This is a genomic window from Flavobacterium sp. KS-LB2 (assembly GCF_036895565.1).
Lineage (GTDB): Bacteria > Bacteroidota > Bacteroidia > Flavobacteriales > Flavobacteriaceae > Flavobacterium.
In genome coordinates this window covers 1,384,115-1,441,785 of sequence record NZ_CP145904.1, presented here as the reverse complement: position 1 = coordinate 1,441,785, position 57,671 = coordinate 1,384,115, and the positions used below count along the sequence as shown (strand labels likewise).

General features: G+C 33.9%; 50 protein-coding genes and 1 other RNA gene (1 of these 51 cut by a window edge). 38 read left to right on the top strand and 13 right to left on the bottom strand.

What is annotated here, in order from left to right; translation table 11 throughout:
* Nucleotides 1-59, top strand: a transfer-messenger RNA (tmRNA) gene (gene ssrA, locus V5J73_RS06135); it begins 338 nt to the left of the window's first position.
* Between the two features lie 152 nt (nt 60-211).
* Here ssrA and V5J73_RS06130 read toward each other — a convergent pair.
* From V5J73_RS06130 to V5J73_RS06095, 8 genes are all read right to left on the bottom strand, one after another.
* Complete coding sequence (locus V5J73_RS06130; protein WP_338648316.1) at nt 212-1,135, bottom strand: HipA domain-containing protein; 924 nt, start codon at nt 1,133-1,135, stop codon at nt 212-214.
* Nucleotides 1,128-1,442, bottom strand: a complete 315-nt coding sequence (locus V5J73_RS06125) for a HipA N-terminal domain-containing protein (protein ID WP_338648315.1) — start codon at nt 1,440-1,442, stop codon at nt 1,128-1,130. Before V5J73_RS06125 ends, V5J73_RS06130 begins: the two co-directional genes overlap by 8 nt.
* A gap of 2 nt (nt 1,443-1,444) precedes the next feature.
* Nucleotides 1,445-1,654 carry a helix-turn-helix domain-containing protein gene (locus tag V5J73_RS06120; protein ID WP_338648314.1) on the bottom strand — a complete coding sequence of 70 codons (210 nt, stop codon included), beginning with the start codon at nt 1,652-1,654 and terminating at the stop codon, nt 1,445-1,447.
* Nucleotides 1,655-2,359: 705 nt separating this feature from the next.
* Entirely contained in the window at nt 2,360-3,790 is a 1,431-nt protein-coding gene (locus tag V5J73_RS06115; protein ID WP_338648313.1) for a TolC family protein, read from the bottom strand.
* Complete coding sequence (locus V5J73_RS06110) at nt 3,783-6,950, bottom strand: efflux RND transporter permease subunit (RefSeq protein ID WP_338648312.1); 3,168 nt, start codon at nt 6,948-6,950, stop codon at nt 3,783-3,785. The genes V5J73_RS06115 and V5J73_RS06110 overlap by 8 nt, the downstream gene beginning before the upstream one ends.
* 70 nt (nt 6,951-7,020) lie before the next feature.
* Entirely contained in the window at nt 7,021-8,103 is a 1,083-nt protein-coding gene (locus tag V5J73_RS06105; protein WP_338648311.1) for an efflux RND transporter periplasmic adaptor subunit, read from the bottom strand.
* A gap of 171 nt (nt 8,104-8,274) precedes the next feature.
* A complete protein-coding gene (locus tag V5J73_RS06100; protein ID WP_338648310.1) occupies nt 8,275-8,688 on the bottom strand; it encodes a hypothetical protein in 414 nt (137 codons plus the stop codon).
* A 256-nt stretch (nt 8,689-8,944) separates the two neighbouring features.
* Nucleotides 8,945-10,207: a YeiH family protein gene (locus V5J73_RS06095; RefSeq protein ID WP_338648309.1), complete on the bottom strand. Its 1,263-nt coding sequence runs from the start codon at nt 10,205-10,207 to the stop codon at nt 8,945-8,947.
* 200 nt (nt 10,208-10,407) lie between these two features.
* On the opposite strand from V5J73_RS06095, the gene V5J73_RS06090 reads away from it, so the two are divergent.
* The 17 genes from V5J73_RS06090 (at nt 10,408) to V5J73_RS06010 (ending at nt 27,204) form a co-directional block, all read left to right on the top strand.
* The gene (locus V5J73_RS06090) at nt 10,408-10,707 is read left to right on the top strand and encodes an ArsR/SmtB family transcription factor (RefSeq protein WP_338648307.1); all 300 of its coding nucleotides are present in this window, start codon (nt 10,408-10,410) and stop codon (nt 10,705-10,707) included.
* A gap of 6 nt (nt 10,708-10,713) precedes the next feature.
* Nucleotides 10,714-11,820: an NADH:flavin oxidoreductase gene (locus V5J73_RS06085; protein ID WP_338648306.1), complete on the top strand. Its 1,107-nt coding sequence runs from the start codon at nt 10,714-10,716 to the stop codon at nt 11,818-11,820.
* A gap of 725 nt (nt 11,821-12,545) precedes the next feature.
* Complete coding sequence (locus V5J73_RS06080; RefSeq protein ID WP_338648305.1) at nt 12,546-13,604, top strand: NAD(P)-dependent alcohol dehydrogenase; 1,059 nt, start codon at nt 12,546-12,548, stop codon at nt 13,602-13,604.
* Between the two features lie 577 nt (nt 13,605-14,181).
* On the top strand, nt 14,182-15,036 hold the full coding sequence (locus V5J73_RS06075; protein ID WP_338648304.1) for an EamA family transporter: 855 nt from the start codon (nt 14,182-14,184) through the stop codon (nt 15,034-15,036).
* Nucleotides 15,037-15,294: 258 nt separating this feature from the next.
* On the top strand, nt 15,295-16,092 hold the full coding sequence (locus V5J73_RS06070; protein WP_338648303.1) for a sulfite exporter TauE/SafE family protein: 798 nt from the start codon (nt 15,295-15,297) through the stop codon (nt 16,090-16,092).
* A 318-nt stretch (nt 16,093-16,410) separates the two neighbouring features.
* Complete coding sequence (locus V5J73_RS06065) at nt 16,411-16,812, top strand: hypothetical protein (RefSeq protein ID WP_338648302.1); 402 nt, start codon at nt 16,411-16,413, stop codon at nt 16,810-16,812.
* A gap of 224 nt (nt 16,813-17,036) precedes the next feature.
* The gene (locus V5J73_RS06060; RefSeq protein WP_338648300.1) at nt 17,037-18,455 is read left to right on the top strand and encodes an MBL fold metallo-hydrolase; all 1,419 of its coding nucleotides are present in this window, start codon (nt 17,037-17,039) and stop codon (nt 18,453-18,455) included.
* A gap of 11 nt (nt 18,456-18,466) precedes the next feature.
* Entirely contained in the window at nt 18,467-18,787 is a 321-nt protein-coding gene (locus V5J73_RS06055) for a rhodanese-like domain-containing protein (RefSeq protein ID WP_338648299.1), read from the top strand.
* Between the two features lie 128 nt (nt 18,788-18,915).
* The gene (locus V5J73_RS06050) at nt 18,916-19,221 is read left to right on the top strand and encodes a DUF202 domain-containing protein (RefSeq protein ID WP_338648298.1); all 306 of its coding nucleotides are present in this window, start codon (nt 18,916-18,918) and stop codon (nt 19,219-19,221) included.
* An 88-nt stretch (nt 19,222-19,309) separates the two neighbouring features.
* On the top strand, nt 19,310-20,524 hold the full coding sequence (locus tag V5J73_RS06045) for an MFS transporter (protein WP_338648297.1): 1,215 nt from the start codon (nt 19,310-19,312) through the stop codon (nt 20,522-20,524).
* A gap of 62 nt (nt 20,525-20,586) precedes the next feature.
* Nucleotides 20,587-21,156: a TlpA family protein disulfide reductase gene (locus tag V5J73_RS06040; protein ID WP_338648296.1), complete on the top strand. Its 570-nt coding sequence runs from the start codon at nt 20,587-20,589 to the stop codon at nt 21,154-21,156.
* 95 nt (nt 21,157-21,251) lie between these two features.
* Nucleotides 21,252-21,821, top strand: a complete 570-nt coding sequence (locus V5J73_RS06035) for a YeeE/YedE family protein (RefSeq protein WP_445236415.1) — start codon at nt 21,252-21,254, stop codon at nt 21,819-21,821.
* A gap of 10 nt (nt 21,822-21,831) precedes the next feature.
* Nucleotides 21,832-22,329 (top strand): DUF6691 family protein, encoded by a 498-nt coding sequence (locus tag V5J73_RS06030; protein ID WP_338648294.1) that lies wholly within the window; start codon nt 21,832-21,834, stop codon nt 22,327-22,329.
* 73 nt (nt 22,330-22,402) lie between these two features.
* Complete coding sequence (locus V5J73_RS06025) at nt 22,403-23,401, top strand: c-type cytochrome (RefSeq protein WP_338648293.1); 999 nt, start codon at nt 22,403-22,405, stop codon at nt 23,399-23,401.
* Nucleotides 23,402-23,424: 23 nt separating this feature from the next.
* Nucleotides 23,425-23,850 carry a DsrE family protein gene (locus V5J73_RS06020; RefSeq protein WP_165152999.1) on the top strand — a complete coding sequence of 142 codons (426 nt, stop codon included), beginning with the start codon at nt 23,425-23,427 and terminating at the stop codon, nt 23,848-23,850.
* 91 nt (nt 23,851-23,941) lie between these two features.
* Nucleotides 23,942-25,636, top strand: coding sequence for a bifunctional metallophosphatase/5'-nucleotidase (locus V5J73_RS06015; protein ID WP_338648292.1), 1,695 nt, complete (start codon nt 23,942-23,944; stop codon nt 25,634-25,636).
* 137 nt (nt 25,637-25,773) lie between these two features.
* A complete protein-coding gene (locus V5J73_RS06010; RefSeq protein ID WP_338648291.1) occupies nt 25,774-27,204 on the top strand; it encodes an OprD family outer membrane porin in 1,431 nt (476 codons plus the stop codon).
* Between the two features lie 388 nt (nt 27,205-27,592).
* On the opposite strand, the gene V5J73_RS06005 is transcribed toward V5J73_RS06010, so the two are convergent.
* Nucleotides 27,593-28,039, bottom strand: a complete 447-nt coding sequence (locus V5J73_RS06005) for a TerB family tellurite resistance protein (protein WP_338648289.1) — start codon at nt 28,037-28,039, stop codon at nt 27,593-27,595.
* Nucleotides 28,040-28,349: 310 nt separating this feature from the next.
* Between V5J73_RS06005 and katG the strand changes: the two genes are divergently transcribed.
* Complete coding sequence (gene katG, locus V5J73_RS06000; protein ID WP_338648288.1) at nt 28,350-30,605, top strand: catalase/peroxidase HPI; 2,256 nt, start codon at nt 28,350-28,352, stop codon at nt 30,603-30,605.
* Nucleotides 30,606-31,034: 429 nt separating this feature from the next.
* Here the strand turns inward: katG and V5J73_RS05995 are convergent, their stop codons facing one another.
* Nucleotides 31,035-32,615: an NADP-dependent glyceraldehyde-3-phosphate dehydrogenase gene (locus V5J73_RS05995; RefSeq protein WP_338648287.1), complete on the bottom strand. Its 1,581-nt coding sequence runs from the start codon at nt 32,613-32,615 to the stop codon at nt 31,035-31,037.
* 59 nt (nt 32,616-32,674) lie between these two features.
* Nucleotides 32,675-32,986, bottom strand: coding sequence for a rhodanese-like domain-containing protein (locus V5J73_RS05990; protein ID WP_338648285.1), 312 nt, complete (start codon nt 32,984-32,986; stop codon nt 32,675-32,677).
* 287 nt (nt 32,987-33,273) lie between these two features.
* Here V5J73_RS05990 and V5J73_RS05985 point away from each other — a divergent pair, with 287 nt between their 5' ends.
* The 8 genes from V5J73_RS05985 to V5J73_RS05950 all read left to right on the top strand — a co-directional run bounded on the left by V5J73_RS05985 (nt 33,274) and on the right by V5J73_RS05950 (nt 38,703).
* Entirely contained in the window at nt 33,274-33,900 is a 627-nt protein-coding gene (locus V5J73_RS05985; RefSeq protein ID WP_338648284.1) for a Crp/Fnr family transcriptional regulator, read from the top strand.
* A gap of 58 nt (nt 33,901-33,958) precedes the next feature.
* Nucleotides 33,959-34,747: a sulfite exporter TauE/SafE family protein gene (locus tag V5J73_RS05980; protein WP_338648283.1), complete on the top strand. Its 789-nt coding sequence runs from the start codon at nt 33,959-33,961 to the stop codon at nt 34,745-34,747.
* 82 nt (nt 34,748-34,829) lie between these two features.
* Nucleotides 34,830-36,245, top strand: coding sequence for an MBL fold metallo-hydrolase (locus tag V5J73_RS05975; protein WP_338648282.1), 1,416 nt, complete (start codon nt 34,830-34,832; stop codon nt 36,243-36,245).
* Between the two features lie 24 nt (nt 36,246-36,269).
* Nucleotides 36,270-36,473 carry a YgaP family membrane protein gene (locus V5J73_RS05970; protein ID WP_338648281.1) on the top strand — a complete coding sequence of 68 codons (204 nt, stop codon included), beginning with the start codon at nt 36,270-36,272 and terminating at the stop codon, nt 36,471-36,473.
* Nucleotide 36,474: 1 nt separating this feature from the next.
* Entirely contained in the window at nt 36,475-37,311 is an 837-nt protein-coding gene (locus V5J73_RS05965) for a methyltransferase domain-containing protein (protein ID WP_338648280.1), read from the top strand.
* A gap of 24 nt (nt 37,312-37,335) precedes the next feature.
* Nucleotides 37,336-37,542, top strand: a complete 207-nt coding sequence (locus V5J73_RS05960) for a hypothetical protein (RefSeq protein WP_338648278.1) — start codon at nt 37,336-37,338, stop codon at nt 37,540-37,542.
* Nucleotides 37,535-37,837 carry a thioredoxin gene (trxA, locus tag V5J73_RS05955; protein WP_338648277.1) on the top strand — a complete coding sequence of 101 codons (303 nt, stop codon included), beginning with the start codon at nt 37,535-37,537 and terminating at the stop codon, nt 37,835-37,837. The genes V5J73_RS05960 and trxA overlap by 8 nt, the downstream gene beginning before the upstream one ends.
* 137 nt (nt 37,838-37,974) lie before the next feature.
* Entirely contained in the window at nt 37,975-38,703 is a 729-nt protein-coding gene (locus tag V5J73_RS05950; RefSeq protein WP_338648276.1) for an LOG family protein, read from the top strand.
* On the opposite strand, the gene V5J73_RS05945 is transcribed toward V5J73_RS05950, so the two are convergent.
* Both V5J73_RS05945 and V5J73_RS05940 read right to left on the bottom strand, forming a co-directional pair.
* Nucleotides 38,687-40,828 carry a response regulator gene (locus V5J73_RS05945; protein ID WP_338648275.1) on the bottom strand — a complete coding sequence of 714 codons (2,142 nt, stop codon included), beginning with the start codon at nt 40,826-40,828 and terminating at the stop codon, nt 38,687-38,689. The two genes, V5J73_RS05950 and V5J73_RS05945, sit on opposite strands and share 17 nt — an antisense overlap.
* Nucleotides 40,829-41,789: 961 nt before the next feature.
* Nucleotides 41,790-47,807 carry a PAS domain S-box protein gene (locus tag V5J73_RS05940; protein ID WP_338648274.1) on the bottom strand — a complete coding sequence of 2,006 codons (6,018 nt, stop codon included), beginning with the start codon at nt 47,805-47,807 and terminating at the stop codon, nt 41,790-41,792.
* Nucleotides 47,808-48,216: 409 nt separating this feature from the next.
* On the opposite strand from V5J73_RS05940, the gene V5J73_RS05935 reads away from it, so the two are divergent.
* From V5J73_RS05935 to trpA, 11 genes are all read left to right on the top strand, one after another.
* Nucleotides 48,217-48,672, top strand: a complete 456-nt coding sequence (locus V5J73_RS05935; protein WP_338648273.1) for a MarR family winged helix-turn-helix transcriptional regulator — start codon at nt 48,217-48,219, stop codon at nt 48,670-48,672.
* A 30-nt stretch (nt 48,673-48,702) separates the two neighbouring features.
* Nucleotides 48,703-49,335 carry an NAD(P)H-dependent oxidoreductase gene (locus V5J73_RS05930; RefSeq protein WP_338648271.1) on the top strand — a complete coding sequence of 211 codons (633 nt, stop codon included), beginning with the start codon at nt 48,703-48,705 and terminating at the stop codon, nt 49,333-49,335.
* 41 nt (nt 49,336-49,376) lie between these two features.
* Entirely contained in the window at nt 49,377-49,946 is a 570-nt protein-coding gene (locus V5J73_RS05925) for a YceI family protein (RefSeq protein WP_338648270.1), read from the top strand.
* A 343-nt stretch (nt 49,947-50,289) separates the two neighbouring features.
* The gene (locus tag V5J73_RS05920) at nt 50,290-51,690 is read left to right on the top strand and encodes an anthranilate synthase component I family protein (RefSeq protein WP_338648268.1); all 1,401 of its coding nucleotides are present in this window, start codon (nt 50,290-50,292) and stop codon (nt 51,688-51,690) included.
* 94 nt (nt 51,691-51,784) lie between these two features.
* Nucleotides 51,785-52,351, top strand: a complete 567-nt coding sequence (locus V5J73_RS05915; RefSeq protein WP_338648266.1) for an anthranilate synthase component II — start codon at nt 51,785-51,787, stop codon at nt 52,349-52,351.
* A gap of 96 nt (nt 52,352-52,447) precedes the next feature.
* Nucleotides 52,448-53,440: an anthranilate phosphoribosyltransferase gene (gene trpD, locus V5J73_RS05910; protein WP_338648265.1), complete on the top strand. Its 993-nt coding sequence runs from the start codon at nt 52,448-52,450 to the stop codon at nt 53,438-53,440.
* 74 nt (nt 53,441-53,514) lie between these two features.
* Nucleotides 53,515-54,294 carry an indole-3-glycerol phosphate synthase TrpC gene (gene trpC, locus V5J73_RS05905; protein ID WP_338648264.1) on the top strand — a complete coding sequence of 260 codons (780 nt, stop codon included), beginning with the start codon at nt 53,515-53,517 and terminating at the stop codon, nt 54,292-54,294.
* A gap of 2 nt (nt 54,295-54,296) precedes the next feature.
* Nucleotides 54,297-54,929 (top strand): phosphoribosylanthranilate isomerase, encoded by a 633-nt coding sequence (locus V5J73_RS05900; RefSeq protein ID WP_338648263.1) that lies wholly within the window; start codon nt 54,297-54,299, stop codon nt 54,927-54,929.
* Between the two features lie 10 nt (nt 54,930-54,939).
* A complete protein-coding gene (gene trpB, locus V5J73_RS05895) occupies nt 54,940-56,121 on the top strand; it encodes a tryptophan synthase subunit beta (protein WP_338648262.1) in 1,182 nt (393 codons plus the stop codon).
* A gap of 129 nt (nt 56,122-56,250) precedes the next feature.
* Complete coding sequence (locus V5J73_RS05890; RefSeq protein ID WP_338648261.1) at nt 56,251-56,568, top strand: gamma-glutamylcyclotransferase family protein; 318 nt, start codon at nt 56,251-56,253, stop codon at nt 56,566-56,568.
* Nucleotides 56,569-56,755: 187 nt separating this feature from the next.
* On the top strand, nt 56,756-57,517 hold the full coding sequence (gene trpA, locus V5J73_RS05885) for a tryptophan synthase subunit alpha (RefSeq protein WP_338648260.1): 762 nt from the start codon (nt 56,756-56,758) through the stop codon (nt 57,515-57,517).
* Nucleotides 57,518-57,671: the final 154 nt, after the last annotated feature.

Sequence of the window (57,671 nt, the reverse complement as noted above, 5' to 3'; positions counted from 1 at the left end):
CGTAGAAAGCTTTTTAGTTGCTTGTTTGGACCCGGGTTCGACTCCCGGCGACTCCACTTAAAACCTTGTAATCAATTGAATTACAAGGTTTTTTATTTTTAGTTGACAGTAACATTGACAATCACAGTCGTTACTACCGTTTTATAATGTACACTATTGAATACTTAACAATGTATAATTTTACGGAAAACCATAAAAAGTACATAATTATTTAAAATCTATTCATCCTATTATCCAATACCTTGAGATACTTCTCTTTCATAGTATCAGACAAAAAAGACACTTCTACAAGTTCAATCCATTTAGACCTACTTTTATTCATATCAGATAAAATAGTGTTAATTATTTTATCATTAAGTCCCAGACGTTCTTTTGCGTAATACGCTATTAATTCCGTTGATTTGAAATTGCTCTTTTTACCTTTGAGAGATAGCGCCAATTCTTCCTGCGGATTTTTAATGGAAATGGAAGAATTTAAAAAGTCGTAAACTGGAGTTAATGTTGTTTTTCCAGCTTTCGTGATTACTGAGAAGTTCTTTAAATGCATATCTTCATTACCCGTTATAAAACAGAATAAAACTCGTTTAAAAAAATCTGCTTTCGCTATAGCAGGAAAAGTGCAGTATTCGTCAATTACTTTGACTAACTTTTCCATAGTATAATCATACTTGGTATCTCTTGAACTTCCTGTTAATTGTGCAAAATCTTCCGTAGCGTATTTTTTTCCTTTACTGTATCTGTCAAATCGTTTGATAAAATAAGAAAGGCTACCATCTTTTGAATAAATCAATCCATGAAGAGGCACATCAAGCCCATAGACTTTTGCCATTTTCATCGTTACATCTTCATTTTCTGGCAATTCAGGAAAGATGTCATTTTGAGGTTTTATAATATAATTACCAAACTGATCTACAATTTCAAATTGTTGATTTGTCACTGAAATAACAGCACTTAATTTAGGTTGAACTCCTTGAATGGACAACTTTTTGGCACGATTTGCCGCTTCTCGCCTTTGTTCAGCGGCGGTAAATGGTAAATCATATAATGTAGTAAGTTTTGGAGCAATCATCCGAAGTCCCTTTTCACTATATTTTTCAGTGCCACATAGTTCGTAAGTTATTGGACATCTATTCATCTTTCCATTCTTTTACCGTTACTGCTCCTACCAAATCATTTCCTGTTGCAATTAGTTGTGCGAAATAATCATTTTTGTCAATTTTACCAATTTTTAAAAGCCCTTCAAGCATAATTCCTTCTGGCAATAATCCTTCAAAAAAAGAAGGGAATTTGGCAAATGAATATATTTTAGTGGTTAATGGCATTGTCAATGATACCGGTTCTCCAGCATACTTGTCATCATAGGCAAATTCATAGCCTCCAGTAGTATTTTCACTCAATATTCCTGCTCTTTTGTTGTGAACAAATATGATTGCTTTTTTCATAATTATTTATTGATTGGACTTTTAAACTGGATTTCAATGTTTAATACTTTTAGAACAGCTAAAAGATTATTCCAACTAACCGTTTCTTTATTTTTTTCAATATCAAAAAGGGTAGTCTTCCCTACTCCTGCCAGATTAGCCAGTTCTAATTGTGTCAATCCTGCTTGTTTACGATGCTCTTTTATGAAGAGACCCAAATTAAAATCATTCATTTTTACCGCTTTAACAGTAAAAATAAACAAATATGCTATAAATTACAAGTAATTAAAATAAAACTATCAATTTTTACTGCTATAACGGTAATTCTTATACAAATAAGAGTAAATGAGCTTAAATAAGGTAAAAAAAAAGCTATTTTACTGCTATGGCGGTAATTTTAAGAAATCTAATTTTTATTACTTTTTCCTTTAAGTTCTATGAAATTAAATGCTTGGAATAATCTATCATAATTTCTACCTACATAAAGTGTTCGACTGTGAAAAAGAGTTCGACAGTCGAACTCTAACGGTTCTTTTAAACACAACTTTTTATCTTTAAAAAACTTAGAATTATTGAAAAACGTTAAAAACAGTTAGGTAAATATTTTGAACTTAAAAAATAATCATTGAATTAAAAAAAATCAAATCACTTAAAATCAAATGATTACATTACAATTTTAAACTGTCAAAAAAAGTTAATATAGGAATTAGGTGTTCGATTGTAGCCCCATCGACTCCACTTAAAACCTTGTAATCAATTGAATTACAAGGTTTTTTTTATGTCTAAATTTCAGTGAAATCAAGACTTAACAATAATAGCAGAATCAAAACCAAATTTAAATCTGTTCTTATAAAACAAAAAAACAGTAGTAAACTTGTGCTTACTACTGTTTAAAAAATAATTAATCTAATCCTATTTATTCAAGGCGATACACTTATTTATTTCCAACCGCCACCTAAATCTCGATATACCAGAACTGAGGCATTAAGTTGGGCTTTTTTGGTTTCAATCAATTCTAGTTTAGATTCCAAAGCATCACGTTGCGTCATCAAAACTTCAAAATAATCTACTCTGGCAGACTTGAATAAATCACCTGCTACAGCAATAGATCGGTTCAAAGCAGCTACTTGTTGCGATTTCAAATCATAGCTTTTTTCTAAATTATTGATTTTAGAAAGCTGACTAGAAACTTCCAAATACGCATTCAGAATCGAACGTTCATAGTTGTACAAAGCTTGAATTTGTCTGGCGTTAGCAGAACTATATTCTGCTTTTAGCGCATTTCTGTTAATTAACGGAGCTGTTAAATCCCCAGCTAATGCATACAATAACGATTCCGGAAGCGTGAATAAATACGAAGGTTTAAAAGCATTAAAACCTACCGCTGCAGTAATATCTAGTGAAGGATAAAACTCGGCGCGAGCCGTTTTTACATCAAGTTTCGCTGCTTCTAATTCTAATTCAGCTTGTTTTATATCAGGACGATTGGCGAGCAATTGCGCAGGAATTCCAGAACTAATTCCCGAAGGTATTAAATCCACAAAATTAGTTTTATCTCTCTTTATTTCTTGTGGATATTGTCCAAGTAGGAAGTTAATTTTATTCTCCGTTTCTTTTATGTTTTGAAGAATCTCAAACTCCATACTTTTAGATGCCATAACTTCAGCCTGAAATTTCTGAACTGCTAATTCAGTCGTTCTGGCTGCTTCTTTCTGAATTTTTACAATTTCTAAAGCATTCGACTGCAAGTTAATGGTTTGTTTTACGATATCCAATTGGCTATCCAAAGCCAACAATTCGTAATAAGAATTAGCAACCTCAGCAATAAGATTGGTTATCACAAAATTCTTCCCTTCGACAGTTGATAAATACCGACTTATGGCTGCTTTTTTGGAACTACGTAATTTTTTCCAAATATCCACTTCCCAATTGGCATAAGCGGCTATTTTCAAATCACCCAATGGTTCTGGCATTTCTAGACCTGGTCTTATTTCAGTTGAAGCATCTCCTGCTCCCTGACTGGTGTATCTGCCCACTTTTTCAATTCCTGCACCAGCACCAATACCCACTTTTGGTAACAATGCTCCTTTACGAACACGAATATCATTTTTAGCTATTTCAATTTCCTGTAAAGTAATCTGTAATTCTTGATTGTTTTGCAAGGCAATATCAATCAAATGAATCAGATTTTGATCTTTAAAATAGGTACGCCAAGGAGCCGTAGCTGTAGTAATCGTATCCATACTTTTATCGAATGATTCAGGAACAGCCTTGGTTGCTGCCAAGGGCGCAAGAGCTGGAGTACAACTTACCACCGCCAAGCAAATGCCTAGCGGTATAAGAAATTTATTAATCTTTATTTTATGCATGATTATTATCGAATTCTTCGGTTAATGGATTTTCTTTTTCATTTTTGACCAACTTGTATTTCTCAGCAATTCTACCAAAAACATAGTACAATCCTGGTATTAAGAACACACCGCAAATAGTCCCTATCAACATTCCTCCTGCGGCTGCCGTACCAATAGTTCGGTTTCCAATTTTACCGGGCCCTGTAGCAAAAGCAAGCGGTAGCAATCCTGCTATAAAAGCAAAAGATGTCATTAGAATAGGACGGAATCTGGCTTTTGCGCCCTCCATTGCTGATTCGAGAACTGATTTACCTGCAGCATGCCTTTGGATAGCGAATTCTACGATCAAAACCGCATTTTTGCCCAGCAAACCAATAAGCATTACCATGGCAACTTGTGCATAAATGTTGTTCTCTAATCCTGTTAATTTTAGCAAAAGAAAAGCTCCAAAAATACCAGCGGGTAAAGATAGAATAACCGATAAAGGCAGAATAAAACTTTCGTATTGAGCAGCCAAAACCAAATACACAAATCCCAAACAAATCAGGAATACCCAAATGGCCTGATTGCCTTGTGCTACCTCATCGGCAGAAATTCCTGCCCAATCAATATCATACCCTCTTGGTAATTTTTTGGCAGCCACTTCCTGAATCACTTTAATCGCAGTTCCAGAACTATAGCCTGGCGCAGCTCCACCGCTAATTTCAGTAGAAGTGTACATATTATGTCTGGTAATTTCCGAAAGACCATACACCTTTTCTAATTTCATAAAGGCAGAAAAAGGTACCATTTCATCCCGATTGTTTTTTACATACAATTTTAAAATATCATCGGGTTGCGCGCGATATTCCGGTGATGCCTGAACAATTACTTTATAATTGATTCCGTATTTAATGAAACTAATTTCGTAATTACTTCCAACCAATGTCGACAAAGTGTTCATGGCATTCTCTATAGAAACTCCTTTTTGTTGTGCAATATCATTATCAACTTTCATCATAAACTGCGGAAAACTAGCACTAAAAAAACTAAAGACATTCGTTAATTCAGGACGTTTGTTCAATTCTTCGACAAATTCTTTATTGACTTCTTCTAGTTTTTTAAAATCTGCCGAACCTGTTTTGTCCAGCAAGCGAAGTTCAAATCCTCCTGCTGCTCCATATCCAGGTACCGCCGGTGGTTGAAAAAACTCGATATTGGCTTCTGGAATGCCTTCTGATTTTTCTTCCAGCTCTTTCATAATCTCTTGAACAGAATGCTTTCTGTCATTCCAGTCCTTAAGATTAATCAGACAGGTTCCTGCATTAGCCCCTGTTCCTTCGGTCAAAATTTCATAACCTGCTAATGATGAAACTGATTTTACACCTTCTATTCCTTCAGCTATTTTTTGCAATTGATCGGCAATATTATTGGTTCTTTCTAATGAGGAACCCGGAGGTGTTTGAATAATAGCGTAAAACATTCCCTGATCTTCATTCGGAATAAATCCAGAAGGGACAGTACTGCTCACTAGCCATGTTCCTGCACAAAATCCTATAAGTGCAATGAAAGTGATGACTCTTCTATTTACAATTTTGGCTAAGACATTTTGGTATTTGCCTTGTGCTAGGTTAAACTTATTATTGAAACCGTCAATAAATCGATTGATAGGTGTCTTCTTTTTAGGTTTACCGTGATTATTTTTTAACATCATGGCACAAAGTGCTGGTGTTAAAGTTAAAGCCACGACACCCGAAAGGATAATAGCCGTTGCCATTGTAATAGAAAATTGTCTGTAAAATACTCCTACTGGACCAGACATAAAAGCTACTGGAATAAATACCGCTGCCATCAGGAAAGTGATTGCAATAATAGCCCCTGCAATTTCGTGCATCGCTTTTTTAGTAGCTTTAATAGCCGAGAGATGTTCTTCTTCCATCTTGGCATGAACGGCTTCAATAACCACAATGGCATCATCGACTACGACTCCAATGGCTAAAACCAAAGCAAAAAGTGTTATTAAGTTTAATGATATATCAAAGAAAGTCATAAAGGCAAAGGTTCCAACTAAAGAAACTGGAACCGCTATGGCTGGAATAACCGTAGAACGCCAATCGCCCAAGAATAAAAATACTACTAATCCTACTAAAATAAAAGCTTCAACCAAGGTGTGAATTACTTTTTCGATAGAAGCATCCAAGAATTTAGAAACGTCATACGAGATTTCATAATCCATTCCTTTAGGGAACTTAGTTTTTATTTTTTCTAATTTAGCTTTTACATCTTTAATTACCTGATTGGCATTACTTCCAAAAGATTGTTTCAATACAATTGCGGCTGAAGGTTTTCCGTTCAAATTAGAATAAATATCATACATGGAACTTCCAAATTCAACTTTGGCAATATCTTTCAAACGTAATAATTCTCCGTTACTATTGGATCGTACTACAATATTTCCGTATTGTTCCTTGGTTGTAAAACGTCCTGAATATTTTAATACATATTCAAATGCTTGTGAACGTTTACCCGAGGCTTCTCCAGTTTTTCCTGGCGAAGCTTCTAAACTTTGACTCGATAAAGCCTCCATTACTTCGTCTGTGGATATTTTGTAAGCCAACATACGATCAGGTTTTAGCCAAATACGCATCGCGTATTCACGTGTTCCTAGAATATCTCCAGAGCCTACACCATTTACCCTTTTTAATTCTGATAGCACATTAATGTCGGCATAGTTGTATAAAAACTTCATGTCGGTATTTTTGTCCTTGCTAAAAAGATTCACATACATCAACATACTTGGGACTTCACGAGTAATCTTCACCCCTTCTCTTATCACTAATGGAGGTAATTTATTGGTAACCGAAGCTACACGATTTTGAACATTAATGGCCGCTTGATTGGGGTCAGTACCCAAATTAAATACTAATTGAATAGAAGCTTCTCCATCATTTCCTGCATCGGAAGTCATGTATTTCATTCCTGGAACCCCATTCAAAGCTCTTTCTAAAGGAATAATAACCGATTTAATCATCAATTCTCCATTAGATCCAGGATAATCTACCGTAACATTTACCATTGGAGGCGAAATGGTTGGAAACTGAGTAATCGGTAAATTCACTACCGATAATATTCCTAAAAAGACAATTACAAGCGATATTACTATCGAAAGTACAGGTCTTTGTATAAATTTATTAAACATTTATTTATTTTTTTAATGATTAAACCAAATTGGAGTTTTAAAGTATAAACAGAATACTTAACACTTTAAACTATTCTGCTTTTACTCGTAAATGGCTAATAACTTCTTTAGGTGATACATAATCGTACTTGATTTTTTCATTATCCTTTACTTTCTGAATACCTTCTAGTAAAATTTTATCATTTTCGGTAATCCCAGTTGAAATAACATACAAATCTGGAATTTCTCCAGTTATCGTAATTTCCTTTGATTCTAAGACATTGTTTTTGTTGACTACAAAAACATAATTTTTATCTTGAATTTCATAAGTCGCTTTCTGTGGAATTACAATAGCATTTTTTAGCGGAACTAGCATTTGAACCGATCCCGTTTCTCCGTGTCTCAATAATTTATTAGTGTTTGGGAATCGTGCTCTGAAAGCAATATTCCCTGTTTCGTTGTTAAACTCACTTTCAATAACCTCAACATTTCCTTTTGATTTAAAGAGTTCATTATTTGCCAAAAGCAAGCTGACATTAGTATTTGCGCGGTCTTTTATGTTTGTTTGATAGTCTAAATATTCTGGTTCTGAAACGTTAAAATAGGCAAACATCTGACTGTTATCAGAAAGACTCGTTAACAATTCCCCTTCATCGATTAGACTGCCTAATTTTTTAGGTATACGGTCAATAGTCCCGTCGAAGGGCGCTCTGATTTCGGTAAATGACAAATGAAGTTTTGCTAAAGCAACTTCGGCTCTCGCCTGCTCTAATTTGGCTTGAGCCAATGCTTGTTCATTTTTGGAGACTATATTTTTATCTGCCAGCATTCTTGCATTTTGCAATTCAATCTCAGCTCCTTTGGCTTCGGCTTTTGCTTTAAGCAATTCTGCCTGATACATTCCCGGCATAATTCTAAACAAAAGCTGGCCTTTTCTTACAAACTGGCCTTCGTCAACATAAATATTTTGTAGGAATCCTTTTTCTTGAGCTCGGATTTCGATATTTCGAACAGAACGAATTTGTGAAACATATTGCTTGGTAAATGAAGTATCAATTTTTATAGGATTGGTAACAACAAATTTTGTTTCTTCTTCTTTTTCTTGTTTTTTAGTTGTACAGCTAGTAAGGCACAATACGGCAATTAAGCCCGTGAACACGAGTATTTTATTCATGATGTAAAATGAAAATTAAGCGATTTAATACTTGGAATTAAGAATTCCTTGGGACGTAAAAAGGCATCAGTTTCCATAAAAGGATCTGAACGATCATACCATAAAAACAATTGAATTATGTATTCATGTAGTAGAAAGCATCAAGAATTTAGGAACTGATTACGCTAATAATCAAATTCTTAATACACGTTGTGTAATGTAAATAGGATTTGACTGGCCACAAGATGGCGAGAAGATTTTAAAATTCTTATAATAATGATTTACAACAGATTGGCAGGAAAATGTCTGATACCAAACTTTTGAAACATCGAATTTTCCAGTATTTTTTTTATTTGAGTCACTATTTTTAAGAGAATCGTTATTGGAATATTCTTCTTCTAGATCAAAGCCTGCAAAATTAATGGTAATACTGCTCGAAATAGTCTTTGAAAAACTCCCTTGATCCGTTTTTTCAAACTTGGAAATTAAACAACTATAAATGCTATTGTCATGCGAAATGCTATTGTCACGCGAAGTAGCATGAACATAATTTCCTCCACTTTGCAGATGGAAAAATAGGTACAAGAAAAATACAGTTAGTCTCATTTGGAGGCCAAAAGTAATGAAACTAATGAAAGAAAAAAATAATTTAAATTTTCTTTAACGAGTAAAAATTAGCGAAAACGTTTGAAGCACTTAAAAAATGTTTGCAACAAAATGAATACAGTTTCAATACTATAACATTCTTTAAAATAGCATGGGTACACTCTATTACAGTTATAGCACTTTATTTAGGTTAAAATAAAATGCATTGTACAAATTGTAAAATAGATTTTTTAAACTTATGATATGAATCAAATCATCATTCTCCAAACAAAATAAAGGCAATAATTAGAGTGATAATGATATTAAATAACTGCGCAATTAAGAAAGCATAAAGTGGCTTTTTGCTGTTTTTACTAAACAAATCTTTGAAATTAGTTTCTAAACCAATGCTTGTAAAAGCCAAAGCAAACCAAATCCCTTGTAAATTCTTTAATCCATCTTTCACCTCATCGCGAACATCAGCAGTAAGCAAAAAAGAAAAAAGTAAAGAAGCAACAATAAATCCAATAACAAATTTTGGAAAACGTTCCCAAATCACTTTTAAAGTTGGTTTAGACACAGTAGCGTCATCAGCTGTATTTTGACGGTAAGTCCAATAAACAGAAATTGCAAAAGCGGCTAAACCCAATAATACATTCTGAGAAAATTTAACAATCGTACTTATTTTCAAAGCCGTTTCACCCACCAACGAACCAGAAGCTACAACTGCTCCCGAAGTATCAATACTACCACCCAACCAAGCACCCGTAACTTCCTCTGGAAAATTAAAATACTTAGCAATAATTGGCATAAAAATCATCATGGGAATAGCGGTTACTAAAACCATCGAGATTACATACGAAAGTTTCTTTGAGTCACCTTTAATGGCGCCAGAAGTAGCAATAGCAGCCGAAACTCCGCAAATAGAAACTGCGCTGGATATCATCATCGTTAACTCGTCATCTACTTTTAGTTTTTTACACAACCAAAAAGCAAAATACCAAACCGACAATACGACTATCAAAGCTTGAATAAGCCCTAAAGAACCTGCTTTAAGAATATCTGAAAATATGACACTAGTCCCTAATAACACCAATCCAATTTTTACAAAAATTTCTGTAGATAGGGCTGTTCGAAACCATTCTGGTAGCATAAAAAAGTTACCTATAAACAAACCAATAATCAAACTAAAAATTACAGCCTCTAAATTGAGCCCTTTTATTGTACTGTTTCCCGCAATAATCAACGCAATAACTGTCAATATATAAACCGCCGGAAAACCCAATAAGAAATTTTTCACCGACTTTCCTGTCATTAAAGCACCTAAACTCCCTACGGAAATAAGATATAAAAATTGCCAAAGAATGACTTGTAAATTACTTAAATTCAATACATCATGTAATAAATCAGCTCCGCTATTCCACTTAAAAACAGGAACCGAAGGTAGAAAAACAAAAAGAGATAGCCCAATAATGAGGAAACCTAAAAGTACTACCGTCCAGTCTTCATGAATTGTAAATTGCTTTATTTTTTGTGACATTTTAATAAATAGTTATTTTTTTGGGGTCAAAATACAAATTATTTATGTGTAGATACTTAAACCACCGTATTTTTTTAATTGTTGCTCCAATAACTACCTCATTTACAATTCTAACTCAACTAAGCGCTCCTACTCCTAAATATATCCTAAAATAATGTACATTAAATTGGTATATCGGGAAAAGTCGATATATTTGCTCTATGGATCAAATAGAACTATTTAAAGCCTTATCAAACAAGTCCAGATTACAAATGCTGGAATGGTTAAAAGAACCGGAAAAAAATTTTCCGGAGCAAGTAGTGGTTGGTTTTGAGCACGGAGTTTGCGTAGGACAAATTCAAGCCAAAGCGGGACTCACCCAATCAACCGTTTCAGAATATCTATCAATTCTTCAACGTGCCGGATTTATAGAATCTACACGTGTTGGACAATGGACCTATTACAAACGCAACGAAAAAGCATTTACAGCACTCAGTAAAATAATTGAATCTAATCTATAATACAATATGAATACAAATAGTTTATTTACACCCTTCAACTTGAAGACATTACATCTTAAAAACAGAATTGTAATGGCCCCTATGACTCGCTCTTTTTCTCCAAATGGTATACCAACAGATACAGTAGCAGCTTACTATCAAAAAAGAGCTGAAGGTCAAGTGGGTTTAATTTTATCTGAAGGAACAGTAATTAATAGGCCTTCATCATCAAATGATGCTAATGTTCCTCACTTTTATGGAGCACAATCTTTGGCAGGATGGCAACAAGTAATTGATGGTGTGCATACCGCAGGTGGACAAATGGGACCACAATTATGGCACATGGGAATTATGGACAACCACCATTCCGGTTGGGTGCCACCAGTACCTTTCGAAGGACCGTCAGGACTAAACAGACCGGGTTTTAGCAATGGTACCACGATGACAACAAATGATATCGAAAATACTATTATAGCTTTTGGAAAGGCTGCAGCTGATGCCAAAAGATTAGGTTTTGACTGTATCGAAATACATGGTGCTCACGATTATCTGATTGACCAATTTTTCTGGGATGCGACAAATCTACGTACCGATCTTTACGGTGGTAAAACTTTAGCAGAACGCACTCGTTTTGCCGTAGAAGTGATTAAAGAAATTAGAAAACAAGTAGGGGAAGAATTTGCCGTAATCATGAGACTTTCTCAGTTCAAGCCATCGGATTACAACTTCAAACTGGCAAAAACACCTCAAGAAATGGAAGCTTGGCTTAGTCCTTTGATTGATGCTGGTGTTGATATACTACATTGTTCACAGCGCCGTTTTTGGGAACCGGAATTTGAAGATAATGACCTTAATTTTGCAGGATGGGCTAAAAAAATCACTGGAAAACCAACTATCACAGTAGGTTCTGTTGGACTTTCAGGAGATTTCTTCGGAGCTTTTACAGGCGAAAGTTCTCAACCTACGTCTTTGGATGAATTAACAAGACGTTTAGACAGAGGTGATTTTGATCTTGTAGCAGTAGGAAGACCCCTTTTATCAGATCCGAATTGGGTAGCGAAAATAAAAGCAGGAGAAAATAACCAATTAAAAGGCTTTAGCAAAGAAGCTTTAAGTGAATTAATATTAGAATAAATGCCCGTTGGGTGTAATTCAATTTTATGTTTTTTTTTTACCAAATAGATTCATACTATTTTTGCATTTTGAAAGACGTTTCTCTTTACTAATAGAAAACATAGCTAGAGGAAACCAAAAAAAATGAGTTTTTAAACTCTTTTATCTATGCTTCTATCTGGTAAAATTTTACTTCTGGATATACATCTCTTTGCTGTATAATTACTCTCAAAGAGTTGGCATAAATATAAAATAGCTATGATGAAAAAAAATTATTGAGCTTATGGAAAAAATAATAGAAAAAAAGGACAACATACCATACATTCCTTTTTCTCCTTTTTCAGAAAAAACTAAACGTCAAATTGAGTTCTAGCAATCTCGATTTTTCGAGAGTTATACTTTTCCTAGCTTTTTTGGTTAGGAAAAGGTTTAGCGGACAGCAGGACTTTGGTTGTTATCTACGAAATTGTTCTGCTCCTAAAAACTCTAAAGATGCTTTAGTAAATTCATATTAGATAAAATATTTAACTTAATTACAGTATCTTTATAATCTGTTAACTTTTGAAGTAAATCAATTGTTTTCCTAAGATATACACTCTAAAAATGTGTTTCAAATGGAATTCAATGATACTCATAAAAAAGGAATTTTAAGCTATTTTGCGACTCCAAATCACAAACTTGTTGTCGAATTAAAACAGTACAAGCTTTATAAGAAAACCTAAAAAAACAATTTAAAAATTTATAGAATGGAAACCACAAATGTAAAAGCTTACGGTACGGTAGCGGCTGATGCGCCATTGAAACAAATGGATATTCAACGTAGAAATGCTACTGAAAATGATATTGAAATCGAGATTTTGTATTGCGGTGTTTGTCACTCTGATTTACACACTGCTAAAAATGATTGGGGATTTACAGCTTATCCAGCAGTTCCTGGTCATGAAATCGTAGGAAAAGTAACCAAAATAGGAAACAAAGTCACTAAACTAAAAGTAGGAGATTTTGCTGCTGTAGGTTGTTTAGTCGATTCTTGTAAAACGTGTGATAATTGCAAACAAGATTTGGAACAGTATTGTTCTAATGGATGGGTTGGCACTTATAATGGTCCCGACAAATATTTAGGCGGAATGACTTTTGGTGGCTATTCTGAAAAAGTAGTAGTCAACGAAGAATTCGTTTTAAAAGTACCCGCTAATCTTGACTTGGCTGCAACTGCACCTTTATTGTGTGCAGGAATCACGACTTGGTCACCACTACGCCACTGGAAAGTTGGGAAAGGAAGTAAAGTTGCCGTTGTAGGTTTAGGCGGATTGGGACATATGGCTATAAAACTAGCGAAAGGTTTGGGTGCCGAAGTCACTCTTTTCTCCAGAACACCAGATAAGGAAAAAGATGCATTAGAACTGGGTGCGGACTCGGTTGTAATTTCAACTGATGAAGCGCATATGAATGCTGTAAACGGAAAATTTGATTTAATCATTGATACCGTTCCGTATGTGCATGATATAAATCCGTATGTGGGAACTTTAAATACGAATGGAACTTTGGTTTTAGTCGGTTATTTAGGTGGTTTAGAACCTATTTTGAATACTGTTCCTATGATCATGGGGAGAAAATCAGTAGCGGGTTCCCTAATTGGTGGAATTGCAGAAACGCAGGAAATGCTTGATTTTTGTGGAGAGCATAACATTGTATCTGAAATTGAAATAATCAAGATGCAGGATATTAACGAAGCCTACGAAAGAATGCTGAAAAGTGATGTTCGATACCGTTTTGTAATTGATATGGCTTCGCTAAAAAGCTAAAATAAAGCATACTTTTAGCACGTTGCTAAATTCGAAATACAAAAAGGACGATGATACGAAAATGTAGAATCGTCCTTTTTATTTAAAAAAAATGACGAAGAAAAGAATTATTTTTTCTACCATGAAATGCAGTTGAATCTTGTGCATTCTCTTCGTTAATTGCAGCTAACTTTCTGGCAACAATTCCAAAATTGAATCAATTCAGAAAATAAAAGTCCCCATTTTTAACCATTAACAATCTTAGACTATGTAAACCCTTTTTGCATAAGTTCATTAGTCGAAAAGAAAGCAATTGATAAGAATATTTAAGGATTGAAATGTGCCTTTAGCTACTTAAAATTGGCACATAAAAAAATCGAAACGGATTTAGTGTGCTTAAGTAGATAACAAAACAATCAAAGTTTCTTACCTACAACCCTAACGATTTTTAATTTAAAATACTATCAATATGCAGTGCCTAACGACACAACAACCGATATTTCAATCCTTGATACGCATTATTAATTAATGACTACGAACATCACTAGTACTTTGAATTATAAATTTTGTAGTTTTACAAGCCGATAGTCAAACCCTCATGAAACTTAAACCAATCAACATTCCTCCATTACCTGCTGTACTTTTAGCTATAATAAGTGTACAATCTGGGGCGGCAATCGCGAAAGGTCTTTTCCCTGCTATTGGTGCTGCGGGAACTGCATCCTTGAGAATTGGTATTTCAGCATTACTATTATGGGCCGTTTACAGACCAAACCTAAAAAAAATAACTGCTAATCAATGGAAATTAGTAATTCCATACGGATTGTCGTTAGGTGCAATGAATTTGATTTTTTACCTTTCAATTGAGAGAATTCCCATTGGACTTGCTGTAACACTAGAATTTATTGGTCCTTTATTAGTAGCTGTTCTGGGTTCAAAACGCATAATAGATTTTTTTTGGGTACTACTTGCGGCAGCTGGAATCGTTTTGATTGCTCCGTGGTACAATGATGGAATAGATATTCTAGGGGTATTGTTTGCTCTTTTGGCTGGTGCACTTTGGGCAGCTTATATCGTCTTGGGAGGAAAAATTTCAAAAATAATGAAAGGCGGAGATGCTGTTACCATCGGAATGCTCTTTGCTTCCCTATTAATTGTTCCTTTTGGAATTCTAAGCAATGGCCTTAGTAACCTAACTCCTCCTCTTTTAGGTTTAGGTATCGCGCTTGCGTTATTATCCAGTGCAATTCCGTTTACATTAGAAATGAAAGCTCTAGGGCAGCTTCCTGCACGAACCTTCAGTATTTTGATGAGTTTAGAACCTGCTGCTGCATCCATTTGCGCTTTTATTTTTTTACAAGAAATCCTAACTTTCAACGAAATTTTAGCTGTTGTTTTTGTTATTATCGCTTCTGCAGGGTCAACAATTACATCAAAAAATCCAGAACATTAATAGCTGCAGTTTTGTTTATTACATACTTTTAAAACCAGAATTGCCATCAAATCTATTTGATTAGTTGTAAGTAATAAAAGAAAAACTCGTTCGTTAAAAATAATCTGTAAAAAACTCGATAAAGCATTAGATCTATTGGCCTCCTGTTTTTTATGCTCTTTTTTCTACTATATTTTCTAAAAAAAAATACCTATGTGATAAATGTTACTGTACGCCGAAATTTAACTGACAATCTTTGCAGTATAAAATTTTTAACTCATGGAATATATTGGTTATTTTACATCCATACTTATTGGCGTTGCATTAGGATTAATAGGTGGTGGTGGCAGTATTCTTACTGTACCTGTTTTAGTTTATTTATTCGCTATTGAACCCGTTTTAGCAACAGCGTATTCCTTATTTATTGTAGGACTTACAAGTGCTGTAGGAACTGTGGGCTATTTCAAAAAAGGATTAGTAAATATCAAAACAGCTATCGTTTTTGGGATTCCATCAATTATTGCTGTTTTTACTACAAGAGCCTTAATCGTTCCTGCAATTCCAAAAGAGGTGTTTTTTATAGGGAAATTTGTAATTACAAAAAACCTACTAATGATGTTGCTTTTTGCAGTAATTATGATTGCCGCATCGTATAGTATGATTCGAAAAGACAAAAAAATTACAAACGAAAAACCCGAAGAACAAAAATTCAATTATCCACTTATCCTTATCGAAGGAGCAATTGTTGGCGTAATAACAGGATTAGTAGGAGCTGGTGGTGGTTTCTTAATTATTCCTGCATTAGTTGTATTAAGCAAACTCCCAATGAAAGAAGCAGTTGGAACATCATTAGTTATTATTGCTGCAAAATCATTAATTGGTTTCTTTGGCGAAAGCGGAGAAAATGGAATTAATTGGCAATTTCTACTTACCATTTCAGCATTTGCAATTATTGGAATTTTTATTGGAACCGCACTATCAAAAAAAATAAATGGAGACAAACTAAAACCCGCATTTGGTTGGTTTGTTTTGGTCATGGGAATTTATATTATCACCAAAGAGCTTTTTTTAAAATAAAATCCATAACTGAGAAATAAAAATTAAACTTTATAATCAGATTGCAATCAATATCCATCTCTTTTTACTGGTGAAAAGAGATGGATATTTTAGTTTCAACTACATTATACAAAAACAGCTTAATCCATATTCGAATGAAAAAGACCTCATAAGCCCATTTCATAATTATAAAATTTAAAAAAAAAGTAATTGTTTTAGTGGACTCATCCAAAGCATTATAGGCTATTTAACAATTGCCGAATCATTTTTTTTGAAAAAGTAAAAAGCAACCTTTCTATTTTTTCAGCATCCTTAGAACAACAAATAAATTTAATAATTATGAAAAATTTCAGATTACAAGCAGCAGTCGTTGTACTATTTATTGCAACAGCTTTTACATCATGTAGCGATGATGACAACACGCCTAGCGCAGTAACAAAAACTTCATTAGTATCTAAAGTTGAAGGTGCTGTAACAGGAGACATCAATGTTGAAGTTCCATTAACGGTGACGTTTTCAGTTGACAACAATTGTGGATCTTATAACAAATTTATTGAAACTGCTGCTGCAAACACAAAAACTATTGAAGTTGAATCTAAGTATGAAGGTACTGATTGTGGAACTACTCCAATCAGTAAAACGGCTGTTTACAAGTTCAAATCAACTACTGTTGGAACGTACAATTTAAAATTCAAGAAAACGGCTACGGAGTTTGTAACACATACCATCGTTATTGATTAGTTTATTTTTGATTTGATTAGTTAAGCACCAAAACACCAGTTAAATAGCTGGTGTTTTTTTGTTTTTGAAAAAGTTAGGCATAGTAACCCTCAAAAAAGACACTCGCTTTCTATTTTAGAAAAATAATTCTCTAGCAACTTTTTATTTGTGTAACATTTGTCACTGTCTTCCTTACATTCATGCTATATCTTTGCATTATAAAATAATAAAGAAAATACAAGAATATGAAAATAGAGCAAATATATACTGGATGTTTAGCACAAGGTGCTTATTATATTACTTCAAATGGTGAAGCTGCCATAATTGATCCACTCCGTGAAACTGAACCTTATATGGAAAGGTTAGAAAAAGACGGTGTAAAATTAAAATATATTTTCGAAACCCATTTCCATGCTGATTTTGTTTCGGGACACTTAGATCTAAGTAAAAAAACTGGTGCAGCAATCGTTTATGGTCCTACTGCTACACCTGAATTTGAATTTATTTCTGCCAAAGATAATCAAGAGTTTACGCTTGGTAATGTTAAGATAAAAGTGTTACACACGCCAGGTCATACTATGGAAAGTACCACGTATTTATTACTTGATGAAAACGGAAAAGAGCATGCTATTTTCTCTGGAGACACTTTATTTATTGGTGATGTTGGCCGACCAGATTTAGCGCAAAAAGCAGCACACTTGACTCAAGACCAGCTGGCTGCACTATTATATCATTCGTTAAGGGATAAAGTAATGACGCTACCTGATGAAGTCATTGTTTATCCAGCTCATGGTGCGGGTTCTGCTTGCGGAAAAAACATGAGTAAAGAAACGGTTTCAACCATTGGTGAACAAAAAGCAACTAATTATGCTTTGCGAGCTACTATGACAGAAGCCGAATTTATACAAGAAGTTACCGAAGGTTTATTACCTCCTCCAGCTTATTTTGGGATGAATGTTGCTATGAACAAAAAAGGAATTGAAAGCTTTGAAAATGTTTTCAATAACGGTATGAGAGCCATTAATGCATCCGAATTTGAAGCTGTAGCCGAAGAAACTAGCGCTCTAATCTTAGACACTAGAGATAATGGTGCTTTCGCAAAAGGATATGTCCCACAGTCCATAAACATTGGTATTAATGGCGATTTTGCTCCTTGGGTTGGTGCTTTAATTGCCGATGTGAAACAACCAATTTTAATAGTTACAGAAGCTGGATTTGAAGAAGAAACTGTAACTCGCTTAACCCGAGTTGGATTTGATAATTTAATAGGACATTTAGAAGGTGGTTTTGAAGCTTGGAAAAAAGCAGGTTTTGAAATCGATACTGTCAATCGCATCACAGCCGAACAATTTGCTACGGAAGTCAAAATTGGGGAAAGTAAAATAATCGATGTTCGTAAAGAAAGTGAGTATGAAGCAGAGCATGTAGATGAAGCCTACAGCAAACCATTAGCTTATATTAACGAATGGATAAAAGACATCAATCCAGATGAGCATTTTTACATGCATTGTGCCGGAGGGTATCGTAGCATGATGGCTGCATCGATTTTACAAGCACGAGGCTACAGAAACTTTACAGAAATAGAAGGTGGATTTGGGGCGATAGGCAAAACAGACGTTCCAAAAACTGATTTTGTTTGTCAAAGCAAAGTATTAAAACAATAAAATAAATAATTATGTTCGGAATTTTCAAAAATATGTTTTCAAAAAAAGATACAACACAAATGGAAAAATTATTAAAAGAAGGTGCGTTTTTGGTTGATGTTCGCACACCTGCAGAATTTGCAGAAGGTCATGTACAAGGATCTACCAATATTCCTTTGGATCAAATCCAAAACCAATTGGCTCAATTTAAAGGAAAAGAACCCATTATTGTTTTCTGCAGAAGCGGAAATAGAAGCGGTCAAGCCAAATTAATTTTGGAACAAAATGGCTTTAAAAATGTCACTAATGGTGGTACTTGGATGGATGTAAACGAAGCGTTGCATAAATCGTAAACAAGGTAAAAATGTGTCGTTTGAAACAAAAAGTTTGTTATAAACGACACATTTTAACTCTCATTCGCATAAATGAGTAAATTTAATAAATACTACAAACTACCTTTTGAAATTAATTCAAAAATATCATGGAATCAAAAAAAGCATTAAATAAAGATTTAATTTTAAGAGAACGATTAGCGCTACAGCGCACCGTTCTTGCAAATCAATCCACATTTCTTGCCTTCTTGAGAACGGCAATGTACTTTTTAATTGCTGGTTTGAGTTTGCGAAATTTATTAAAAGTTGATAATAGTTTCCTTATTGAAATAGTACTTTTTATCATTTCATCTCTAATTTTTGTTTTTGGAACGGTGAACTATTTTAAACATAAAAAATCCATTGCAGAAAATAAAAAACACATAGGCGATTACCAATTAGAGTATTACTTGTGATAAAAAAGTAACTCATTTTAATTTTACAATTTTTCTAATCTAGCTATCAGTTTAAAAATAAACTATTTTTGGACTTAAACATTCTTAATTGAAAACAAATACAACTAAACTTGGACTAAAAGAAAATTGGAAACAATTTACTATTTTGGTTATTGTCAATGCTTTTGTTGGCGGAATGATAGGAATGGAACGAACGATTATACCAAAATTTGCTGAAATTGAATTTGGTATTGCTTCAAAAACGGCTATTCTATCGTTCATCGTTGCCTTTGGAATTACAAAAGCCATTACCAATTATTTTACGGGCAAACTGGCAAACCGTTTTGGTAGAAAAAATTTGCTTTTATTTGGATGGATGCTTGCAATACCTATTCCCTTTATTTTAATATATGCAGAATCCTGGAACTGGGTGATTTTTGCCAATATTCTTTTGGGCATCAGCCAAGGGCTCACTTGGAGCAGTACGGTGGTAATGAAAATTGATTTGGTTGGTGAAAAAGATCGCGGACTGGCAATGGGACTCAACGAATTTGCCGGTTATTTTGCCGTTGGTTTAGTTGCATTTCTTTCTGGCTATATCGCCCAAAAATATGGCATTACTCCCTACCCTTTTTACTTGGGAATCGGGATTTCGATAATTGGTTTTCTGCTGACTTTGTTTTTTGTGAAAGATACTCGAGTATTTGTACACCAAGAAAACACAACGAATAAAAATGAAAAATTAGACAATGTTTTTCTGGAAACTACTTTCAAAAACAAAACATTAAGCGCCATAACGCAAGCCGGACTAGTCAATAACCTGAACGATGGTATGATCTGGGGACTTTTGCCTATTGTGTTGCTTTCCTTGCATTATGATTCCCCGGATATTGGAATTATAACTGCTATTTACCCTACGGTTTGGGGTTTTGGGCAATTGGTAACCGGAAAAATGTCTGATGTTTATTCGAAAAAAAAGATGCTGTTTTGGGGGATGTTACTGCAAGGAATTGCGATACTTTTTATTCCTTTTGCAACAGCTTTCTATCAATTGGCTACCATTTCAGCCTTTTTAGGTTTGGGAACGGCTTTGGTTTATCCCACTTTTTTATCAGCAATTGCGCAAGCGACAAATCCACATCAGAGAGCTGAAAGCATAGGTACATTCCGACTTTGGAGGGATTTAGGATATGCAATAGGCGCCATTATTTCAGGAATAACAGCCGATTTATTTGGAATAGATTACGCCATAATATTGATTGGAGTCATCACCATTTTATCGTCACTGATTATTGAAATCCGAATGCCGAAAGACTCTTTATAAAACAATAAACAGCTAAAATTGAACACAAAATAATTTCTTTTTAGAAAATAATAATTAAAAAAATGGAACCAAAAAAATCAAAAAAATCCACTATTCAAAATATTGTTTTTATCGTATTGATAGTGCTGCTTCTGTTTAGCCCGTTGGGCACTTTTGTAAAAGTACATTTAAACCGATTAATTGCTTTTTCGCCCAAAACTATAGCCGTAACAGATCAAAAAATGCTTTCCACTTATCAATGGCAATTAAAAGATGCCACCGGAAAGACTGTGTCACTAGAAGCATACAAAGGAAAAATAGTATTCATTAATTTCTGGGCAACGTGGTGTCCGCCATGTATTGCCGAGATGCCAAGCATTCAAAAATTATATGCTGATTATCAAAATAAAATGGTCTTTTTATTTGTGACAACGGATTCATTCGAAAAAGCAAATGCTTTTATGGTCAAAGAAAATTTGACTCTTCCCGTTTATCAATCACTAAGTAATCCTCCATTGGAAATGGAATCTTCAACCATTCCGGCAACCTATCTTATTGATCAATCCGGAAATGTTATTGTAGCCAAAATTGGTACCGCAAATTGGAACAGTGATTCGTTCCGAGAAAAGCTAGATGAGTTATTAAAAAAATAAAATTACTGTCATTTTTACTTTTTTTTTCTTGTGTGACAAAAGTAACATAACTACTCATTTATAAATATAACCTTTGTGGTAATAAAAATATAATTATGGAAATTTTAGAATTAATCAGAGAACCTTGGCCTTGGTATATTGCAGGCCCATTAGTTGGACTTACGGTTCCAGCTTTGTTAATCATTGGTAACAAATCATTTGGTATTAGTGCCTCATTACGTCATACTTGCGCCATGTGTTTACCGGCAAACATAAAGTTTTTCAAATACGATTGGAAAAAAGAAATCTGGAATATGTTTTTCGTTTTCGGTATTTTATTGGGCGGTGTAATTGCGTATAGCTTTTTGTCTAATCCTAATCCGATTATCATTGATGGAAATCTAAAAGCCGAATTGGCAGGTTACGGCATAACTGAAATTTACGGTATGTTGCCAGAGCAATTATTCTCATGGGAAAGTTTGTTTACACTGAAAGGATTTTTTATGATGGTTATTGGTGGCTTTTTCATTGGTTTTGGATCTCGTTATGCGGGAGGTTGCACCAGTGGTCACGCTATTTCAGGTTTGTCTAATTTACAAATGCCATCGCTTATAGCAACTTGTTGTTTCTTCATTGGCGGATTGATTATGGCAAATGTTATTTTACCATTTATTCTTTCACTTTAAATTACGAATTATGAACATTAAAGATCAAAATACAGATTTCGAGACGCGTTCCTTGGATACGGTTTGTATCAACGAGAGTCAATTGGAACACAAATGGTACCACAATTTAAAATACTTAGTCATTGGTATTTTATTCGGTATTGTTTTCATCAAAGCAGAAATTATCAGTTGGTATCGCATTCAGGAAATGTTTCGCTTCCAATCTTTCCACATGTATGGCGTTATTGGAAGTGCCGTTGTGGTTGGAATAACTTCCGTTTTCCTGATTAAAAAATTCAATATTAAAACCATTTACGGTGAGAAAATTGAGTTTCACGACAAAACCTTTAACAAAGGTCAGATTTATGGAGGACTTATCTTTGGGTTGGGTTGGGCAGTAACCGGAGCTTGTCCTGGACCATTGTTTGCACAAATTGGAACGGGTGCAACCGTTATGATTGTAACCCTATTTTTTGCAATAGTAGGAACTTGGGTTTATGGATATTTTAGAGATAAACTGCCTCATTAATACATTTATGATTCCAGAAAAACAAAATATCGTCCAATTTAAATCGCTTGTAAAAAGACTGATTTATCTCTTTATGACTATTATTTTCTTAGTCATGGGGTTATTCTTGGTTGTGTTTTTCAATTCATCCATCACCTCTTGGTTTCAAAATAATGATTCAAACCTCGATTCCCTTTATATCGATGCAAAGAAAAAAGTGATGGTGCAAAATGAAATGGCAAAATTCTGGAAGCCAGCTGATATCAATTTGATTACTGATGTCACTTTAAAACAAGAAGTCGAATATGGTAAAGATTTAATTGCGCATACGGCTAAATATTTGGGTCCAAATGGCAGTGTAAAACAAATCTCTAACGGGATGAATTGCAATAATTGCCATCTGGATGCAGGTACAAAACCTTGGGGAAACAATTATGGTTCCGTATATGCGATGTATCCAAAAATGAGAGCGCGTAGCGGCCAAGTGGAAAATCTCTACAAAAGAGTCAACGATTGTATGGAAAGAAGCTTGAACGGCCAGCCACTCACAAAAGACGACAGGGAAATGAAAGCCATGATTGCTTATATTGAGTACATTGGCAGTAATGTTCCAAAAGGCAAAGAAGCAAATGCCTCCGGAATCTATGATTTGGAATATTTAGATCGTGCGGCTGATCCTGCCAAAGGAAAAGCTTTGTATGACGCCAAATGTGCGAGTTGCCATCAAGTGAATGGCGAAGGAATTTTGGCAGCGGACAAAAAGGAATATACGTATCCGCCACTTTGGGGCAAAAATTCATATAATAGCGGTGCAGGACTTTTTAGAATCAGTCGGTTTGCTGGCTACATAAAATACAATATGCCACTAGGCGCAACGTATGAAAACCCTCAATTATCAGATGAAGAATCTTGGGATATTGCGGCTTATGTGGAAAGTCTGGACAGACCATCGAAAGATTTAAGTCAAGATTGGCCCGATATTTCGAAAAAACCGGTCGATCATCCTTTTGGACCTTTTTCAGATTCGTTTACGGAAATCCAACATAAATTCGGACCTTTCAAACCTATTAAAGAAGCAAAAAAGAAAAAATAAAATTAACTACTTAAAACCAAATTATGAAAAACCTCACGCTTTCATTTATCCTTGTATTTAGCATGATTTCAATTGCTGCATTCGCTCAAAAAAAACCGAATAACCACAAAATTGTTTTTCAGTTTACCAATGCTGTTGACACTTTACAACAAAAAGCAATTGTAAACCAATTAAAAAACTTAACTACGCATTGGCCTAATGCTAAATACGAAGTAGTGATTCACAGCATGGGTTTACCATTTGTAATGTCTGCAAAATCAAAACAAATAGACGCGATAAAAGAACTTAGAGCTAAAGGAGTTCGCTTTTTAGTGTGCGAAAATACAATGAAAAGTCAAAAAGTATCTAAAGACCAAATCATTTCGGAAGTAGAATATGTACCTGTGGGAATTGCCGAAATTGTAGAAAAACAAGAACAAGGCTGGACGTACATCAAAGGCGGATTCTAAAATAAGAATGTAACTATATTTTGCATCTAGCGACACAATTTAGCTGTAGTTTTTGCTGTAAAATTTGCTATGAATCAAAAAAACTAAAACCATGAGCAATAACCGAAGAGATTTCCTTAAATCAGTTGGGACATTAGGTCTGGGTGCTGCTATTATTTCGCCTATTTCCGCTATTGCAAATACAACTCAGACGGAAGAAATAAACTTGGATGCAGCAATTGATCGCAGCAAACCCCAAACGATTTCCATTCTTCAAACTACAGATGTACATTGCCAAATTCATCCACATGATGAGTTGTTTTGGGAAAATGACAAAGTAGTTTTTAGAAAAACAGGCGGTTACGCATATTTGGCAACGATGCTTAAAAAGTTAAAAAAGAAAAACCCAAACACCTATATCATTGACACTGGCGATATGTTTCAGGGTAGCGAATTAAGCGTTGAAACAACAGGTGAAGCTTTTGTTCCCATTTTAAATGCGTTGAATTACGACTTATATCTTCCGGGAAATTGGGAAGTAATTTACGGAAAAAGAAAAATGCAAACATTGTTGGGTTCTCTAGATGCTCCAAAAATTTGTACCAATATGTACCATGATTTAGGCGACGGAAAACGAGGCGAACTTATTTTTCAACCCTATACTATTTGGCATATTGCAGGAGCAAAAATTGGTTTTCTAGGCTACACCGATCCTTTGGTGCCGTTGCGACAAAGTCCAAATTACAGCAAAGGAATTTTATATACCAATCCCGAAGAAAATCTGGCTCATTATGTAGATGTGCTTAGAAATCAAGAACAATGCAGTTATGTGATCATAATTGCACATTTGGGTTTATCACAACAAATAGCATTGGCAAACCGACCGGAATGTGAAGGTGTCAATTATATTTTAGGAGGCGACACGCACGAAAGAGTACGAAAACCTATAGTATGTAAATATTCAAAAGTGGTGGAACCGGGAGCTTTTGGTTCGTTTATTGGAAAATTAGATTTGACAATTTTAAACGGAAAAGTAATTGAAGATAACTATGAACTACTTGAAGTTGATTCGCCAAAAATAAAACCGGATGCTGCAATTGAAAAATTATTAATAGAAAAAGAGTCTATTTATAAAGAAAAAATCAATCAGGTTATTGGTTACAGCACGATTCCTTTGTACCGTTATTTTGTGGTAGAAAATCCAATTGATACGATGATTTTAAATGCTTTAAACTGGAAATTTCCAGACATAGATATTAATCTTTCTAACGGATTCCGTTTTTGTCCACCAAAAATAACTCCTAATCAAACCGGAAATATTCCTATCACAAATGGATTTATTTTTGATATGTTACCTGTTGACAGCACTGTGCGAACTGCAAAAGTAACCGGAAAGCAACTGAAAAACTGGCTAGAAAAAGAATTAAATAATGTTTTTGCGCAAGACGCTTCAAAACGTTTTGGTGGCTGGGTCGTAAAATTCAAGGGAATGGAAGTGCGCTTTAATGCTTTTGCAGAAATGGATAAAAGAGTACAAAGTATAACCGTGAAAAATATACCGTTAGATCCTGAAAAAATGTATTCCATAATGGCCTGTGAACGCGACGGCGATCCTGTAGACATGCTTTGCAGAATGAAAGGCGTTGTGGATGCCAAAAACACTAATGCAACTTTACATTCGGTGATGAAAGAGTATTTAAAGCAAAATTCTCCAGTTACTCCTACTCCGCAAAAAAATGCGATAATTCTGGATGCTCCGGAAACGCTGTTATCACAGGTTACTGGTGTCGATTATACTTTTAGATAATATTTAAGGAAAGAAGTCAAAATTCATAAAGTCGAATGCTTAAAACATTCGGCTTTATTTTTTGGGTTAATGTGATAAAAGTTACTTCCCATTTAGATTGATGAGATTATTTTTGTTGAAAATATAAACGTTCAAAAATGAAAAATTTTTTCGCTGTAATATATATTCTTGCTTCCCTCCTTTTTACCATAAATACAATAGCGCAACATCAAGAAATCTCAGACAAGCCGAGCGTTTGGAAAGAAAAAAGTAATGAAAAAATTGATTCCACATCGATTTTACATGCTTTCAAAAACGGAAACTTCAATGGTCATTTTCGTTATATTTTCATGACTACCAACAATGAAAGTGGCTTATCTGATTATCATGCGAATGCACTTGGCGGAGGCGTAAAATTTGAGACTGCTAAATTTCATAATTTTCAATTTGGCGTCAGCGGCTATTATATTTTTAATATTGGATCTTCTGATTTTACTCAAAAAGATCCTGTTACTAATGTGTCCAATCGATATGAAGTGGCACTTTTTGACATTCAAAACCCATCAAACAAAGACAATCTAAGTCGGTTAGAAGAATTATATTTAAAATACAATTATAAAAATTCGACTATAACTCTCGGAAAACAACTGCTCAATACGTCCTTTATAAACCTGCAAGACGGCAGAATGCGTCCAACGGAAGTAAACGGAATTTGGGTAGATTATAATGAAATCAAAAAGACTAAAATCAATTTGGGATATCTCTACGGAATCTCCCCACGGAGTACACTGAAATATTTTAAAATCGGTGAATCCATCGGAATATATCCAAATGGCGTAAATCCTGATGGATCTAAATCTGATTATGCAGGGAATTTAGATAGCAACGGAATTTATATTATGGGTGTACAAAATGAATCCATAAAAAATCTAAAAGCACTATTATGGAATCAATACGCAGAAAATATATTCAATTCGGCATTGCTCCAAATGGACTATAAATACGATTTAAATCCAAACTCAAAATTACTTTTCGGTTTTCAGACGATATACCAAAACGCACTGAATTCTGGAGGAAATGAAGATCCCAGCAAAACTTATTTTGAAAAAAATGGCAATTCTCAAACTTTTGGAGGAAGATTAGGCTGGCAAAATCAAAAAATAGAAGTTACCTTGAACTACAACCGAATAACTGCTAATGGACGGTATTTAATGCCCCGAGAATGGGGACGAGATCCTTTTTATACGTTTATGCCACGGGAACGTAATGAAGGTTTTGGTGATGTAAATGCACTAATGGCAAAAATACAATATAACCATCCTAAAAAAACATTCAAATCACAACTCGCTGTAGGCTATTTTGATTTACCGGATGTAAAAAATGTTGTATTAAATAAATATGGTTTACCATCCTACCTGCAAACAAATGCTGATATTCGATATGTATTTCAAGGACTCTTAAAAGGTTTTGACGCACAACTGTTGTATGTACACAAATACAATTTAAGGGAAACTTATGGCAATAAAAATTACATCATCAACAAAACAAACATGAGCACGATTAACTGTATAGTCAATTTTAATTTTTAAAACCTTGTTAATCTAAGTGATAAAATTTCACTATCAAATAATTCAACAGTAAATACAAAAGCATTCCTACCACTGCAAATGTGATAACACAGCTAATTAAGTTGAGCACAATATTAGGAACAAACTTCAATCGAGGATGCGTGATTAACGGTTCTCGATGCAGCCTTTCGTGTAACTTTTTAGTTGCTTTTTTTAGTTTCTTTTTGATAACATTTCAGTTTTAAAAATTGCACCAATTCTAACATTCTAAATTACGCAATATTTTTAATATAAAGTAGTTATGCCATAAAAAAGAGTCTTTCAGATAGAAAAACATTCTTCGCAGTATGATAATGATCTGCTTAATAAAACTCATTTAAAATTTTATAATTCAGCATGAGATCGTCATTTATATCCCTTTTATGTTGCCTTTATTTTTCAAGAAAATAACTTCAATTATTTTACTAGTCATTGCCGCATCAATTTTTAGATGGTTTGACAAAACTTCAATCACATTTTTTTCTTCTTTTTCTAACATCCCATCAGCGAGTAACACCTCTAAAGCTAAAGCAAATACAGTTTCTTTATCGGCTTCGTTAATAAGTTCACAACAAGCAGAAATGTACTTTAATTGCCCTAGTTCTGCTCTTAAATGCGATGATTTTACATAAAGAGGCGCAATATCAATTCCAGAAAACTTCTGTTTAGAATACAATAATCTAGATAATGACGCCCTTTCCGATTCTGTAATTTGGCTATCCGCACTGATACAAGAATATAAAATCCCAACCCAAGCTTCAAATTCAGAAGTTACTGTATTTTGGTCTGTATTATTTTTATCTTCAAATGAATTCATATATTTTTTTTTGCTAAAGTTACTGTGAACCGCTTTAAGGAGTGCTAAGATTTAATAATAAATTGTGATTTATTTTTTAGATATCACTACACTTCAAAATACAAAACCAAATGTGATTCACACGAAACTATAAACTAAATGTATTTAGATAACATCTAAATGAATTGATATCCATTTAATTAAACATTTTTAGTAAATTTATACATCACTAATACCACAAACAACTATAGTTTTTATCTATTAGAAATAAAAACAGGTACGAATGTTTTTTGGTAAATTCGCTTTAAGTAAATAAAAAATCAATCATACTATGGAAAATAACACAAATCCAAGCTCAACATCCTACAATGTCAACGGTGAAAGCAAATGTCCGTTTTCAGGTGGAGTAGCACCAAAACAAAACGCTGGTAGCGGAACTAGTAACCGTGACTGGTGGCCAAATCAGTTAAAATTAAATATCTTACGACAAAACTCCTCTCTTTCTAATCCGATGGGAGAAAATTTCAATTATGCTGAAGAATTCAAGTCTTTGGATTTTGAGGCCTTGAAAAAAGACATTATGGATGTTATTACTACATCTCAGGATTGGTGGCCTGCTGATTATGGTAGTTATGGGCCTTTCTTTATTAGAATGGCTTGGCATAGTGCAGGTACATATCGTATTGCAGATGGTCGTGGTGGTGCAGGTTTTGGAACGCAACGTTTTGCGCCACTAAATAGTTGGCCTGATAATGCAAATCTAGACAAGGCTCGCTTATTGTTATGGCCACTTAAACAAAAATATGGCAAGAAAATTTCTTGGGCTGATTTAATGATTTTAACAGGTAACTGCGCACTTGAATCGGCTGGTTTTGAAACTTTTGGTTTCGCTGGTGGACGCGCAGATGTTTGGGAGCCACAAGAAGATATTTACTGGGGTTCTGAAAAAGAATGGTTAGCGCTTAGCAACACTCCAAATAGTCGCTATTCGGGTGATCGTGATTTAGAAAACCCTTTAGCTGCGGTACAAATGGGTCTTATTTATGTAAACCCAGAAGGTCCTGACGGCAATCCTGATCCGTTATTAGCTGCCCGTGATATTCGTGAAACTTTTGCGCGTATGGCGATGAATGACGAAGAAACTGTAGCGCTTATCGCTGGAGGACACACCTTAGGAAAAACTCATGGTGCTGCAGATCCAAATAAATACGTGGGTCCAGAACCTGCTGGAGCGCCTCTTGAAGAGCAAGGTTTAGGGTGGAAAAATACCTATGGAACCGGAAATGGAGATGACACGATTACTAGCGGTCTAGAAGGTGCTTGGACAACTACACCCGTAACTTGGAGTAATAACTACTTCGAAAATTTATTTGGATTCGAATGGGAATTGACTAAAAGTCCAGCTGGTGCACACCAATGGAAACCAAAAGGCAATGCAGGGGCAGGCACAGTACCAGATGCACACGATCCTTCAAAAAGCCACCAACCTTTTATGCTGACTACTGACTTGTCTTTACGAGTTGACCCTATATATGAGAAAATTTCAAGACGCTTTTTTGAAAACCCAACAGAATTTAATGATGCATTTGCTAGAGCTTGGTTTAAGCTAACCCACAGAGATATGGGGCCAAAAGCACGCTACTTGGGTCCAGAAGTTCCTGCTGAAGAATTAATTTGGCAAGATCCCGTTCCAGCGGCTACCCATCCTTTAATTGATGAGCAAGACATAGCTGCACTTAAAGCAAAGATTCTTGCTTCAGGATTATCTGTATCTGAATTGGTAGCGACCGCATGGGCATCAGCATCTACTTTCCGTGGTTCTGATAAACGTGGTGGCGCAAATGGTGCTCGCATCCGTTTAGAACCTCAAAAAGATTGGAAAGTAAACAATCCATCTCAATTAGAGAGAGTATTGAGTAAATTGGAGAATATCAAAAATGAATTTAATAGCACTATATCTAATGGCAAACAAGTTTCAATTGCAGACTTGATTGTTTTAGGTGGTAGCGCAGGAATTGAAAAAGCTGCAGCAAATGCTGGACATAATGTATCTGTACCTTTTACTCCAGGAAGAACAGATGCTTCGCAAGAACAAACAGATGTAGAATCATTTGCAGTTCTTGAACCACAAGCAGATGGATTCCGTAATTATGTTAAAACAAAATATACTGTTTCTGCAGAAGAAATGTTAGTAGATAAAGCACAATTACTGAACTTGACTACTCCTGAAATGACGGTCCTTGTTGGTGGTATGCGTGTGCTAAATACCAACTTTGACCAATCACAAAACGGTGTTTTCACAAAGCGCCCAGAATCACTTACAAATGACTTCTTTGTAAACCTACTTGATTTAGGTACAACATGGAAAGCTGTTTCTGAATCAGATGATGCTTTTGTAGGAAGCGATCGTATTGCAGGCGGATTAAAATGGATTGGAACTCGCGTAGACCTTATTTTTGGTTCTAATTCAGAACTGAGAGCCCTTGCCGAAGTTTATGGTTGTGGTGATGCTCAAGAAAAGTTTGTAAAAGACTTTATCGCAGCTTGGACTAAAGTGATGAACTTAGACCGATTCGACTTAGTTTAATATTAGAATTTATAATTTGTTTGAAAAGGTGATCTGGCAACGGATCACCTTTTTTTATTTTTTAGTTTGATTTGCAGACTGATTATACCTAAATAAAACTTGTTCATTAATCTTAAAAAAGATTCTAGATTCTGTATTACCAGCCATAAAGTGGCACTAATCCCTCCTTTTTGGATGGCTTCGTGCCATTAAATGACTTCTGCTAATGTGATAGATAACTAACCCTAAATTAATCTATACCAACAAATCTAAATATTTTCATTTTCAATGCTTTACGGTTTCCCGTAAAACATTGAAAATGAAAATATTTAAAAAGACTTAGACGTATTACATAATTTTTTCAGCATAAAAATCTCATTGGCAAACTCAATCCCATAAAAAAAGCCGCCACGAAAAACGAGACGACTTAAATTTTTAATTAAAAAGAGATTACAAAATATAATCGGTATTAATAAAATTAGATTCTTTACTGCTCAATAATTCTTGTAAAATAGCATTGTTATACTCATTGTCTTTAGAGGCAACAAAGGTTCTAATCGAGAAGGAACGCAGGGCATCGTGGATACTCAATGTTCCTACTGCCGAATCTTTTCTTCCTGTAAAAGGGAAAACATCTGGTCCTCTCTGGCAAGAACTATTCAAGTTTACTCTGCACACTAAATTTACCAAAGCATCAATAAGCGGCGCAATTGTTTTAATGTCTTTTCCAAACAAACTCACTTGTTGTCCGTAATTTGATTCGGCCATATCGTTCAAAGGCTCTTGAATGTCTTTGAAAGAAATAATAGGGACAACAGGACCAAATTGCTCTTCGTGATACACACTCATTTCTTTATTTATAGGGTATAATACTGCAGGAAAAATATAATTTGACGAATGCTTTCCTCCTTTTTCATTGATTATCGAAGCACCTTTACTAGTAGCATCATCAATTAATTCCTGAATGTATGCTGGTTTTTCTTTTTCTGGTAAAGGCGTTAAAAAAACAGCTGCATCCCAAGGATTTCCAAAAACCAATGCGTCTACTTTGGCAGCAAAACGCTTGTTAAATTCATCTGCAATAGACTCGTGCACATACAAAACTTTCAAAGCCGTACAACGTTGTCCATTGAAGGATAAAGAACCCGCAATACATTCTTGTATAGCCAAATCTAAATCGGCATCCGGAAGGATTATTGCAGGATTTTTTGCCTCCAAACCTAATATCAAACGCAATCTGTTTTTATTAGGATGTTGATCTTGTAATGCAATTGCTGATTTACTGTTTCCGATTAAAGCCAAAATATCTACTTTCCCAGATTTCATTATTGGCGAAGCCACTTCACGTCCACGGCCGTACACAATGTTGATGGCTCCTTTTGGAAAACTACTTCTGAAAGCCTCCAATAAAGGTGAAATTAACAACACACCGTGTTTAGCAGGTTTAAAAATCACAGGATTCCCCATAATCAAAGCAGGAATCAGCAACGAAAAAGTCTCATTCAACGGGTAATTATAGGGCCCAAGGCATAAAACAACACCAAGCGGTCCTCTACGAACCATGGCATTTATTCCTTGCACTTTAGAAAAATGAGCACTTCGGCTGTTTAATTCTTTCAAACTGTCGATTGTATCGTAAATATATTCTACTGTTCTGTCAAATTCTTTTTCAGAATCACCCAATGATTTTCCAATTTCCCACATCAATAATTTAACAACTTCCTTGCGGGTTGTTTTCATTTGTGTAACAAAATTTTCCATACACTTTATACGATCGGCCACTTTCATCGTAGGCCATAATCCTTGACCATTATTATACGCTGCACTGGCTGCATTGACTGCTTCCAAAGCCTCCGCTTCACCCATAAAAGGAATTGAACCTAATATAGTTGGGCCATATTCTTCTGTAGATGAAATCGTTGAAAAAACTGGAGTGGTCTGACCCGTCCATTTTTTTAATTCTCCGTCAACTAAATACGTATCTTGATTTAACAATGTACTAATTTGATATTCTTCTGGTATTACATTCATACTCAAGTATATTATCTTTAAATTTTAAATAAACAAAACCTAGTTGGTCTTTTTTAATTTTATGGAGCAACTACTTCTCCATCCCATTCCATAATACCACCCATTAAATTATAGGCATTTTCAAAACCCAGCTCGTTCATAATTTCACAGGCTTTTGCACTTCGCATTCCGGATCGACAATACACATAATAGTTTTTGGTTTTGTCTAATGCTTCAATCTCAGCGATAAAACCTTGTCCTAAATGGATATCGATATTAATGGCATTAGCTATAATTCCTTCGTTAAATTCGGCTTCGGTTCTCACGTCTAAAATTACTGCGTTTTCGTCAGTTTCAAATTGAGAAACCCAATCTTCTTGTGTTAAATTCATAGTGATGTTTTTTGTAAAAATACAAAGATTTTAGCTAACAATAAAGGCTCTGTTTGTTAATTGGATAATATTCATAAGAAAACGTTTTCGCAAAACATTAACTATCAATAAACTATAAAATAGACCTTAATTTTTACGAAAAATAGCCTATAAAATCCATAGGAAATATATAAACAAAATAAAATCAATAAAGTCTTTTCCTTTTGTCAAAAGTCAAAAAATTACCCGCGCTTTTCCAGTTTTTTAAACTACTTTTACAATACAAACGACTGAAAAAAGACTCAAAAATGCTTGATCCTATAAAAAAAAATTTTCCTTCATTTTCCAATGATTTAGTGAAAGAAATAGATGCTAATGCAACTATTCATTCCTATCAAGCAGGAACAATTATTATACGAACTGGGCAGTACATCAAAAACACTGTTTTAGTAATTAGTGGGAAAATAAAGATTTATCGTGAGGATGAAAATGGTGGTGAATTCTTCATGTATTATTTGCAACCTGGACAAGCTTGTGCAATTTCTATGATTTGTGCTACCAAAAACGAGAAAAGCCAAATAATGGCTAAAGTAGTTGAAGATGTTGAATTGATTATGGTTCCACTTCCGTTAATGGATAAGTGGATGATGCAACACCGCAGTTGGTATGAATTTGTCATTAGTTCGTATCGCAGTCGCTTTGAAGAAGTATTAGAAGTTATTGACAGCATTGCTTTTAGAGCAATGGATGAGCGACTGGAATTTTATTTAAAACGACATGCCGATGCTTGTGGTTGTAAAGAATTGAAGCTATCACATCAGGAAATCGCATCCGAGTTGAATACCTCAAGAGAGGTAGTTTCACGTTTGTTAAAAAAAATGGAACAACGTGGTATCGTTTCCTTACATCGCAACAACATTGAACTTTTAAAATAAATCAGGTCAATGAAATCCATTTTTTGTAACTATAACTGGAATTTCAAAAAAAATTAAAATGGAATATTTAGGCTATGTTGCTTCAATTATTATTGGACTCTCATTAGGATTGATTGGAGGTGGAGGATCTATACTTACTATTCCTATTTTAGTTTATCTCTTCAAAATAAATCCAGAAATTGCCACTAGCTACTCGTTGTTTATAGTGGGGATTACTTCCTTATTTGGCTGTATCAGTCACTATAAAATGGGAAATCTTAAAGTTAAATCGGCGCTATATTTTGCTATTCCTTCGATTTTTTCTATCCTAATTGTCAGAGAAGTCATCTTTCCAAAAATAGCATCCACCATTTTTTCAATCGCCTCTTATCAAGTATCAAAAAACTTTCTGATTATGATAGTTTTTTCAGTACTCATGATTGCTGCCGCTGTAGCGATGATTCGCAAAACAAAAAACATTCCTACTCCACCTACAACAAACTATACACAGCTAGGAATCATAGGATTCATCATTGGGATTGTGACTGGATTCCTTGGAGCTGGAGGCGGTTTTTTGATCATACCAGCGTTACTTTTTTTTGCAAATTTACCTATGAAACAAGCCATTGGCACCTCATTATTGATTATCTTTATTAATTCATTTATTGGTTTTGGCGGAGACGTTTTTAAAGGCATCTCTATTGATTATAAACTACTTTTTACCATTTCGATCATTGCCATCATTGGAATGTTTATAGGCACTTATTTATCTAAAAAAATTGATGGTGCAAAACTTAAACCAGCTTTTGGTTGGTTTGTATTAGTGATGGGAATTTATATTATTATCAAAGAATTATTCTTAAACTAAAAAAAAATGGAATGTAACAATTGTCACTTTTTATCCTAAAAAACAGAAGTACATTTGTACTATACAACTAAAAAACACAATCATGCAAATAGAACAAATATATACGGGATGTTTAGCACAGGGTGCTTACTACATCACCTCAAATGGTGAAGCAGCTATTATTGATCCGTTACGAGAAACACAACCCTATTTAGACCGATTAGAACGAGATAATGTAACTTTAAAATATATTTTTGAAACTCATTTTCATGCTGATTTTGTTTCTGGCCACCTAGATTTAAGCCGAGCAACTGGCGCTCCTATTGTGTATGGTCCAAATGCAGCCTGTGAATTTGAATGTATTTCTGCTAATGATGGACAGGAATTTTCTATTGGAAACATCAAAATAAAAGTATTGCACACTCCTGGACATACCATGGAAAGTACTACTTTTTTATTGATTGATGAAAACGGAAAAGATCATGCTATTTTCTCGGGAGATACTTTGTTTATTGGAGATGTAGGAAGACCAGATCTAGCACAAAAAGCGGCACACCTAACACAAGAACAATTAGCAGGTATCCTATTTCATTCCTTAAGAGACAAGATTATGACTCTGGCAGATGATGTCATTGTTTATCCGGCTCATGGTGCAGGAAGTGCCTGTGGTAAAAATATGAGTAAAGAAACCGTATCTACTATTGGCAACCAAAAAGCAACAAATTATGCCTTGCGTGCCAACATGACTGAAGCCGAATTCATACAAGAAGTTACTGAAGGTTTATTGCCTCCTCCAGCCTATTTTGGTATGAATGTGGCCATGAATAAAAAAGGATATGACAGTTTTGAAAACGTATTGCACTTAGGAATGCGTGCGCTATCTCCAGAAGAATTTGAAGTGGCTGCCGAAGAAACTGGAGCCTTAATTTTAGACACCCGAAAAAATGGGGAATTTGCTAAAGGGTTTATTCCTCAATCCATAAATATTGGAATTGATGGTGATTTTGCACCTTGGGTTGGTGCTTTGATTGCCAATGTGAAGCAACCCATATTAATAGTTTCTGAAGTGGGGCAAGAAGAAGAAACCGTTACGCGTTTAAGTCGCGTGGGCTTTGATAATCTAATCGGGCACTTAGAAGGTGGTTTTGCTGCTTGGACAAAAGCTGGAAAAGAAATTGATATCGTAAATAGAATCACAGCCGAACAATTGGCCAAAGAAGTTAAAATTGGTGAAAGTCTAATAATCGATATCCGTAGAGAAAGTGAATACTGCGCTGAACACATCGATGAGGCCTACAACAAGCCTTTAGCGGCAATAAATGACTGGATAAAAGATATCAATCCAAAAGAACATTTTTACTTACATTGTGCAGGCGGATACCGCAGCATGATTGCGGCTTCGATACTGGAAGCTCGTGGTTTTAGAAATTTTACTGAAATTGAAGGCGGCTTTAATGCTATTGCAAAAACAGATATTCCAAAAACAGATTTCGTTTGCCAAAGTAAAGTTTTAAAATAATTGACAACCAAATAATACTGTACAATGAAAAAAAATATGGGATTAACAGACAAAATTATTCGTATCGTATTGGCAGCAATTGTAGCCATACTGTATTTTACGAATACAATCAGCGGTACTCTAGCGCTTGTTTTAGGACTATTTGCCTTTATTTTTTTACTAACTAGTTTTGTGAGCTTTTGCCCTTTATATGCTCCGTTTGGAATTTCAACCCGAAAAAAAGTATAAAATGTCTGAGTTAAAATGCTGTATCACTTCTTGTGAAAAACCACTTGATGCATCCTATTGGGAATCGCAATATGAGGCCAAAACTACTGGTTGGGATTTAGGCACAATAGCGCCACCATTACAAACGTATATAGATACTATTTCAGATAAAAATTGTAAGATTTTGATTCCTGGTTGTGGCAACAGTTATGAGGCAGAATATCTTCTAGAACAAGGCTTTACTGCTATTACGGTTATCGATATTGCACCAACTGCAGTTGCTAAACTAAAAGAAAAATTCAAAAACAATACTAACATTCAAATTATACTGGGTGATTTCTTTGAACATCAAGGAAAATATGATGTAATTATTGAACAAACATTTTTTTGTGCCTTGCCACCTAGTATGCGTCAAAAATATGTTTGGAAAATGCACCAACTCTTATCAGAAGAAGGAATTCTGGCGGGATTACTATTTAATAGAACGTTTGAATCTGGACCACCTTTTGGCGGAAGCAAAGAAGAATATGAAATGCTTTTCAAAGGAGCTTTTGATATTTTAAAAATGGAAGTATGTCCAAATTCAATTGCTCCAAGAGCGAACTCAGAATTAGTATTCGAACTGAAAAAGAACGCTCGAGTTGCTGTTAGACACTATGACTTTGAAGGAATTACATGCAGTGACTGTATGAAAACCATCACAAAAAAACTGCTGGAAATTGAGGGAATTATAAATGTGAGCATGAACACTAATTTTGATGAAGTACTGATTGTCAGCAAAAATGAAGTAGCAATCGAAGCATTGCAACAGGTTATTTCTTATGACGAGAAGTATCTAATCAAAAAAACAAACCAATAACTAATTTCCTATTTTCGAAAAGAAATGAAAGCATTATTATTTACAAATTGGCATATTATGCGCTGGGTTCGTCTGGTGTTTGCCTTATTTTTATTTGCTCAAGCCTATATTTTGAAAGAATGGATGTTCATTGGATTTGGACTATTTTTCTTCATTCAGGTCGTTTTTAATTTAGGTTGTGGTTCTAATGGTTGTGCAATCCCTAACAATAAATACACTAAAGATGAGTAATTTTGATACGATTATCAATTCAGACAAACCAGTCTTAATAGACTTTTTTGCCACATGGTGCGGACCTTGTAAAATGCTAAGTCCCATTTTGAGAGAAGTAAAAGACAGCTTAGGTGATACCGTTTCCATCATTAAAATTGATGTGGACAAAAACCAACAAATTTCAAGTCAATATCAGGTTCGTGGCGTTCCTACTATGATTTTATTTCAAAATGGAAAACAATTATGGAGACAATCTGGTGTACTATCCAAAGAGGAAATTATCAAAACTGTTTTGGAAAAGAGCAATAAATAGCTACTATTATTTACATGATTACCATTCTTTTAGGATAAAATTATTGAGTTTAAGCAGTATAGTTTTTTTCAAGTGATATTTTAGTTTCGTCTTATAACTTTTAAAAATTACTATTATTTTCTTAACTTAGTCTCACTATGGAAAAGCCACACCAATATAGACTTTCAAAATCCGAATCTTTATTTGTAAGAGAGCCTTTGACACGATTAAAAAACTTATTTTTTATTTTCAAAGTCCAATACAACTTCATAAGAGCTTTTCAAAAAATGCATTTTATTGGTCCTTGTGTTACTGTTTTTGGCTCAGCGCGATTTGGCCCAGAAACCGAACATTATAAAAATGCCGAAAAAATTGGTGCCGAAATAGCAAAACTAGGGTTTACAATAATGACTGGAGGTGGTCCTGGAATTATGGAAGCTGCAAATAAAGGGGCTTATGAAGCAGGAGGATATTCTGTAGGATCTAATATTGCGCTTCCTATTGAGCAAAAACCAAATCCCTACTTACACAAATGGATCTATATTCCGTACTTCTTTGTGAGAAAAGTGATTCTAGTAAAGTATTCCTATGCTTTTGTAGTTATGCCAGGAGGAATTGGAACGCTTGACGAATTATTTGAAGCATTAACTCTGATTCAAAACAAAATAATTAATAATTTCCCGATAGTAATATTTGATACTGAATACCACAAAGAATTGTGTCATCATATTCAAGTGATGTCGCAAAATGAAAGTATCAGCCCCGAAGATATGAGTTTGTTATTTGTGACTGACTCCGTAGAGGAATTGATTGAACATTTAAAGAAACATGCTATCAAAAAATTTGGTTTAAAAAAGCTGGAATACAAATCTAAACGATGGATTTGACTACAAAGTTTTTAAGTTTTAACCATTTAAAAAGCACTTGTTCCAAGTCAGATCGTATAATTGGTTTCGAAAGATAATCATCCATTCCTGATTCTAAACACTTTTCCTTTTCACCTAACATAATTCCGGCAGTTAGTGCAATTATAGGAATATTATTGTATTTCTTTAGTTTTTTAATTTCGGTGGTAGTTTCATAACCATTTTTGTGTGGCATTTGAATATCCATTAAAATAAGGTCTAATTCCTCTTTTTTATACAATTTGATTGCTTTTTTTCCATCTGAAGCTTCGAGTATTATACTTCCCGGAAGAATCGATTTAAGTAATGTTTTTATCAATAACATATTGATTTTATTGTCTTCAACTACTAATATTCTTTTATTTGAAACATTTTTGATCTTGAGCGATTCCTCTTCGTTTTCAAGATTACAATCTAAATATTCTAAATTATTTTCATGGTTTGATTTAGCTAATGCAACTGTAAAGAAAAATGTACTTCCTTCTCCGTAATGACTGTTCAGTTCTAAAGTACTGTTCATTAAAGCTAAAAGTTGGTTTGTAATCGCTAATCCTAAACCTGTTCCCCCATATTTTTGCGTAATCGTATTGTCCTCTTGGACAAACGATTGAAATATTTTTTGATGATTTTCATCTTTTATGCCAATACCAGTGTCTTTAACCAAAAACTGCAAACGACATTGATTTTCATTTTCTGTAGCTACAGTTTTAACACTTAAAGCAACAGAGCCTTCCTTTGTAAATTTCATTGCATTACCAATTAAATTTACAAGAATCTGTTTCAATCGGACAGAATCCACGAAAACATAATTCGGAACATTTTTATCCAGATTTAATAATAAATCTATTTTGCGTAATTCTGCATCATATTTAAAAATATCTATTACATGATGAATCAGTTCAATAAGATTAACTTCTTCAATATTCAATTCTAATTTACCCGATTCAATTTTTGAAAAATCTAAAATATTATTGATAATATCAATTAATATAGTAGCTGATTCATGAACGGTATTCATATATTCAGTCTGATTTTTATCCAGCTTTGTTTTCATCAACAAATCTGTAAATCCAATTATTCCGTTCAAAGGAGTCCTAATTTCGTGACTCATATTAGTTAAAAAACTCGATTTAGCTCTATTCGCTGCTTCGGCTTGATCTCTTGCTTGAATCAATTCAATTTCTAATTTTTTTAGCTCCGTAATTTCAATAAAACTAATTACTACTTGGGTAATTTCTCCATCACTATTAAAAACAGGGAAACCATTTAACAAAAACCATTGAATGGATTCATCCTCTCTTTTTTTTATTCCAATAATAGTTTTTTTAAGAGAGGTTTTATGAGTTAGAATCTGGTTTACTGGGTAATTCTCTTGATCCAAATAGTTATTATCTTCACCTATAAAGTCCCAAATAGGATCAAAAACTCTTTTGCCATTCATCTGATCTTTATTCAAGCCTATCAATTGAGAAGCTTTAGTATTAGAAAAAATGATTGAAGTGTCCTTGTTGTGCAAGATAATACCAATGTCTAGGTTGTTCAATAATTCTCCATACCGATCCTCACTTTCTTTAAGAGCAGATTTAGTCAACTTTATCTGCGTAATATCTACTGCAGCAATTAGAACTTCGGTACTATTTTCAGTCAAAACACCTGTTAAATATACATTTATGGTACGATTATTATCTAAAAGTAATTTAACTTCACAACATTCTTTTATATTTTTTTTGAAAACAGAATCTAAAAATCTATCGAAGAGTAACTTTGTGTCAGCTGAGATAAAATCACTAAATTGACTGTTTATCAATTTTGATTTGTCTTTTTGTAATAATTTAGATCCAGTAAGATTGAGTTGCGCAATTGTCCCTAAGTTTGTTAATGTAAAATACCCTGAAGGAGCAAAATCATACAATTCAGTATATTTTTTCGTAGCAATTTCAGCTTGTTCTTTGGCTAAAATAAGTTGTTCTTTTTGCTGCTCTAATTCTATTTGATGCATTTCTAATTCATGGATTAGTTTTAATGCATCCACTTCTGGAAATTTTGAATCAATTATTGAATGCTTTTTTTGTTGGAAATCTCCTGCCTTATTCTCAATATTTTCCATATGTACTATTTTTATAAATACTTTTTATGTTTTCTGACAATTGAAAATTTAACACTTTTACTTGTGTACTGCTATATCATTTACAAAACTTAATTTTTGTGATTAAGAATAAAAGCCAAACTAACATGCAGCACATAGCTTTTATAGTGAACTCTTTTACTATTCTTCTTGAATCTGAAAGGAAATATTCAGATTTTGTAACTACTTATTCTTCTTTTAGTATCTATTTCAGACACATTACTTTGCTCGATAAAAAAATCGAATGAGCAACTTTTTCGTTACAAGTTCTTTTGTGGAGGAAATTATATAAGCTACAATAGCTTTTATTGTATTGTGTGGTATTGTTTTAAATGGCACCAAGGTAGGTTCTTGGATTAAAACAAAACTATTTTTTTTTATACCGAATTGCACCCTAAAAAAATAATTTCAATACATTTTTTTAATTCATCTAATTGTAAATCTGTCTGCTGATACTCTAATAGCAACTATTCACAAATCACTTTAATTAGTAAAACATGTACTTCCGTATAATATCTAATCAAGAATTTCACCTTCCCCCTGGCTAATTCTATCTTTTTTATCATTTCAAAATTAGAATTTTTCCATCATATTATTAGTTGAATCAGATTTTAGCTTCAAAATTATAGTTGAAATTTTAAATTTTATTTTTAACAATTGTTGTTTTTTTTTCGAATTAAATTAATATTAAGTATCAAACTTAACTTGACATTTCAATATTTACTGACGCCATATTGTTTTTAATCAAAATAAATTAACTAAAACAAATCAAAAAACCTCGTTAAATATAATAAATATATGAATTTTTAACAAGAAACAATAAAAATAAATAGATAAACATTCTATAAAAAACACAACTCTTACTCTCTCATAATTACAAAAAAATTATAAAAAAAGGTGAACATTAATAGAACACCTTTTTATACTTTGTTAAAAATAGAAATTAACTTTTACTCAACCATTTGTATAATACTTTTTCTAAATCCAATTGAATAATAGGTTTGGGCAAGTAATCATTCATTCCGGCTTCAAAACATTTTTCTTTATCACCAACCATTATTCCGGCGGTAATTGCAATTATAGGAATGTTTCCAGAATCTTTTAATTGCCTAATTTCATCTGTCGCTTCATATCCATTTTTATTTGGCATTTGAATATCCATTAGAATCACATCTGGTTGCTCTTTTTTATAAAGTTCAACGGCCTCATTTCCATCCTTAGCTTCCAGAATAGTACAATTAGAGATAATTCTTTTGACTAATGTTTTGGCCAACAGCATATTAATCTTATTGTCTTCAACAATTAAAACTTTGTTACCACTTAAAGTGTTTAAAGGTGTAGCAGCGTCCGCTTGAATCGTTTTAGCAAATAATGCTTCAGCATTTTTTTTATGATTTGCCTTTTTAACTTTAATTACAAAGAAGAAATTACTTCCATCACCATATTTGCTAATTAGTTGCAATTTACTATCCATCAAGGCCAATAACTGATTTGAAATAGCCAATCCTAATCCTGTTCCACCAAATTTTCTATTGGTAGAATTGTCTTCCTGAACAAATGAATTGAATATTTTCTCGTTATTATCGGTTTTTATTCCAACTCCAGTATCTTTTACTGAAAACTCTATGGTTGACCATTTTTTATCTGAAACACCTATCTCATTAATATCCAATCTTATCTCTCCAAAATTGGTAAATTTTATCGCATTACTCAATAGATTTACCAGTATTTGTTTCAATCGTACAGAATCGGCCAAAATATATTGTGGAACCTTCTTATCGATATCAAGTTTTAAATCTATCTTCTTTTGTTTTGCTTGAAATTTAAACAAATCTATGACCTGATTAGTCAATTTATAAAGATTGACTTTTTCAATATCCAACTCTAATTTCCCCGATTCTATTTTAGAAAAATCCAGAACATCATTTACAATTTCCATTAACGATGTTGCTGATTCGTTAACTGTAGTCATGTATTCTGCTTGATTTTTCTTCAAATCAGACTTCATTAATAAATGCGTAAATCCAATTATCCCGTTTAACGGAGTTCGTATTTCATGACTCATATTAGCTAGGAAATCCGTCTTAGCTTTATTAGCACTTTCAGCCTGTTCTTTGGCTTTTATTAGCTCCATTTCCATCATTCTTTGCTCCGTGATATCAATAAAACTAATTACAATTTCATTAATATTACCATTAGCATCTATATCTGGAAAGCCATTGATTAAAAGCCACACAACGTCCATAGACATTGGTCTATTAACCCCAAGAATGAAATTTTTAATAACCTGTTTAGTTGCTACAATTTGATTTACAGGATAGCTTTCAAACTGCATTACAGAATTATCGTCATTCAAAAAATTCCAAGCTGGATCTAAAGCTGTAACTCCTTTCATCTGATCATAAGTTAGTCCTAATAATTCTACCGCTTTTTGATTATTAGCAATAATTGAAGTATCGGATGCGTGTACCACAATACCTGCATCAAGGTTATTTAATAATCCTCGGTATCTTTCCTCGCTTTTAAAGAACGCGAAGTCAGATTCTTTAGCTGTTGTAATATCTCTAGAAAGACATATAAAATGGATTTCATGATCCATGATTTCCTGCATAGGTGCTACAGAAAGTTCAAACCAGTGTGTACCAGATTCCAATTGTAATGAATACTGTTTTCCTGTTGAGAATCCTTTTTCTAAAGCTTCACTGATTGCTGATAAGATTATATTAGACACATCCGCTGGCAATACTTCTGCAAATGTTTTCCCTAAAAAAACTTCTTGAGGCACAGCCAATAAATCATTACGACGCGAATGATAATTATAAATTTTACCGCTCAAGTCTACTTCAAACAACAAATCAGGAATAGCACCAAGTATGGCTTCTAACTTTTTATGCATTTTCTTGAACTCATCGTCTATTTTTTTACGTTCACTTACGTCTCTTACAATAGCAACTATTCGACCATCTACTATCATTTTAGCGGTAATTTCAACAGAAACAAAACTGCCATTCTTATGAAGCATATTACGTTCAATCAACGTTTGCTCTCCATTTATTAATTCCTTATACATTATAGGTCTAGTAACAAGTTCCTCTTTAGTATATAAATTTGTTACGTTTTTTGTACAAAGTTCCTCTTTAGTATACCCAAGCATATCACAAGCACTTTGATTTACTTCGAGTAGCTCCCCGGAAATATCATTAATAAAAATAGCATCCGAAGCTTGTTCTATAAGACTCTTGTATTTCTCTTCACTATTGACTAATTGTTCCTTGATATTTTTTAATTCAGTGATTTCAATCATGGCTCCATTTAATCGAATCGCTTTACCAGTTTCATCTCTGGAGATTATTCCTCTATCGTAAAATATACCATAACTGCCATCCGCTTTTTGAAAACGAAATTCATCTGACCAAAAACTTACGGAACTAGCATAAGAATCTTCAAGATTTTTTATAACCCTTTCTTTATCGTCAGGATGAACTTTGGACCGCCATATATCCGTATTCTTTACTCCATTAGGTTCAACACTACCAAAACCCAAAAGATCAACAAATTTCTTATTATTCCAACTTTCTCCTGTCAATAAATCAACTTCAAAAACGGCATCATTAGTGGCTGCAGAAATCATTTCAAACCTTTGGTTCGCAACTTTCATTTTTTCTTCCGCTTTTTTTATGTCCGAAAGATCCAATCCCATTCCTAAAATACAGTGCTTGCCTTTGTAATCAAAGGCATGAGAATTAATATAATATGGTATTTTGTCTTTATTTTTTGTAAACAATTCGACTTCTATTCCTGGTGATTTTTTTTCGAACACAGTCTTTATTCTTTTTCGTATCGTTTCCTTAAAATCCTCATCATAAAAATCAATCGCTTCCATTTGAGCTATTTCTTCTGCAGTATAGCCGCTCACGGACTCAAAATTTTTGTTCCATTTTATAAAATTTCCTGAGTTTTCATACAGATAAAAAAGACCTGGAAGATTATTAATAATCGTTTCTGATAATTGTTTCTCTCTTAAGATTTCATCTTCAGCAATCTTGCGTTCAGTAATATCAGTTACAGTACCTATATATCCTACAATCTCATTTCTAATATTTCTTTCAGGAATGGCTTGACCCATAACCCAAGCTATTGATCCATCAGGTCGAACAAAACGATACTCCGAAAAAGATATTTCTTGTTTCTTTGAAGCTTTTTCCCATCCTTCAAATAATTCTTTTCTATCGTCTTCATGAACCGCTTGAAACCAGCCATTACCTATAGCTTCTTCAAAAGACAATCCAGAAATTTGGCACCAATACGGGTTTACATAAGTGGTATAACCGGTTGCATCGGTGCGAAAAATTCCTACTGGAGAAACTTCTGTTAGCGTATGATATCTTTGCTCACTTTCAAATATAGCTTCTTCAGCTTTTTTACGTAAAGCTTCTTTTTCAAAATTTTCTAATGCAAAAGCCACATCATCAGTAGCTTCTTCTAATAAAGCAATTTCTTCATCATCAAAAAAGCCTTTCTCATTTGCATAAAAAGTAAAAGCTCCAATTACTTTTCCGAATTTTTTTATTGGAACTGACATTGAAGATAAATAGTCTCGTGATAATGCTTCTTCCCTCCAGAGAAGCATTTTTGAATCGTTTTCAATATCATTACAAATAATAGATTTACCCTCTCTACTTGCAAGACCAGTCGGACCTCTGCCTCCAGGTTCATCATCAATTGAAATCGTTTTTATTTTAGAGAAATAGCCATTCTCATCGCCAGCAATCATAGCTGGGTATACTTTGTGCGTGCTCTTGTCTATTAGTCCTATCCATGCCATTCTAAACTTTCCTATGTTGACTGCTATAGTACAAGCTTCTTTAAACAAGGTTTCTTGATTAGTAGTACGAACAATCATTTGATTGATTTGGCTTATGAATAAATAAAGTCGATTGGCTTTAATGATTTTTTGTTTAGCCAAAACTCTTTCGGTAACGTCTGTAATAATTCCATGACAAATTACTGATTCTTCTGGCTCCACTACGGGCAAAGAATTTACTTCATGCCAAACCATTCCTTTTGTGGGATGAAAATAACGGTATTCCCCTTTCAAAGGAATTAGTTCTGATTTAGTTGTATTGATGCTTTGCATAACAAAATCTTTATCCTCCGGATGAATGAGTTTAAAAACTTTATCTGCATCATTCGTAATCTCTTCAAAAGTAAAACCAAAGATTTCCTCAACAACATTACTCGCATAAGGATAAGAAAAGACGCCCTCTTTATTTTGACGCATGGAATAGATTAATCCTGGTGAGGTTTGAGCAATTTTAGCAAATTTATCTTTCTCTTTTACTATTATTTCATGTGCAATTTTGGACTCAGTTATATCTTTTAAATTTGCAATAATCCCTCCTACATTAGGATCTAAAATCCTATTATTTAAAACTCCTTGTAGCCAAATATAATTTCCATTTTTATGCTTTACTTGAAAAACAATGTCTAATGGTATTCCGGGATTATCTAGGGATTTTTGAATCATTTTTTTCACATACTCCAAACAATCAGGATGGTAATATGCTGTATTAGTTATTCTTTTAAACTCCTCATCTGAATATCCGGTAATACGAGATGAAGAAGGACTCCTAAAGATAGTATTCAAGTCTTTATCCAAAACGGTAATAATTCCATCATTATATTCTACCAGAGTACGAAACCGTTTTTCACTTTGAATAATTTTCTCTTGTACTTTTTTGTTCTCAGTAACGTCTTTCACAAAGCCTAAAAATCGATGATCAGAAAGTTTCACAGCATCAATAAAGCAAAATATTTCCGATCCATTTTTATGAATGATTTTAATTTCCCCTTTAATTGCACCAGTTTCTTCCAAAAAACGAAATTTTTGCAACGTAGCATCTGCATGTTCTTTTGCGGATAAATCTCCAAATTTCATTTTTAAAAGTTCTTGCTCAGAATACCCTGTTAACGCGGATGCAGCTTGATTTACCTCTATATAATTTCTGTCCTGATCGATAACAAAAACTCCATCAGGCGCATTCTCTATATAATTCTTAAACTTAGCATTGCTTTCTTCTTCAATTAATTTTAGTTTATAATCTACTACTGAGGCTTCTTTATTTTTTATAGCTTCTTCAATTTCTTTCTTTAGAGTAATATCTTGTGTATTTCCGCGTAATCCATAAACATCTCCATTACTATCAATCAAGGGAATTACAATTGCATATATCCATTTCTCCTTATTATTTGATAAAATGACACTTTGTTCCACTTCAAATTGCATTTTATCTACAATAGCTTGATCAACTTTATTTACAAAAAAAGCAACATCATCTTTTGAAAAAAGATTTAAAAACTCCTGAAACAAGTTTTGATCTGGTTTCATTTCGATTTCATAAATCGAATATAATTCCTTAGACCATATCATTTTTTTAGTATTTAAATCAAATTCCCAACTCCCAATCTTGGCAATTTTTTGGGCTTCATTTAGTAACTTCTCAGCAGAAATTAAGTTTTCTTGATTTTTCATTATTTCTGAAATATCTCTACCAATGCCATAGACATACTCATTTAACGGAGATGAAGTTATACTCCATTGAATGGTAACAACTTCTTTGTTTTTTTTTATGTAGCGGTTTTCAAAATTAATAGCAGACTGTCCTCGAGATAAAAGTTCTAATTCATGTGCACTTTTTTCATGATCATCCAGATGAATAAATGACAAAATTGGATTGGACAATAGTTCATCCTCCGTATAACCCAGTATTCTTGAAAAAGCGGGATTGATTTCTTTAAAAAAACCATCAAAGCCAGCAATACAAACTAAATCTTGAGTTCCTTTTTGATAGAAATCAAAATTATTGATAGATGTTTCTTTTTTTAATAATCGATTTATTTCTGATTCTTGCTGTTCAATTTTATGGAGTAAATCGTCATAGGAAGGTGTGTCTTTAATCATACTCATAAATTTCTAATAAGTGTTAAATATAACAAATTATCATTACATATTAAATACTAAATTACTTAAAACAAATACAAAAAATCTTTCAATACAATTGACGGAATTTTGATTAAGTTTTCAAATCCTATTTGTCCTCCTATTCGTCTATATATCTAGCTATTAAAAGTAATAATTATAAACAAAACTGTTACAAACATTATTGATAATTATACTAATCCCAAATTATATTTTCGGCTTAATTTTTGTTCAGTGGTTATTAAAATTAAGAATAGAAATTCTATATTTTAAAAACTAAAAAAGCTCATAATCTCATAGTAAAATTTATTTAACAAAAAAATAACTAACACTTGTATATACAAATAAAAAATATGTTACATTTGTACCAACAAATTACATATATACAAATATGAAAATTGAAGAAATTTTAAAATCAACTGTTCCAATGGATAATTCTAAAAAAATTATTCTAAACGTTTTGTATACTCAAAATGTGATTACAGAAAATTTTAATGAAATATTAAAGCCATATGAAATCTCTGGAGAACAATACAATGTACTTCGGATATTAAGAGGACAAAAAGGAAATCCGGCAAACATGTGCATGATTCAAGAACGAATGCTTGCCAAAACTAGCAACACTACTCGTTTAGTAGACAAATTACTACTTAAGGATTTAGTAACTAGAAAAGTGTGCCCAGAAAACCGACGTAAAATAGAAGTACTGATTACACAAAAAGGATTAGACGTTTTAGCAGTATTAGATCCGAAAATAATTGAACACGAAGAATTTTTTTCGCAAAATCTAACTCTAGAAGAAATAGATCAATTAAATCAATTACTAGAAAAATACAGAAACCAATAAATATTTAATAATAATAATAATAATAGCAAAATGAATACTTTCTTAGAAAACCAAAATTGGAGATACGCAACGAAGAAATTTGATGCTACTAAAAAAATAACAGCTGAAGATTTAAGCTTATTAAAAGAAGCAATTCGCTTAAGCTCTTCTTCGTATGGATTACAACCTTACAAGGTTATCATTGTTGAAAATCCAGAATTAAGAGCTAAAATACAGCCTTCTGCATGGGGACAATCGCAAATTGTTGAAGCTTCACATTTACTTGTTTTTGCAAATGAATTAAATTTTGGAGCGGAAGGAATAGACAATTTGATTCAAAACATGAGCCAAACTAGAGAAATTCCTTTAGAAAACTTACAGCCTTATGGTGATTTAATGAAAAATAATCTTACAACTCTTCCAGAAGATGTTCGTAATCAATGGACTGCAAAGCAAACCTATTTAGCATTAGGAAATTTACTTAACGCAGCTGCTGAACTTAAAATAGATGTAACTCCAATGGAAGGTTTTGTTCCTGCAGATGTAAATGAAATTTTAGGTTTAGAAAAACTTGGACTTAATGCTTCATTAATAGCTACTTTAGGATACAGACATGAAGATGACGCTACCCAATATTACAAAAAAGTAAGAAAATCAAACGAAGATTTATTCATCACCTTATAAATAACTAATTCAAATATTAATCTAAATTCAAATTCAAACACATGAAAAATTTCAAATCAATCGCATTAGCATTAGTAGTAGTTTTATCTACTTTATCAGTATCGGCACAAACTAAAAAAGTAGATGCTTCAAAAAGTACTATCAATTGGAACGGAAAAAAAGTAACTGGACAACATGAAGGTACAATCAACCTTAAAGATGGTGCATTAGTTTTCAAAGGAAAAAAATTAGTTGGTGGTACATTCAATGTAGACATGAATTCAATTGTAGTTACTGACTTAAAAGCAGGTCAAGGTAAAGAAAAATTAGAAGGTCACTTGAAAGCGGATGACTTTTTTGGAACAGATAAATTTGCAACAGCAACTTTAGTTTTCAAAAAATTAGTTACTAAAGCAGCTAATGTATACACTGTAACAGGAGATTTAACAATTAAAGGCATCACTAAACCTGTAACTTTTGATTTAACAACAACTGCTACTACAGCTACAGCAAATGTAAAAATTGACAGAACAAAATACGATATTAAATACGGTTCTGGAAGTTTCTTTGATAGCTTAGGAGACAAAGCAATCAATGATGATTTCGATTTAGCTGTTGCTTTGAAATTCTAATTTCATCTAAAAAACAATATCATAAAACCCTAATAAGCAATTGTTGGGGTTTTTGTTTTTACAGGTGGTCTCTATTTTATTTAACAAAAAATGTTCCTTTTTAATGTTTTTTAACGCATTTTAAGTTTGAATAATCGAATTACATTTCTATATTTGTAGCAACAAAATAAAACATGAAAACAATTTTAAACAATACTTGGTGGTGGAACAATTTACGTCAGTCGTCGTGAACTAAGCTCCTGTAGTATTATTAAAACTATAAATATAAAAGGCTTGTCTTCACGACAGGCCTTTTTTTTGTGCCAATTTTATCAGTTAAACACAACATTAAAAAACATAACAATTGAAATCATTTAACTTAAATACAAATTACAAGCAAATCCTTGCAGATACTATTACTCCCGTGAGTGTGTATCTCAAAATTCGGGATAAATTCCCCAATAGTCTGCTACTTGAAAGTAGCGATTATCATGGAAATGACAACAGTTTCTCCTACATCTGTTGCAATCCTATTGCTTCCATCAAAATAGAAAACGAAATTATCCACAAGACGTTCCCTGATGGCAGCTCTGAGAAAATTGCAATTGATGCAACTACCAATATTCCAGAAGCAATTCAAGGATTTTCGAGTCAGTTTAAATCCGAGAAGAATGATTTTAAATTCATCAATAATGGACTTTTTGGTTACATTTCTTATGATGCTGTTCGTTATTTTGAAAAAGTGTCTATTGCCAAAAAAGAAAACAGCAATACCATTCCAGATGTCTATTATGCCGTGTACCAAAACATCATTGCCATCAATCATTTCAAAAATGAAGCATATATTTTCTGTCACAGTTTAGACGGAAGAAACAACATTTCGGAAATCGAGCAGTTATTACAATCCCGAAATATTGCATCCTATAAATTCTTTAAGGATGGGGAAGGATTTTCTAATCTAACCGACGAAGAATTCAAACATAATGTCGCTTTGGCCAAAAAGCATTGTTTCCGCGGTGATGTGTTTCAATTGGTTTTATCCCGACGATTCACCCAAGGTTTCAAAGGCGATGAATTCAATGTCTACAGAGCGTTGAGAAGCATCAATCCATCCCCTTATTTATTCTTTTTTGATTACGGAGATTTCAAAATATTTGGCTCTTCACCAGAAGCCCAAATCATCGTTAAAAACCGTAAAGCAGAAATCCATCCTATTGCAGGAACTTTTAAAAGAACAGGAGATGATGAAAAAGACGCCATTCTTGCCAAACAATTATCTGAGGACAAAAAAGAGAATAGTGAACATGTAATGCTAGTCGATTTAGCCAGAAATGATTTAAGCCGAAACGGTCATAATGTAAATGTGGAGAAATACAGAGAGGTACAGTTTTTCTCACACGTAATCCACTTGGTTTCAAAAGTTACCGGACATTTACATGAAAAAGCTTCTACAATGCAGGTTGTAGCCGATACTTTTCCGGCGGGAACCTTAAGCGGTGCGCCAAAACACAGAGCGATGCAACTGATTGAAGAGTATGAAAAAACCAATAGAAATTTCTATGGAGGTGCTATCGGTTTTATGGATTTTGAAGGTAATTTTAATCATGCGATTATGATTCGGACTTTCTTGAGCAAAAACCATCAGTTGCACTCTCAGGCGGGAGCCGGAATTGTAGCCAGTTCAGATGAAGAAAGTGAAATGCAGGAGGTGTACAACAAATTGAGAGCGCTGAATACTGCTTTAGATTTAGCGGAAACAATATAAAATAATTTAAAGATTCAATAATTTAAGAATTTAAAGATTGCTGAAACGTTAGAATTTTTCAATCTTTAAATCTTTTAATTTTTCAATAATAAAAATGAAAAAAATACTAGTCATAGACAATTACGATAGTTTCACTTATAATTTAGTACATTATCTGGAAGATTTAGATTGCGAAGTAACCGTATACAGAAACGATGAATTTGATATTGATGAAATTGCTGTTTTCGATAAAATACTTCTTTCTCCAGGACCTGGAATCCCAGATGAAGCAGGATTATTAAAAGAAGTGATTCAAAAATACGGACCAACCAAAAGTATCTTTGGAGTATGCTTAGGACAGCAAGCGATTGGTGAAGTATACGGAGGAACGCTTTCTAACTTAGACAAAGTCTATCATGGTGTTTCCTCTTTTGTAAAAACGGTCGTTGATGACGAGCTTTTATTTGAAGGATTAGAAAGCGAATTTGAAGTGGGACGCTATCATTCTTGGGTAGTTGACACCAATTTACCAGATGTTCTGGAAGCGACTTCATTCGACGAAAATGGACAAGTGATGTCATTGCGCCACAAAACGTATGATGTACGCGGGGTACAATTTCATCCCGAAAGTGTGTTAACTCCAAATGGAAAAAAAATATTGGAAAACTGGGTAAAATCATAATATGAAGTTTACAAGTTTTAGATAAAATAATTAATGTAATTCGCATAATAAATCTGCGAAAATCAGTTAAAATCCGCGTCATCCGCGTTCCATAATATGAAAAATATATTAAACAGATTAATCAATCACGAAATGCTTTCTTCAGCTGAAGCAAAAAACGTATTGGTTAATATCTCTAACGGAAGTTATAACACCAGTCAGATTGCCTCTTTTCTTACCGTTTACATGATGCGAAGCATTAGCATCGAAGAGCTTGCAGGCTTTCGTGAAGCCTTGTTAGAATTGTGCATTCGTGTGGATTTATCCGCTTACAACACCATCGATTTGTGTGGAACTGGTGGTGATGGAAAAGATACGTTTAACATCTCGACATTAGCTTCGTTTGTAGCTGCCGGAGCAGGAATAAAAGTGGCTAAACACGGGAATTACGGCGTTTCTTCTATTTCAGGATCGAGCAATGTAATGGAAAAACTAGGAATCAAGTTCAGCAATGATGTTGATTTTCTGGAAAAATGCATCGACAAAGCAGGAATTTGTATTTTACACGCGCCGTTATTTCACCCCGCCATGAAAAATGTAGGACCTATTCGAAAAGAATTAGCTGTAAAAACATTCTTCAATATGTTGGGACCAATGGTAAATCCTTCGTTTCCTAAAAACCAATTGGTTGGTGTTTTCAATTTAGAAATGGCCAGGATGTATGCGTATTTGTACCAAAACACCGATGTAAATTTCACAATCCTACATTCGCTTGACGGGTATGATGAAGTTTCATTGACTGGACCTACAAAAACAATTACCAGTTCAATGGAAGGAATGCTTAATCCGGAGGATTTTGGTGCTCGCCTTTTGCTGCAAAGCGAAATCGAAGGCGGAACAACCATTGAAGAATCCGCTCAAATATTTACCAATATCATTTCCGGAAAAGGAACCGAAGCTCAAAATAATGTAGTTTGTGCCAATGCGGCCATGGCAATTGCAACAGTAACAAAATGTTCTCCTTTAGAAGGATTTCAAATAGCGAAAGAAAGTTTACTATCCGGAAAAGGACTTTTATCTTTGAAAACGCTACAAGAATTAAGCAAATAAAACAGTTTAAAGTTGTTGGAATTTCGAACAACTTGAAACTTTAAACAAAGAAAACTACAAACAAACAATTAAGAATGAATATTTTAGATAAAATCATAATTGACAAAAAACGAGAAGTTATTCTCAAGAAATCCATCATTCCCGTTTCACAATTGGAAGCGTCCGTTTTCTTTGAAAAAAAGACTATTTCTTTGAGTGATAATTTGCGAAACAGTACGTCAGGAATTATCGCAGAACACAAACGCCGTTCGCCTTCTAAAGCTGAAATAAACTATAGCTTTACCGTGGAAGAAGTTACCAAAGGATATGAAAATGCTGGTGCTTGTGGAATTTCAGTATTGACGGATGGAAAATATTTTGGTGGTTCTTTAGACGATTTACTTTTGGCAAGAGCCACGGTAAATATTCCGTTATTGCGAAAAGAATTCATTGTGGATGAATACCAAATCTTGGAAGCCAAAGCATATGGAGCCGATTTAATTTTGCTAATCGCTGCAGTTTTAACGAGAGACGAAATCAAAACCTTATCTGAATTTGCTAAAAGTTTAGGATTGGAAGTTTTACTAGAAGTGCACAATCAGGAAGAATTAGAAAAATCGATTATGCCAACATTGGACATGATTGGTGTGAACAATAGAAACCTAAAAACATTTGAAGTCAGTTTGGATTTCAGCAAGCAATTGGCAGCACAAATCCCAGATGATTTTGTAAAGGTATCCGAAAGCGGAATTTCATCCATTGAAGCGATTAATGAGTTAAAACCTTTTGGGTATAAAGGTTTCTTAATTGGAGAAAACTTTATGAAAACGGATAATGCCGGTAAATCAGCAACGGAATTTATATCAAAACTATAAAGATGAAACTCAAAATCTGCGGTATGAAATATCCCGATAATATACTCGAAGTAGGTTCGCTCCTGCCCGATTACATGGGATTTATATTCTGGGAGAAATCAGCTCGGTATTTTGATGGTGTGATTCCAGAATTACCAAAATCTATCAAGAAAGTAGGCGTTTTTGTGAATGAAACTATAGAAGTAATTTTGGCGAAAGCCCAACAACATAATTTACAAGCCGTACAATTACACGGTCACGAATCAGTTGAATTTTGTTTAGATTTGAAGTCTAAATTAGATCAAACTATTGAAATCATAAAAGTATTTTCGGTAGCCGATGATTTTAATTTTGAAGTACTGAAACCATTTGAAAACGTCTGTGATTATTTTCTTTTTGATACCAAAGGGAAATTACCCGGCGGAAACGGAACCACATTCGATTGGAAAGTGTTAGAAAAATATCCGTCGAGCAAACCATTTTTCTTGAGTGGTGGAATCGGGATTGAGGAAATGGACGCGGTGAAAGAAATTTCGAAAACCAATTTACCGCTTTACGCCATAGATGTAAACAGTAAATTTGAAATAAAACCCGGATTAAAAAACATAGAAAAATTAAATAATTTCAAGCATAACTTGAAAACTTTAAACCTATAAACTTAAAAAAATGAGTTACAACGTCAACGAAAAAGGCTATTACGGAGAATTTGGAGGTGCCTACATTCCTGAAATGTTATATCCAAATGTGGAAGAATTACGTCAAAATTATTTAAAAATTACAGCTGAACCTGAGTTTCAAGCTGAATTTGACGCCTTGCTTAAAGATTATGTAGGTCGTCCTACACCGCTCTATTTTGCAGAACGATTATCAGAGCAATACAATACTAAAATCTACCTGAAAAGAGAAGATTTATGCCATACCGGTGCGCACAAAGTGAACAACACGATTGGACAAATTCTATTAGCCAAACGTTTAGGTAAAAAACGAATCATTGCCGAAACTGGTGCGGGTCAACATGGTGTAGCTACAGCAACCGTTTGCGCCTTGATGGGACTGGAATGCATCGTGTACATGGGGGAAATTGACATCAAACGTCAGGCGCCAAATGTGGCTCGTATGAAAATGTTGGGTGCCGAAGTTCGTCCGGCAATGTCAGGTTCAAAAACCTTAAAAGATGCCACAAACGAAGCCATTCGCGACTGGATTAACAATCCCGTTGACACCTATTATATCATCGGATCTGTCGTGGGACCACATCCTTATCCAGATATGGTGGCGCGTTTCCAAAGTGTGATTTCAAAGGAAATCAAAGAACAATTATTAGAAAAAGAAGGTCGTGAAAACCCTGATTATGTCGTAGCTTGTGTGGGTGGCGGAAGCAATGCTGCCGGAACGTACTATCATTTTTTAGACAATAAGGACGTGAACATTATTGCCGTTGAAGCAGCAGGTTTAGGGGTCGATTCAGGTGAAAGTGCCGCAACTTCAGCCTTAGGAAAAGTAGGTGTGATTCACGGTAGTAAAACCTTGTTGATGCAAACTACAGATGGCCAAATCACCGAACCCTATTCTATTTCGGCGGGATTAGATTATCCAGGAGTTGGGCCTATGCACGCAAATTTATTTGCGACAGGAAGAGCACAATTTATCTCCATTACCGATGCTCAAGCGATGGATTGGGGTATCAAATTATCCAAAATGGAAGGATTGATTCCTGCTATCGAAAGCGCGCATGCCTTTGCCGTTCTCGACGAAATGAAATTCAAGCCAGAGGATATTGTGGTCATCAACCTTTCCGGTCGTGGCGATAAGGATTTAAATACGTATATTGATTATTTCAAACTATAACAAAAGCATAATTTGGGCGTTCCCCAAGGGTCGGGCTGTCCGCTATATCTTTTTCATGGCAGAAAAAGCCATAAAAAAGGATGCCGCTCCCATCCCTAACGCAGACAAATAACTAGAAAAACACTATTTATGGAACAGCTATTCTCCTACGGTACATTGCAGTCAAAAGAAATTCAAATGCAGGTTTTTAATAAACTATTAAGCGGAACTGAGGACCAGCTTTTAGGATACAAACTAAAAGATTTTCAAATAGAAGAAGAATTTGGAATGGAAGATTATTTTGTAGCCATTCCCAGTGAAAATCCTTCGGATGCAATAAATGGTATCGCTTTTACTGTAACCAACGAAGATCTCCTAAAAGCAGATCAATTTGAATCTAATGCTTATAAAAGAGTTCAAATAAAATTGCAATCTGGTATAACGGCCTGGATTTATATTGAAAGTTAATAAACGAGAAAAATAGTTGCGATGTAAACAACCTGCAAGGTACCGCTCCGCAAAGTCTCCGACTTTGAGAAGGTTTTAAACGGTCTCCGACCGCATTAATAAAAAAAGTCTGAAACCTTCAAAAAAAAACCTCAAAGTCAGATGTTTTGCGGATCTAAAAAGATAAAAAAATTATACAGAATAGAAAATGAACAGAATAAATCAAAAATTACAAGAGACTAAAAAAATACTTTCCATCTATTTTTCGGCGGGATATCCTAGCTTAAACGACACCGTACAAATCATTCAAGACCTAGAAAAAAATGGTGTGGACATGATAGAAATCGGATTGCCATTTAGTGATCCATTGGCCGATGGACCTACGATTCAAGAAAGTTCCACGCAAGCATTGCATAACGGAATGACAACACAAGTTTTGTTTGATCAATTAAAGGACATTCGAAAAACAGTATCAATTCCTTTAGTGATTATGGGTTATTTCAACCCTATGTTGCAATACGGAATTGAGAATTTCTGTCAGAAATGTGCCGAAATTGGTATCGATGGACTCATTATTCCAGATCTTCCTGTGGATGTATATGCGGACGAATACAAAGCTACTTTTGAAAAATACGGATTAAAAAACATCTTCTTGATTACACCACAAACTGCTGACGAGCGCATCCATTTTATTGACAGTGTATCTGATGGATTTATTTATATGGTAAGTTCGGCAAGTGTTACTGGATCGCAAACTGGTTTTGGAAGCGCTCAGGAAGACTATTTCAAGCGTATTGCAGACATGAATCTAAAAAATCCTCAAGTAATTGGTTTTGGAATCAACAACAAAGAAACCTTCAACCAAGCAACACAATTTGCCAAAGGAGCGATTATAGGCAGTGCATTCATTCAGCATCTTACCGAAAACGGAACAGGAAAAATTGAAGAGTTCTTAAAAGCGATTCGATAAAATTATTTTCATCATAAAAGTAAACTAGCGTTTCCTCTCAATTTAAAAAGAGAGTAAACGCTTTTTTTATGTTTTAAAATGGAATAAAAGTCTATTTGATAATTTGTAAGAAAATTTTAATATATTTGAGAATCACAAAAACGCTATCGAATAG

What these genes read in the sequence shown, in the direction of transcription:
- V5J73_RS06130 (WP_338648316.1), bottom strand. Translation starts at nt 1,135, where the DNA reads ATGAATAGATGTCCAATAACTTACGAACTATGTGGCACTGAAAAATAT.
- V5J73_RS06125 (WP_338648315.1), bottom strand. Translation starts at nt 1,442, where the DNA reads ATGAAAAAAGCAATCATATTTGTTCACAACAAAAGAGCAGGAATATTG.
- V5J73_RS06120 (WP_338648314.1), bottom strand. Translation starts at nt 1,654, where the DNA reads ATGAATGATTTTAATTTGGGTCTCTTCATAAAAGAGCATCGTAAACAA.
- V5J73_RS06115 (WP_338648313.1), bottom strand. Translation starts at nt 3,790, where the DNA reads ATGCATAAAATAAAGATTAATAAATTTCTTATACCGCTAGGCATTTGC.
- V5J73_RS06110 (WP_338648312.1), bottom strand. Translation starts at nt 6,950, where the DNA reads ATGTTTAATAAATTTATACAAAGACCTGTACTTTCGATAGTAATATCG.
- V5J73_RS06105 (WP_338648311.1), bottom strand. Translation starts at nt 8,103, where the DNA reads ATGAATAAAATACTCGTGTTCACGGGCTTAATTGCCGTATTGTGCCTT.
- V5J73_RS06100 (WP_338648310.1), bottom strand. Translation starts at nt 8,688, where the DNA reads ATGAGACTAACTGTATTTTTCTTGTACCTATTTTTCCATCTGCAAAGT.
- V5J73_RS06095 (WP_338648309.1), bottom strand. Translation starts at nt 10,207, where the DNA reads ATGTCACAAAAAATAAAGCAATTTACAATTCATGAAGACTGGACGGTA.
- V5J73_RS06090 (WP_338648307.1), top strand. Translation starts at nt 10,408, where the DNA reads ATGGATCAAATAGAACTATTTAAAGCCTTATCAAACAAGTCCAGATTA.
- V5J73_RS06085 (WP_338648306.1), top strand. Translation starts at nt 10,714, where the DNA reads ATGAATACAAATAGTTTATTTACACCCTTCAACTTGAAGACATTACAT.
- V5J73_RS06080 (WP_338648305.1), top strand. Translation starts at nt 12,546, where the DNA reads ATGGAAACCACAAATGTAAAAGCTTACGGTACGGTAGCGGCTGATGCG.
- V5J73_RS06075 (WP_338648304.1), top strand. Translation starts at nt 14,182, where the DNA reads ATGAAACTTAAACCAATCAACATTCCTCCATTACCTGCTGTACTTTTA.
- V5J73_RS06070 (WP_338648303.1), top strand. Translation starts at nt 15,295, where the DNA reads ATGGAATATATTGGTTATTTTACATCCATACTTATTGGCGTTGCATTA.
- V5J73_RS06065 (WP_338648302.1), top strand. Translation starts at nt 16,411, where the DNA reads ATGAAAAATTTCAGATTACAAGCAGCAGTCGTTGTACTATTTATTGCA.
- V5J73_RS06060 (WP_338648300.1), top strand. Translation starts at nt 17,037, where the DNA reads ATGAAAATAGAGCAAATATATACTGGATGTTTAGCACAAGGTGCTTAT.
- V5J73_RS06055 (WP_338648299.1), top strand. Translation starts at nt 18,467, where the DNA reads ATGTTCGGAATTTTCAAAAATATGTTTTCAAAAAAAGATACAACACAA.
- V5J73_RS06050 (WP_338648298.1), top strand. Translation starts at nt 18,916, where the DNA reads ATGGAATCAAAAAAAGCATTAAATAAAGATTTAATTTTAAGAGAACGA.
- V5J73_RS06040 (WP_338648296.1), top strand. Translation starts at nt 20,587, where the DNA reads ATGGAACCAAAAAAATCAAAAAAATCCACTATTCAAAATATTGTTTTT.
- V5J73_RS06035 (WP_445236415.1), top strand. Translation starts at nt 21,252, where the DNA reads ATGGAAATTTTAGAATTAATCAGAGAACCTTGGCCTTGGTATATTGCA.
- V5J73_RS06030 (WP_338648294.1), top strand. Translation starts at nt 21,832, where the DNA reads ATGAACATTAAAGATCAAAATACAGATTTCGAGACGCGTTCCTTGGAT.
- V5J73_RS06025 (WP_338648293.1), top strand. Translation starts at nt 22,403, where the DNA reads ATGACTATTATTTTCTTAGTCATGGGGTTATTCTTGGTTGTGTTTTTC.
- V5J73_RS06020 (WP_165152999.1), top strand. Translation starts at nt 23,425, where the DNA reads ATGAAAAACCTCACGCTTTCATTTATCCTTGTATTTAGCATGATTTCA.
- V5J73_RS06015 (WP_338648292.1), top strand. Translation starts at nt 23,942, where the DNA reads ATGAGCAATAACCGAAGAGATTTCCTTAAATCAGTTGGGACATTAGGT.
- V5J73_RS06010 (WP_338648291.1), top strand. Translation starts at nt 25,774, where the DNA reads ATGAAAAATTTTTTCGCTGTAATATATATTCTTGCTTCCCTCCTTTTT.
- V5J73_RS06005 (WP_338648289.1), bottom strand. Translation starts at nt 28,039, where the DNA reads ATGAATTCATTTGAAGATAAAAATAATACAGACCAAAATACAGTAACT.
- katG (WP_338648288.1), top strand. Translation starts at nt 28,350, where the DNA reads ATGGAAAATAACACAAATCCAAGCTCAACATCCTACAATGTCAACGGT.
- V5J73_RS05995 (WP_338648287.1), bottom strand. Translation starts at nt 32,615, where the DNA reads ATGAATGTAATACCAGAAGAATATCAAATTAGTACATTGTTAAATCAA.
- V5J73_RS05990 (WP_338648285.1), bottom strand. Translation starts at nt 32,986, where the DNA reads ATGAATTTAACACAAGAAGATTGGGTTTCTCAATTTGAAACTGACGAA.
- V5J73_RS05985 (WP_338648284.1), top strand. Translation starts at nt 33,274, where the DNA reads ATGCTTGATCCTATAAAAAAAAATTTTCCTTCATTTTCCAATGATTTA.
- V5J73_RS05980 (WP_338648283.1), top strand. Translation starts at nt 33,959, where the DNA reads ATGGAATATTTAGGCTATGTTGCTTCAATTATTATTGGACTCTCATTA.
- V5J73_RS05975 (WP_338648282.1), top strand. Translation starts at nt 34,830, where the DNA reads ATGCAAATAGAACAAATATATACGGGATGTTTAGCACAGGGTGCTTAC.
- V5J73_RS05970 (WP_338648281.1), top strand. Translation starts at nt 36,270, where the DNA reads ATGAAAAAAAATATGGGATTAACAGACAAAATTATTCGTATCGTATTG.
- V5J73_RS05965 (WP_338648280.1), top strand. Translation starts at nt 36,475, where the DNA reads ATGTCTGAGTTAAAATGCTGTATCACTTCTTGTGAAAAACCACTTGAT.
- V5J73_RS05960 (WP_338648278.1), top strand. Translation starts at nt 37,336, where the DNA reads ATGAAAGCATTATTATTTACAAATTGGCATATTATGCGCTGGGTTCGT.
- trxA (WP_338648277.1), top strand. Translation starts at nt 37,535, where the DNA reads ATGAGTAATTTTGATACGATTATCAATTCAGACAAACCAGTCTTAATA.
- V5J73_RS05950 (WP_338648276.1), top strand. Translation starts at nt 37,975, where the DNA reads ATGGAAAAGCCACACCAATATAGACTTTCAAAATCCGAATCTTTATTT.
- V5J73_RS05945 (WP_338648275.1), bottom strand. Translation starts at nt 40,828, where the DNA reads ATGGAAAATATTGAGAATAAGGCAGGAGATTTCCAACAAAAAAAGCAT.
- V5J73_RS05940 (WP_338648274.1), bottom strand. Translation starts at nt 47,807, where the DNA reads ATGATTAAAGACACACCTTCCTATGACGATTTACTCCATAAAATTGAA.
- V5J73_RS05935 (WP_338648273.1), top strand. Translation starts at nt 48,217, where the DNA reads ATGAAAATTGAAGAAATTTTAAAATCAACTGTTCCAATGGATAATTCT.
- V5J73_RS05930 (WP_338648271.1), top strand. Translation starts at nt 48,703, where the DNA reads ATGAATACTTTCTTAGAAAACCAAAATTGGAGATACGCAACGAAGAAA.
- V5J73_RS05925 (WP_338648270.1), top strand. Translation starts at nt 49,377, where the DNA reads ATGAAAAATTTCAAATCAATCGCATTAGCATTAGTAGTAGTTTTATCT.
- V5J73_RS05915 (WP_338648266.1), top strand. Translation starts at nt 51,785, where the DNA reads ATGAAAAAAATACTAGTCATAGACAATTACGATAGTTTCACTTATAAT.
- trpD (WP_338648265.1), top strand. Translation starts at nt 52,448, where the DNA reads ATGAAAAATATATTAAACAGATTAATCAATCACGAAATGCTTTCTTCA.
- trpC (WP_338648264.1), top strand. Translation starts at nt 53,515, where the DNA reads ATGAATATTTTAGATAAAATCATAATTGACAAAAAACGAGAAGTTATT.
- V5J73_RS05900 (WP_338648263.1), top strand. Translation starts at nt 54,297, where the DNA reads ATGAAACTCAAAATCTGCGGTATGAAATATCCCGATAATATACTCGAA.
- trpB (WP_338648262.1), top strand. Translation starts at nt 54,940, where the DNA reads ATGAGTTACAACGTCAACGAAAAAGGCTATTACGGAGAATTTGGAGGT.
- V5J73_RS05890 (WP_338648261.1), top strand. Translation starts at nt 56,251, where the DNA reads ATGGAACAGCTATTCTCCTACGGTACATTGCAGTCAAAAGAAATTCAA.
- trpA (WP_338648260.1), top strand. Translation starts at nt 56,756, where the DNA reads ATGAACAGAATAAATCAAAAATTACAAGAGACTAAAAAAATACTTTCC.